At 69.1% G+C, this 54483-nt stretch carries 55 protein-coding genes; 17 read left to right on the top strand and 38 right to left on the bottom strand.

All coding sequences use genetic code 11. From position 1 onward, the window contains the following. Positions 1 to 179: 179 nt before the first annotated feature. Positions 180 to 830, bottom strand: a complete 651-nt coding sequence (locus tag ACFV4K_RS09050; RefSeq protein WP_379273337.1) for a hypothetical protein — start codon at positions 828 to 830, stop codon at positions 180 to 182. Positions 831 to 1305: 475 nt separating this feature from the next. Between ACFV4K_RS09050 and carD the strand changes: the two genes are divergently transcribed. The 6 genes from carD (at position 1306) to ACFV4K_RS09020 (ending at position 6118) form a co-directional block, all read left to right on the top strand. Beyond that, a complete protein-coding gene (gene carD, locus ACFV4K_RS09045; protein ID WP_025346809.1) occupies positions 1306 to 1794 on the top strand; it encodes an RNA polymerase-binding transcription factor CarD in 489 nt (162 codons plus the stop codon). Between the two features lie 2 nt (positions 1795 to 1796). Next, positions 1797 to 2543: a 2-C-methyl-D-erythritol 4-phosphate cytidylyltransferase gene (gene ispD / locus ACFV4K_RS09040; protein WP_379273335.1), complete on the top strand. Its 747-nt coding sequence runs from the start codon at positions 1797 to 1799 to the stop codon at positions 2541 to 2543. 14 nt (positions 2544 to 2557) lie between these two features. Further along, positions 2558 to 3025, top strand: a complete 468-nt coding sequence (gene ispF, locus ACFV4K_RS09035; protein WP_379106264.1) for a 2-C-methyl-D-erythritol 2,4-cyclodiphosphate synthase — start codon at positions 2558 to 2560, stop codon at positions 3023 to 3025. A 45-nt stretch (positions 3026 to 3070) separates the two neighbouring features. Beyond that, on the top strand, positions 3071 to 4471 hold the full coding sequence (gene cysS / locus ACFV4K_RS09030) for a cysteine--tRNA ligase (RefSeq protein ID WP_379273333.1): 1401 nt from the start codon (positions 3071 to 3073) through the stop codon (positions 4469 to 4471). Positions 4472 to 4733: 262 nt separating this feature from the next. After that, positions 4734 to 5717: a 23S rRNA (guanosine(2251)-2'-O)-methyltransferase RlmB gene (gene rlmB / locus ACFV4K_RS09025; protein WP_379273331.1), complete on the top strand. Its 984-nt coding sequence runs from the start codon at positions 4734 to 4736 to the stop codon at positions 5715 to 5717. A 122-nt stretch (positions 5718 to 5839) separates the two neighbouring features. Then, positions 5840 to 6118 (top strand): DUF4190 domain-containing protein, encoded by a 279-nt coding sequence (locus tag ACFV4K_RS09020; protein ID WP_357087423.1) that lies wholly within the window; start codon positions 5840 to 5842, stop codon positions 6116 to 6118. 3 nt (positions 6119 to 6121) lie between these two features. Here the strand turns inward: ACFV4K_RS09020 and ACFV4K_RS09015 are convergent, their stop codons facing one another. The 3 genes from ACFV4K_RS09015 to ACFV4K_RS09005 form a co-directional block, all read right to left on the bottom strand. Further along, a complete protein-coding gene (locus tag ACFV4K_RS09015; RefSeq protein WP_379273329.1) occupies positions 6122 to 6934 on the bottom strand; it encodes an enoyl-CoA hydratase/isomerase family protein in 813 nt (270 codons plus the stop codon). Between the two features lie 203 nt (positions 6935 to 7137). Then, a complete protein-coding gene (locus tag ACFV4K_RS09010) occupies positions 7138 to 8310 on the bottom strand; it encodes an acyl-CoA dehydrogenase family protein (RefSeq protein WP_379273328.1) in 1173 nt (390 codons plus the stop codon). Positions 8311 to 8387: 77 nt separating this feature from the next. Continuing rightward, complete coding sequence (locus ACFV4K_RS09005) at positions 8388 to 9131, bottom strand: alpha/beta fold hydrolase (RefSeq protein ID WP_379273326.1); 744 nt, start codon at positions 9129 to 9131, stop codon at positions 8388 to 8390. 44 nt (positions 9132 to 9175) lie between these two features. Between ACFV4K_RS09005 and mhuD the strand changes: the two genes are divergently transcribed. Beyond that, positions 9176 to 9487, top strand: a complete 312-nt coding sequence (gene mhuD / locus ACFV4K_RS09000; protein ID WP_357087432.1) for a mycobilin-forming heme oxygenase MhuD — start codon at positions 9176 to 9178, stop codon at positions 9485 to 9487. Here mhuD and ACFV4K_RS08995 read toward each other — a convergent pair whose 3' ends face one another. The 5 genes from ACFV4K_RS08995 to ACFV4K_RS08975 form a co-directional block, all read right to left on the bottom strand. Continuing rightward, positions 9488 to 10720, bottom strand: coding sequence for a DUF418 domain-containing protein (locus ACFV4K_RS08995; RefSeq protein WP_379273342.1), 1233 nt, complete (start codon positions 10718 to 10720; stop codon positions 9488 to 9490). Positions 10721 to 10884: 164 nt separating this feature from the next. Further along, on the bottom strand, positions 10885 to 11328 hold the full coding sequence (locus ACFV4K_RS08990) for an OsmC family peroxiredoxin (RefSeq protein WP_379273324.1): 444 nt from the start codon (positions 11326 to 11328) through the stop codon (positions 10885 to 10887). Positions 11329 to 11371: 43 nt separating this feature from the next. Continuing rightward, positions 11372 to 11812: an SRPBCC domain-containing protein gene (locus tag ACFV4K_RS08985; protein WP_379273322.1), complete on the bottom strand. Its 441-nt coding sequence runs from the start codon at positions 11810 to 11812 to the stop codon at positions 11372 to 11374. A 30-nt stretch (positions 11813 to 11842) separates the two neighbouring features. Then, the gene (locus ACFV4K_RS08980; RefSeq protein ID WP_379273320.1) at positions 11843 to 12163 is read right to left on the bottom strand and encodes a DMT family transporter; all 321 of its coding nucleotides are present in this window, start codon (positions 12161 to 12163) and stop codon (positions 11843 to 11845) included. Position 12164: 1 nt separating this feature from the next. After that, positions 12165 to 12812: an FMN-dependent NADH-azoreductase gene (locus ACFV4K_RS08975; protein ID WP_379273318.1), complete on the bottom strand. Its 648-nt coding sequence runs from the start codon at positions 12810 to 12812 to the stop codon at positions 12165 to 12167. Positions 12813 to 12917: 105 nt separating this feature from the next. On the opposite strand from ACFV4K_RS08975, the gene ACFV4K_RS08970 reads away from it, so the two are divergent. Then, positions 12918 to 13523, top strand: coding sequence for a TetR/AcrR family transcriptional regulator (locus ACFV4K_RS08970; protein WP_379273317.1), 606 nt, complete (start codon positions 12918 to 12920; stop codon positions 13521 to 13523). 63 nt (positions 13524 to 13586) lie between these two features. On the opposite strand, the gene ACFV4K_RS08965 is transcribed toward ACFV4K_RS08970, so the two are convergent. Both ACFV4K_RS08965 and ACFV4K_RS08960 read right to left on the bottom strand, forming a co-directional pair. Continuing rightward, on the bottom strand, positions 13587 to 14471 hold the full coding sequence (locus tag ACFV4K_RS08965) for an ABC transporter permease (protein ID WP_379273315.1): 885 nt from the start codon (positions 14469 to 14471) through the stop codon (positions 13587 to 13589). After that, positions 14468 to 15364, bottom strand: a complete 897-nt coding sequence (locus ACFV4K_RS08960) for an ABC transporter ATP-binding protein (RefSeq protein ID WP_379273313.1) — start codon at positions 15362 to 15364, stop codon at positions 14468 to 14470. The genes ACFV4K_RS08965 and ACFV4K_RS08960 overlap by 4 nt, the downstream gene beginning before the upstream one ends. 148 nt (positions 15365 to 15512) lie before the next feature. Here ACFV4K_RS08960 and ACFV4K_RS08955 point away from each other — a divergent pair, with 148 nt between their 5' ends. Both ACFV4K_RS08955 and ACFV4K_RS08950 read left to right on the top strand, forming a co-directional pair. Beyond that, the gene (locus ACFV4K_RS08955) at positions 15513 to 16739 is read left to right on the top strand and encodes a sensor histidine kinase (protein ID WP_379273311.1); all 1227 of its coding nucleotides are present in this window, start codon (positions 15513 to 15515) and stop codon (positions 16737 to 16739) included. A gap of 22 nt (positions 16740 to 16761) precedes the next feature. Then, on the top strand, positions 16762 to 17424 hold the full coding sequence (locus ACFV4K_RS08950) for a response regulator (RefSeq protein WP_379273309.1): 663 nt from the start codon (positions 16762 to 16764) through the stop codon (positions 17422 to 17424). Here ACFV4K_RS08950 and ACFV4K_RS08945 read toward each other — a convergent pair whose 3' ends face one another. Then, positions 17425 to 17937, bottom strand: a complete 513-nt coding sequence (locus ACFV4K_RS08945; RefSeq protein WP_379273307.1) for a hypothetical protein — start codon at positions 17935 to 17937, stop codon at positions 17425 to 17427. Between the two features lie 125 nt (positions 17938 to 18062). On the opposite strand from ACFV4K_RS08945, the gene ACFV4K_RS08940 reads away from it, so the two are divergent. Next, positions 18063 to 18869: an LLM class flavin-dependent oxidoreductase gene (locus ACFV4K_RS08940; protein WP_379273305.1), complete on the top strand. Its 807-nt coding sequence runs from the start codon at positions 18063 to 18065 to the stop codon at positions 18867 to 18869. Positions 18870 to 18873: 4 nt separating this feature from the next. Here ACFV4K_RS08940 and ACFV4K_RS08935 read toward each other — a convergent pair whose 3' ends face one another. The 21 genes from ACFV4K_RS08935 to ftsH all read right to left on the bottom strand — a co-directional run bounded on the left by ACFV4K_RS08935 (position 18874) and on the right by ftsH (position 39849). Further along, positions 18874 to 19659, bottom strand: coding sequence for a phytanoyl-CoA dioxygenase family protein (locus tag ACFV4K_RS08935; protein ID WP_379273303.1), 786 nt, complete (start codon positions 19657 to 19659; stop codon positions 18874 to 18876). Between the two features lie 113 nt (positions 19660 to 19772). Then, positions 19773 to 22331: an ATP-dependent Clp protease ATP-binding subunit gene (locus ACFV4K_RS08930; RefSeq protein WP_379273301.1), complete on the bottom strand. Its 2559-nt coding sequence runs from the start codon at positions 22329 to 22331 to the stop codon at positions 19773 to 19775. Between the two features lie 273 nt (positions 22332 to 22604). After that, positions 22605 to 23561: an esterase/lipase family protein gene (locus ACFV4K_RS08925; protein WP_379273299.1), complete on the bottom strand. Its 957-nt coding sequence runs from the start codon at positions 23559 to 23561 to the stop codon at positions 22605 to 22607. A 38-nt stretch (positions 23562 to 23599) separates the two neighbouring features. Further along, on the bottom strand, positions 23600 to 24547 hold the full coding sequence (locus ACFV4K_RS08920) for an esterase/lipase family protein (RefSeq protein ID WP_379273298.1): 948 nt from the start codon (positions 24545 to 24547) through the stop codon (positions 23600 to 23602). Positions 24548 to 24744: 197 nt separating this feature from the next. Continuing rightward, positions 24745 to 25341, bottom strand: a complete 597-nt coding sequence (locus ACFV4K_RS08915; RefSeq protein WP_379273297.1) for a DUF1772 domain-containing protein — start codon at positions 25339 to 25341, stop codon at positions 24745 to 24747. A gap of 121 nt (positions 25342 to 25462) precedes the next feature. Continuing rightward, positions 25463 to 26086 carry an FHA domain-containing protein gene (locus ACFV4K_RS08910; RefSeq protein WP_379273295.1) on the bottom strand — a complete coding sequence of 208 codons (624 nt, stop codon included), beginning with the start codon at positions 26084 to 26086 and terminating at the stop codon, positions 25463 to 25465. Between the two features lie 187 nt (positions 26087 to 26273). Continuing rightward, positions 26274 to 26636, bottom strand: a complete 363-nt coding sequence (locus ACFV4K_RS08905) for an Lsr2 family protein (RefSeq protein WP_357087475.1) — start codon at positions 26634 to 26636, stop codon at positions 26274 to 26276. A gap of 116 nt (positions 26637 to 26752) precedes the next feature. After that, positions 26753 to 28219 (bottom strand): lysine--tRNA ligase, encoded by a 1467-nt coding sequence (gene lysS / locus ACFV4K_RS08900; RefSeq protein ID WP_379273340.1) that lies wholly within the window; start codon positions 28217 to 28219, stop codon positions 26753 to 26755. Positions 28220 to 28507: 288 nt separating this feature from the next. Next, the gene (locus tag ACFV4K_RS08895; protein ID WP_357275706.1) at positions 28508 to 28939 is read right to left on the bottom strand and encodes a rhodanese-like domain-containing protein; all 432 of its coding nucleotides are present in this window, start codon (positions 28937 to 28939) and stop codon (positions 28508 to 28510) included. Next, complete coding sequence (locus ACFV4K_RS08890; RefSeq protein WP_379273293.1) at positions 28936 to 29568, bottom strand: cysteine dioxygenase; 633 nt, start codon at positions 29566 to 29568, stop codon at positions 28936 to 28938. Before ACFV4K_RS08890 ends, ACFV4K_RS08895 begins: the two co-directional genes overlap by 4 nt. A gap of 260 nt (positions 29569 to 29828) precedes the next feature. Further along, the gene (locus ACFV4K_RS08885; RefSeq protein ID WP_379273291.1) at positions 29829 to 30653 is read right to left on the bottom strand and encodes a type III pantothenate kinase; all 825 of its coding nucleotides are present in this window, start codon (positions 30651 to 30653) and stop codon (positions 29829 to 29831) included. A gap of 14 nt (positions 30654 to 30667) precedes the next feature. Continuing rightward, entirely contained in the window at positions 30668 to 31087 is a 420-nt protein-coding gene (gene panD, locus ACFV4K_RS08880; protein ID WP_357087483.1) for an aspartate 1-decarboxylase, read from the bottom strand. A gap of 13 nt (positions 31088 to 31100) precedes the next feature. Next, positions 31101 to 32027, bottom strand: coding sequence for a pantoate--beta-alanine ligase (gene panC, locus ACFV4K_RS08875; protein WP_379273289.1), 927 nt, complete (start codon positions 32025 to 32027; stop codon positions 31101 to 31103). Beyond that, positions 32027 to 33025: a Rossmann-like and DUF2520 domain-containing protein gene (locus ACFV4K_RS08870; RefSeq protein WP_379273287.1), complete on the bottom strand. Its 999-nt coding sequence runs from the start codon at positions 33023 to 33025 to the stop codon at positions 32027 to 32029. The genes panC and ACFV4K_RS08870 overlap by 1 nt, the downstream gene beginning before the upstream one ends. Positions 33026 to 33212: 187 nt before the next feature. Beyond that, positions 33213 to 34214, bottom strand: a complete 1002-nt coding sequence (locus ACFV4K_RS08865; RefSeq protein WP_379273285.1) for a DUF6779 domain-containing protein — start codon at positions 34212 to 34214, stop codon at positions 33213 to 33215. Between the two features lie 69 nt (positions 34215 to 34283). Continuing rightward, positions 34284 to 34751 carry a DUF3180 domain-containing protein gene (locus ACFV4K_RS08860; RefSeq protein WP_357087494.1) on the bottom strand — a complete coding sequence of 156 codons (468 nt, stop codon included), beginning with the start codon at positions 34749 to 34751 and terminating at the stop codon, positions 34284 to 34286. Then, on the bottom strand, positions 34748 to 35284 hold the full coding sequence (folK, locus tag ACFV4K_RS08855) for a 2-amino-4-hydroxy-6-hydroxymethyldihydropteridine diphosphokinase (RefSeq protein ID WP_379273283.1): 537 nt from the start codon (positions 35282 to 35284) through the stop codon (positions 34748 to 34750). Before folK ends, ACFV4K_RS08860 begins: the two co-directional genes overlap by 4 nt. Positions 35285 to 35286: 2 nt before the next feature. Further along, positions 35287 to 35676 carry a dihydroneopterin aldolase gene (folB, locus tag ACFV4K_RS08850; RefSeq protein WP_379273281.1) on the bottom strand — a complete coding sequence of 130 codons (390 nt, stop codon included), beginning with the start codon at positions 35674 to 35676 and terminating at the stop codon, positions 35287 to 35289. Continuing rightward, positions 35673 to 36530, bottom strand: coding sequence for a dihydropteroate synthase (folP, locus tag ACFV4K_RS08845; protein WP_379273279.1), 858 nt, complete (start codon positions 36528 to 36530; stop codon positions 35673 to 35675). The genes folB and folP overlap by 4 nt, the downstream gene beginning before the upstream one ends. A gap of 184 nt (positions 36531 to 36714) precedes the next feature. Further along, positions 36715 to 37338 carry a GTP cyclohydrolase I FolE gene (folE, locus tag ACFV4K_RS08840; RefSeq protein WP_379273278.1) on the bottom strand — a complete coding sequence of 208 codons (624 nt, stop codon included), beginning with the start codon at positions 37336 to 37338 and terminating at the stop codon, positions 36715 to 36717. Positions 37339 to 37491: 153 nt separating this feature from the next. Further along, a complete protein-coding gene (gene ftsH, locus ACFV4K_RS08835; RefSeq protein ID WP_379273277.1) occupies positions 37492 to 39849 on the bottom strand; it encodes an ATP-dependent zinc metalloprotease FtsH in 2358 nt (785 codons plus the stop codon). Between the two features lie 367 nt (positions 39850 to 40216). Here ftsH and ACFV4K_RS08830 point away from each other — a divergent pair, with 367 nt between their 5' ends. Further along, complete coding sequence (locus ACFV4K_RS08830; RefSeq protein ID WP_379273275.1) at positions 40217 to 41080, top strand: hypothetical protein; 864 nt, start codon at positions 40217 to 40219, stop codon at positions 41078 to 41080. A 58-nt stretch (positions 41081 to 41138) separates the two neighbouring features. Here the strand turns inward: ACFV4K_RS08830 and ACFV4K_RS08825 are convergent, their stop codons facing one another. Next, positions 41139 to 41963: a DUF1266 domain-containing protein gene (locus tag ACFV4K_RS08825; RefSeq protein ID WP_357087511.1), complete on the bottom strand. Its 825-nt coding sequence runs from the start codon at positions 41961 to 41963 to the stop codon at positions 41139 to 41141. Positions 41964 to 42157: 194 nt separating this feature from the next. On the opposite strand from ACFV4K_RS08825, the gene ACFV4K_RS08820 reads away from it, so the two are divergent. Further along, positions 42158 to 42427, top strand: coding sequence for a DUF2277 family protein (locus ACFV4K_RS08820; RefSeq protein WP_357275681.1), 270 nt, complete (start codon positions 42158 to 42160; stop codon positions 42425 to 42427). 11 nt (positions 42428 to 42438) lie between these two features. Here ACFV4K_RS08820 and ACFV4K_RS08815 read toward each other — a convergent pair whose 3' ends face one another. Then, positions 42439 to 43704, bottom strand: a complete 1266-nt coding sequence (locus ACFV4K_RS08815; RefSeq protein WP_379273273.1) for a PucR family transcriptional regulator — start codon at positions 43702 to 43704, stop codon at positions 42439 to 42441. Between the two features lie 156 nt (positions 43705 to 43860). On the opposite strand from ACFV4K_RS08815, the gene ACFV4K_RS08810 reads away from it, so the two are divergent. From ACFV4K_RS08810 to ACFV4K_RS08800, 3 genes are read left to right on the top strand one after another with little or no spacing between them, the layout of a single operon-like run. Next, the gene (locus tag ACFV4K_RS08810) at positions 43861 to 45495 is read left to right on the top strand and encodes an aldehyde dehydrogenase family protein (RefSeq protein WP_379273272.1); all 1635 of its coding nucleotides are present in this window, start codon (positions 43861 to 43863) and stop codon (positions 45493 to 45495) included. Next, entirely contained in the window at positions 45495 to 46325 is an 831-nt protein-coding gene (locus tag ACFV4K_RS08805) for an SDR family oxidoreductase (RefSeq protein WP_379273271.1), read from the top strand. Before ACFV4K_RS08810 ends, ACFV4K_RS08805 begins: the two co-directional genes overlap by 1 nt. 20 nt (positions 46326 to 46345) lie before the next feature. Further along, a complete protein-coding gene (locus ACFV4K_RS08800) occupies positions 46346 to 47239 on the top strand; it encodes a PfkB family carbohydrate kinase (RefSeq protein ID WP_379273269.1) in 894 nt (297 codons plus the stop codon). Between the two features lie 4 nt (positions 47240 to 47243). Here ACFV4K_RS08800 and ACFV4K_RS08795 read toward each other — a convergent pair whose 3' ends face one another. From ACFV4K_RS08795 to ACFV4K_RS08785, 3 genes are read right to left on the bottom strand one after another with little or no spacing between them, the layout of a single operon-like run. Further along, positions 47244 to 47930, bottom strand: a complete 687-nt coding sequence (locus ACFV4K_RS08795) for a nucleoside/nucleotide kinase family protein (protein WP_379273267.1) — start codon at positions 47928 to 47930, stop codon at positions 47244 to 47246. 19 nt (positions 47931 to 47949) lie between these two features. After that, on the bottom strand, positions 47950 to 50199 hold the full coding sequence (locus ACFV4K_RS08790; protein WP_379273265.1) for a protein kinase: 2250 nt from the start codon (positions 50197 to 50199) through the stop codon (positions 47950 to 47952). Beyond that, entirely contained in the window at positions 50196 to 52769 is a 2574-nt protein-coding gene (locus ACFV4K_RS08785; protein ID WP_379273263.1) for a serine/threonine-protein kinase, read from the bottom strand. Before ACFV4K_RS08785 ends, ACFV4K_RS08790 begins: the two co-directional genes overlap by 4 nt. A gap of 329 nt (positions 52770 to 53098) precedes the next feature. Here ACFV4K_RS08785 and ACFV4K_RS08780 point away from each other — a divergent pair, with 329 nt between their 5' ends. After that, positions 53099 to 54436: an amidase gene (locus ACFV4K_RS08780; RefSeq protein WP_379273338.1), complete on the top strand. Its 1338-nt coding sequence runs from the start codon at positions 53099 to 53101 to the stop codon at positions 54434 to 54436. Positions 54437 to 54483 lie beyond the last annotated feature (47 nt).

Below are 54483 nucleotides of genomic sequence, written 5' to 3'. Positions count from 1 at the left end.
TTCCCTCCTCCGCTCCTCCAAGGCGCAGGTCTATGGAGCCGTTCGCTCCCCCCGCTCCAAGGCGGAGGTCTATCAAGCCGCAGTCCAGAATCGAGACGGCCGCGAACCTCTGGGTGACCGGGTACAACTGTGCCCGCCCCAGATCCGGGACGGGCACAATTCAGAGGTTCAGCGCGAGCTCAGTGCTCGCCGCCCTTCTTCTCCGCCCGGGCGGGCTCGGGGCGCGGGTTATTCGGGCCGGCGTCGACCGGGGTGTTGACGACGACGGTGCCGGCCTGCTTGAAGTTGAAGGTGAGCGGGTAGGTCAGACCCGGGTTCACGTCCTTGGCGAGGCCGGTGACCTCGACCAGAATCGGCTTGGCGTTCGGGTCCGCGACCTTGTCCGAGGCGGGCTGACCGGCGTTGCGCTCGTGCACGTCGGCCGCCTGGGCGGCGTCCTTGGCGGTCGGCTTGTCGGCGACGACGGCGCTGGACGGCTTGATCTCGATCTTGCCGTCGAGCTTGACCGTGCCCAGGCCCTCGGCGGTGATGCTGACCAGCTCGTCGGTCTTGCTGTCGCTCATGTTCACGGCGGTGAAGGCCAGCACGGCCTTGCCACCCTTGGTGTTGCCGGATTCCTCGCCCTGCGGCAGCAGGAAGCGCACGTCGCGCAGCGCGATGGACCCGACATTGGCGGTGCTGCCGTTGACGGCGGCGACCTGGGTGGCGGTCTGCGAGATCTGACCGGCGCCGCAACCCGACAGCGCGAGCACCGCACCCGCAGCGAGTGCAGCAACTGTCACGGCACGCCGCCGCGACTTCGACGCAGTGGTGGCTTTCAGGGCAGTCACGGTGTCCTCCATGTCGACCGGGCTCACTCCACTATGGAGAGTAGTAGTCAATGAGAGTAGTGCGTCGCTTCCCCCGTGCTACACGCGGGCGGTGTCGTGCGCGCGTCACGCGGTATCGGTTGCGAGCGTCGTGCGATATCGGTTCGAGCGTCGGGTGGTATCGGGCGAGCGCGTCACGGATCACATGGAGCGACCGGGTGGGATGTGTCAGGGGGCCTGACAGAGATTCCGAGACGAGTTCTCGTGAGCGGCATTGCCGTTTATGCGAGGGTGCCCGGTCGCGTATGCGAACTACGCACTCGCATATGCGCGCGAACAGTGCGATGTTCTATCCCCTTATGCCGCAACGGGATGCACACGATTCGTCATCTGTCAACCCCCGCCGCCGCTCCGTTGTGGCCCTGACCTGCGCCGTTGATCGCGCCGTTACCGAGTCGCATGTTAAACTGTGAACATCGAAAGGGGCACGGGACACATGATTTTTAAGGTCGGAGACACCGTCGTTTACCCCCACCACGGAGCGGCGCTGATCGAAGCTATCGAAACCCGCACCATCAAGGGTGTACAAAAGGAGTATCTGGTCCTGAAGGTCGCACAGGGCGACCTGACCGTTCGGGTTCCCGCAGAGAATGCGGAGTATGTCGGCGTCCGCGACGTCGTCGGCCAGGAGGGCTTGGACAAGGTCTTCCAGGTCCTGCGGGCTCCGCACACCGAAGAGCCGACCAACTGGTCCCGCCGCTACAAGGCCAACCTCGAGAAGCTCGCCTCCGGCGATGTGAACAAGGTGGCCGAGGTCGTTCGCGACCTGTGGCGTCGTGAGCAGGACCGCGGCCTGTCCGCCGGCGAGAAGCGGATGCTGGCCAAGGCCCGTCAGATCCTCGTCGGTGAGCTCGCGCTCGCGGAAGGCACTGACGACGTCAAGGCGGAGACCCTGCTCGACGAGGTTCTCGCAGCGGCCTCCTGACCGTGAAAACAACACCCGGCGACGGCGTTCGTGTCGTCGCCCTGGTTCCTGCCGCCGGCATGGGCGTGCGTCTCGGTGAGAACAAGCCGAAGGCCTTCGTCCACGTCGGCGGCAGTCCCATGCTCACTCTCGCGGTCCAGGGGCTGATCGATTCCGGGTCGGTCGACGACGTTGTGGTTATGGTGCCCGCCGAACTCGTCGCACAGACCAGAGCCCTGCTGCCCGACTCCGACGTCCCCGTGCACGTGGTCGCCGGCGGCGCCGAGCGGACCGATTCGGTGCGGGCCGGCCTCGCGGCAGCCCCCGACGCCACCCTGGTGCTGGTGCACGACGCCGCCCGGGCCCTGACTCCCCCGGCCCTGATCACCCGGGTCGTGGACGCGCTACGCGCGGGTGCGCGGGCCGTGGTGCCCGCCCTGCCGGTGGCCGACACCATCAAATCCGTGGACGCCTCGGGCGCGGTGACCGGCACGCCGGACCGCTCCGAGCTGCGCGCCGTCCAGACTCCGCAGGGCTTCGACGCCGAACTGCTGCGCTCCGCCTACGCTGTGGGTACACAGGCGACCGATGACGCGGGGTTGGTGGAGATGCTGGGTGCGACCGTCGAGACGGTGCTCGGCGACGCCCTGGCTTTCAAGATCACTTCGCCCCTCGATCTGGTCCTGGCCAATACCCTGGCCGCCCGCCGTGATTCGCCCGACACCGCAGGCGGGCTGGACACGACACGCGCGGCGGTGATCGCACCGTGACGGATCCGATGAGCCTGCGCACCGGCATCGGCAGCGATGTCCACCCCATCGAACCCGGCCGCCCCTGCTGGATGGCGGGCCTGCTGTTCGAGGGCGACAGCGGCTGCGAGGGCCACTCCGATGGCGATGTCGCCGCCCACGCGCTCTGCGACGCCCTGCTCTCGGCCGCCGGACTCGGCGATGTCGGCGCGGTCTTCGGCACCGGCCGTCCCGAATGGGAGGGCGTGTCCGGCGCGGCCATGCTGAAAGAAGTCCGGCGACTGCTCGACGAGGCCGGATTCTCGATTGTCAATGCGGCTGTACAGGTCATCGGAAACCGGCCCAAAATCGGTCCCCGGCGGGCCGAGGCGCAACAGGTGCTGGGTGAGATCCTGGGTGCGCCGATCTCGGTGTCGGGCACCACGACCGACGGTCTGGGCCTCACCGGCCGCGGCGAGGGCGTGGCCGCGGTGGCCACCGCCCTGCTGTGTTGCCGCGCCTGACGCACCCGTAATCCGCCCATTTCCCAACAGCTAGGATGCTCTGTCGTGACTCTGCGCCTTTTCGACACCGAGACGCGGACCCTGCGTGATTTCACGCCGCTGGTCCCCGGCAAAGCCTCGGTGTACCTGTGCGGCGCGACCGTTCAGGGGGAACCCCACATCGGGCACGTGCGCAGCGGCGTCGCCTTCGACGTGCTGCGACGGTGGCTGGCCGCCAACGGTTTCGACGTGGCCTTCATCCGCAATGTCACCGATATCGACGACAAGATCCTGACCAAGGCCGCCGAGCACGGCCGCCCGTGGTGGGAGTGGGCGGCCACACACGAGCGCGCCTTCGACCAGGCCTACGAGACGCTCGGGGTGCTGCCGCCGTCCGCGGAGCCGCGCGCGACCGGGCACATCACCCAGATGGTCGGGATGATGGAACGGCTCATCGAGCGCGGCCACGCCTATGCCTCCGACGGCAATGTCTATTTCGATGTGCTGAGCTTCCCGGATTACGGAAAGTTGTCCGGGCACAAGCTCGATGACGTGCATCAGGGCGAGAGCGCCGGCACCGGCAAGAAGGATCCGCGCGATTTCACGCTGTGGAAGGCCGCGAAACCCGGTGAGCCGAATTGGCCGTCGCCGTGGGGTCCCGGCCGACCCGGCTGGCATTTGGAATGCTCCGCCATGGCCGAGTTCTATCTCGGTCCGGAATTCGATATTCATTGCGGTGGAATGGATCTGGTTTTCCCGCACCACGAGAACGAGATCGCGCAGTCGCGAGCGGCGGGCGACGGATTCGCGCGCTACTGGCTGCACAACGGCTGGGTGACCATGGGCGGCGAGAAGATGTCCAAGTCGCTGGGCAATGTGCTGTCCATTCCGAATGTGCTGGAACGGGTCGGGGTGCGCGCGGTCGAATTGCGCTACTACCTCGGCAGCGTGGGCTACCGGTCGATGGTCGAATATTCCGATCAGGCGCTGACCGAGGCCGCCGCCGGATACCAGCGCCTCGAGGCGTTCGTGCTGCGGGTCGCCGAGCGCACCGGTGACGTGCCGGTCGGCACCTGGACCCCGGCCTTCGCCGAGGCGCTCGACGACGATCTCGGTGTTCCGCAGGCGCTGGCCGCGATTCACGGCGTGGTGAGCGAGGGCAACAAGGCGCTCGACGCCGGGGACCTCTCTGGCGCGCGCATGCTCGCCGGTCAGGTCCGGGCCATGCTGGGCATTCTCGGCGTGGACCCGCTGGACGCGCACTGGGCCGCGCCCGCCGACAACTCGAACGCCATCGCCGCGCTGGACGTGCTGATCGGCGCGGAACTGGACCGGCGGCAGCAGGCGCGCGCCGACAAGGATTGGGCCACCGCCGACGGGGTCCGCGACCGGCTGCAGGCCGCGGGCGTCGAGGTCACCGACACGCCGCAGGGCGCGGAGTGGGCCTTGTCCAAGGAGAAGAAGTAGCGGTTCCGAGCAGGAGCGGCGGTTCCCGGACGGTGTGGCGGAGCGCACCGAATTCGGGACCGCGGCCCAGCGTGGGGCACAATTCTCAGTGACCCTCCGGCAATGCCAGGCCCGGAGGATGTTCGAGATGGGCGCAGCCGCACGCTGCGCCGACCGGAGGCAGGTTTCCCGCAGGATCGAGAGTGAGCGGGTTCGTCCCGCGCCCGGCTCGAGGCGGGTTCACCGCGTGCTGTGTGCATTAACAGATTCGGAAGGCGAAGTGATGGCAGGCAACTCCCAGCGACGCGGGGCGACCCGGAAGACCGGAAGCAAGAAGGGCGCGGTCGTCGGTTCCGGCGGGCAGCGCCGGCGCGGGCTCGAGGGTAAGGGGGCGACCCCCAAGGCCGAGGACCGCGTCTATCACGTCGCCGCCAAGCGCGCGAAGGCGAAGGCCAAGGCCGAGGCGACGGCCGCCACCACCCGGTCGCGCAATGCCTCGCGGCCGATCGCGGGCCGCAAGGACAACGAGGGTCCCGAGCTGGTGCTCGGCCGGAACCCGGTCGTGGAGTGCCTGCGCGCCGGCGTGCCCGCGACCGCCCTGTACGTCGCCAACGGCACCGAGAACGACGACCGGCTCTCCGAGGCGGTGAAGACGGCCGCCGAGATCGGCATCTCGATCCTGGAGGTGCCGCGCACCGACCTGGACAAGATGAGCCACAACGGCATGCACCAGGGCATGGCGCTGCAGGTGCCGCCGTACAAGTACGCGCATCCCGACGACCTGGTGGACCGGGTGCACAGCTCGGGCGAGCCGGCGCTGATCGTGGCGCTGGACAACATCACCGACCCGCGCAACCTGGGCGCGGTCATCCGGTCCGTGGCGGCGTTCGGCGGGCAGGGCGTGGTCATCCCGCAGCGGCGCAGCGCCAGCGTCACCGCGGTGGCGTGGCGTACGAGCGCCGGCGCGGCGGCGCGGCTTCCGGTCGCGCGGGCCACGAATCTGACTCGCACGCTGAAGGATTGGGCCAACAAGGGCTACCAGATCGTCGGGCTCGACGCGGGCGGGGACACCACCCTCGACGAATTCGACGGCAGCGCACCGACGGTCGTCGTGGTCGGCTCCGAGGGCAAGGGGCTCTCGCGGCTGGTGCGCGAGAATTGCGATTCGATCCTGAGCATTCCGATGGCGGGGCCGGTGGAGTCGCTGAACGCGTCGGTGGCGGCGGGCGTCGTGCTGGCCGAAGTGGCTCGCCAGCGCCGCTCCTGACCCCAAATCGGTCGCTCGACCATCACTGTGGGGCGTCCAGTTCCGCCTCGATAATCAAGTGGCCCAAGCGAACACCGCGCGTCCACCTGCCGCGCGGTGCCTTTCGCCCGTAAACTTTGGCGGTGGTCTTCGATCAGCCGCCCCTCGGGTCCCCCGTCGAGCACGAGCACGCAACCGCCGTCCTGCTACTGGGCGCGCTCAGCGTGTTCTGCTGCGGCGCGCTGGGACCGATCGCGTGGGCCCTCGGCCGCCGCGCGCTCAACGACATCGAGGAGGGCGGGGGCCGCTTCGGCGGCCGGGTGCAGGTCCTGGTCGGCTACGTCCTCGGCGTCATCGGGACGTTCATGATGGTCGTGTTCGGCAGCATCTTCCTGATGATGGTGATCAGCGGACGGGCCTGATCATCAGTCCAGGCCGGGGCGCTGCTCGCCGCCGGTGATGCCGTCCCATGCGGGCCATTCCCCCGCGACGCTGCCGGTCCATTTCGGCGGGCGGCGGTCCTTCAAGGCCGCGACGCCTTCGCCGCCGTCGGCGCTCTTGGCGACATAGTCGTTGAGCTCGGTTTCCAAGCGGCCCACGGTGTCCGGGTCCATGGTGGGGGCCTCCCAGAGCAGGCGCTTGGACAGCGCCACCGGGAGCGGGGCCGAGCCGTGGGCGATGTCGTGGGCCACCTCGAGGGCGGTGGGCAGGACCTCGGCGGCGTGCAGGCAGGAGTTGGCGATGCCGAGCGCGTACGCCTCGTCACCGTCGAAGGTGCGACCGGTGAGCAGCAGGTCGGCGGCACGGGCGCTGCCGATCAGGCGAGGCAGGGTCCAGTGCGCGAAGCCGTCGGCGAGCGCGCCGCGGCGGACCTGGTTGAGGGCGTACACGGCGTCGCGGGCCAGGTAGCGCAGGTCGCACTGCAGCGCGATCTCCAGGCCGATGCCGACGGCGTGCCCGTTCACGGCGGCGATGACCGGTTTTCGGATCCGGAACGGCGCCGGGTCGATGAGGCCGTTGACCTCGCCGACCTTGAGCGACAGATCCGCGCCCGCGCAGAACGCGGGCGCGGTGCCGGTGATGACGACCGCGCCGATGGCGTCATCGTTGTCGCAGCGGCGCAGGGACGCACCGAGTTCCGACGCCATGGCCGGAGTCAGCGCGTTCTGCTGGGCGGGCCGGTTGAGCGTCAGGACCGCGACGCCCCCGGAGACGTCCACAAGCAATTCCGAACTCATGCGGTGCATATTATGCCCTCCGCTCCGCTCCGGGCGGGTTCGCGGCAAGGCGCAGGTCTAGGGAGCCGTGGTCCCGATTCTTCCCTCCTCCGCTTCGCTCCCCCGCTCCAAGCGCGGGGAGGCGGAGCGCAGTCCAGAATCGGGACGGCCGCGAACCTTCGAGTGTTCGCAATATGGGCCGCCATTGATGCTGGCGGGTAGGGCTATCCGCGGAGGATCTGCCGGCCGATGGCGTACTTGTGCACCTCGGTCGGGCCGTCGTAGAGGCGGAAGGCGCGCATGTCGCGGAAGATCATCTCGACCACGGTCTCGTCGGAGATGCCGATGCCGCCGAGCACCTGGACGCAGCGGTCGGTGACCTTGAACAGTTCCTCGGAGACGGAGGACTTCGCGATCGAGGACTCGTGGCGGGCCTTGTGGCCCTGATCCATCAGCCAGCAGGCGTGCCAGATGGTGAGGCGGCACTGGTGCAGCGCGATCTCGTTGTCCGCCAGCATGAACGACACGCCCTGGTGCTCGCCGATCGGCTTGCCGAAGGCGGTGCGGGTCTTGGCGTAGTCGACCGCGATGGCCTGGGCGCGTTCGGCCGCGCCGAGCCAGCGCATGCAGTGGGTGAGGCGGGCCGGGGCCAGCCGCAGCTGGGCGTAGCGCAGCGCCTGGCCGGTCTCGCCGAGCACGGATTCCTTGGGCAGCACCAGGTTTTCGAAGTTCACCACCGCGTGGCCGCCGACGTAGTTGCGGTCCATGGTGTTCATGATCCGCTCGATGACGATGCCCTCGGTGTCGCCGTCGCAGAGGAACAGGGTGGGGCCCTCGGGCAGGTGCGGGTTGGCGGCCAGGCGCGCCATGATGATCCAGGTCTTGGCGCCGTCGGCGCCGGTGATCAGCCATTTGCGGCCGTTGATGGTGAAGTTCTCGCCGTCGAAGACGGCCTCGGTGGCGAGCTGGTTGGGGTCGGAGCCCGCGCCGCCCGGCTCGGTCATGGCGAAGACGGAGCGCTGGTGGCCGTCGATGACCGGCTGCAGGGAGCGTTGCGTCTGTTCCGGATTCGCGATCTTGGACAGCATGAACATATTGCCCTCGTCGGGGGCGGCGCAGTTCATGGCGACCGGGCCGAGGGTGGACCAGCCGGCGGCCTCGTACAGCACGGCCTGTTCGACGTGGGTCAGGCCGCGCCCGCCCAGCTCGACGGGGGCCTGGATGGTGAGCAGCTTCTCGGCGCGGGCCAGCTCCACCATTTCCTGGCGCAGGTCGTCGTTGGGGCCGTGCGCGGTCAGGCGCGGGTCGCGTTCGAAGGGCACGATCTTGTCGATGACGAACCGGCGAACGCGGTCGCGTTCGGCAGCGAGGTCGGCGGGAATCGAGAAGTCGATCATCGTGGTCACCATCCGTCAGGAGTCGCGGTCGAGCCGAGCATACGACGACCACCCCACCCGACTGAAGGCACCCGCCCTCAAACGAGGACGCGGCGCAGGAAATCCTCGACTTCGGCCCGGTAGGCGGCCGGTTGATCGTCGTGCACCAGATGCCCGGCGTCCGGGATGACCACGTGCCGGGCGTCCGGATGCAGCGCGGCCATCTGCCGCATCTGCCCCGGCGGAGTGATGGTGTACTCGCCCTCGATCAGCAGCGCGGGCACGGTCACCGACTTCCACTGCGCCCAGAAGTCGCGGGTGCCCCACTCCTCGGAGATGTCCCGGAAGGTCGGCACCTCGCCGTGCAGGTGGTAGCCGTCGGGCTCACGGCGGAACGAGTCCAGGAAGTAGCGTCCGGCCACCGGCCCGAAGAAATCCAGCACCGCCGCCTCGGTGGCGAACGGGACCGGCCAGGCCTCGACCATGGCCGCCCAGTCCGCCGCGGTGCGGCCCTGGAAGTCGGGGGCCATGTCCTCGACCACCAGCGCCCGGACCCGGTCCGGGTGGGCGGCGGTGAACATCCAGCCGTGCAGGCCGCCCATGGAGTGGCCGATCACCACCATCGGCTCGTCGATGTGCGCGGTCGCTTCCGCGAGATCGGCCACGAAGGCCTCGGTGGTGAGCCGCGGCGGTGCGGGCCGCCCGTGCCCGGCCGCGTCGAACGTGTACACGTGCCCGAATTCCCGCACCCACGGCAGCTGCGCCCGCCAGGTCCGGGCACTGCCCATCAGCCCATGCAGCAGCAGGATCGGAGTCCCGGTGCCGCCTTCGTCATACAACATCGCCCCGAACGATACGTCCGGAGTGCCGGAGTACATTCGCAGGCATGGCAGTCGTCAAGATCAACGCAATCGAGGTCCCCGAGGGCGCCGGCCCCGAACTGGAGAAGCGTTTCGCGCACCGCGCGCACGCGGTCGAGAACTCGCCCGGGTTCCTGGGCTTCCAGCTGCTCCGTCCGGTCGCCGGCGACAACCGCTACTTCGTTGTCACGCAGTGGGATTCGGAGGAGTCCTTCGCGGCGTGGCGGGACGGCCCGGCGCGCGAGGCGCACGCGGGCGAGGCCCGCAAGCCCGTCTCGACCGGCGCGTCGCTGCTGGAGTTCGAGGTCGTCCTGGATGTGGCGGGCAAGAACGCCTGATCAGGCCCGATAGGTGACCTTGTGGAGCAGCCATTCCGCCGGACCGCGGCGGAAGCGGTAGCGCCACAGGGTCGCCGCCAGCAGCGAGCCGAGCGCCAGCAGGGCCAGCAGTGACCAGCCCGGACCGTGGATACCGCCGGGCAGCGACGTCGCGTCCGGATCCGGGACCGGCACCAGCACGCTGACCGCGACCACCTGCAGGATGTAGAGGCTCAGGGCGCAGGAGCCCGCGGCGATCAAGGGCCGCACCGCGATTCCGGTGCGCGGCACCGCCGCCATCAGGACGCCGATCACGAGGAAGGCGACGCCGGTCGCGCCGAACACCTCGAACGGGGTGCCGCTGTGCGGGGTCGCGACGGTCAGCCACCATGGGCTGGTCGTGGACACCACGCCGAATCCGGCCGCGTCGATGACCTGGCCCGGATCGAAGTCGGTGATGCCCGCCGCCGACAGGTTCCGGGTGAGCAGCTCCGCGAGATGCGCACGGCCACCGAGCGAATACTGCGCCAGCCAGGAACCGCCGTAGCCGAGCAGGGTGAGCGCCAGGCCGACACCGATCACCGGTAGCGGACGCAGCGCGCGAATCCCCCAGCGGCCCAGGGCCATTCCGGCGAAGAGGAACGGCATCCAGGTCAGGGCCGGGTAGGTGCCGGTGAGCGTCAGCATCGGGAACGTCTGCCGCACGCCGGACCAGGAGGTCAGCATGCCGAAGTCGGGATGGCCGCCGAAAGCGCTCTGCTCCAGCTGATTTCGGATCGCGTACGACTCGAGCGGTCCCGCGATCGCCCAGATCGCCGCCAGCAGGGCCAGTCCCCGCGCGCTCAGCCACAGCGCGGGCAGCGCCAGCAGGAAGAACAGGCCGTAGTAGGCCAGGATGAGCGCGATTCCGATACCGGAATGCAGTTGCGCCAGTGCCAGACCCAGCAGCGCCACCAGGATCGCCCGGGCGGCGATGCGGACCACAGCGCGGCGACCGGCCGGACCGGTGGCAGGTTGCGCCCCACCGGACATGAGGGCCAGGGACACGCCCGCGAGCACCGCAAACAGGGCCGCCGAACGGCCCTCGAAGACCGTCAGCCAGCCCGCGCCGGGACTCTCCCGCGGCGGTCCGACGTGGACCGCGAACATGCCGAGCACCGCGATCCCGCGGGCGGCGTCCAGCGCCAGCACCCGCGGCAGCGGATCGGCCGCATTCGATTCCTGTGCCGCGTCGACCGCGACCGGTGACTCCATCACCACTGCTCACCTCCAGATTTCGACCGGCAGTGAGGGCGAGGCTAATGGTGCGGCAGCGTGCATTTCGAGCCGATTGCCCGATTCCGGGCGAACTCTGACCGAAAGAACTAGTCCCGGCCGACCAGAGTGTCAGCCGGGACTGCGCGCATGCGCCTCGAGGACTACGCCTCGAAGGTGGCGTCCAGTTCGATGGTGTCGACGCCGGTCAGCGCCTTGGACACCGGGCAGCCCGCCTTGGCGGCCTCGGCGGCGGCCAGGAACCCGGCCTCGTCGATGCCGGAGGCCTTGCCGACCAGGGTCAGCTTGATCTTGGAGATGCGGAAGCCGCCGGCCGGGTCCGGGCCCAGGGTGACGTCGGCGGTGATGTCGAGGCTCTGCACGGTGCCGCCCGCATTGCCGATCTGGCCGGACAGGGCCATGGCGTAGCAGGAGGAGTGCGCGGCCGCGATGAGCTCTTCGGGGCTGGTGGTGCCGTCGGCCGCGTCGGCGGCGCGCTTGGGGAACGAGACGTCGTACTTGCCGACGCCCGAGCTGACCAGCTCGACCTGACCGGAACCGTCCTGCAGACCACCGGACCAGCTGGTACGCGCGGAACGTGTAGCCATCGTTACGTCCTTTCGTATGGGGGAACTCGAGTCCCGCTCGAACCTACCCGGTGGCGGCGGCGCTGTGGTCCCAGTGTTCGAGGATGCGCGGCCAGGACTGCCGATGCCGGTCCCGGGCGGGCTCGTCGGGGAATCCGGCGTGGGTGAGCAGCAGGGCGGTGCCCGCGCCGTGTGCCGAGAGTTCCACCGTGAGTACGGTTTCCGCGCCCGCCGTGCCGTCGGTGATCCAGGTGAGTTCCACCAGATTGTTCGGGACCAGGCGCAGGAAGCGCCCGTAGTGCGGGTGGCCGCCGCCCGCGGTGAAGTAGAACGGCTCGTTCACCTCGGGCCGCATGCGCACCGAACCCGGGTCCGCGAACCAGGTTCCGAACTGTCTGGTGGCCATGCGGTAGAGCTCGGCCGGGGAGGCGGCCATGATGCGTTCGGCGACCAGCGAGAACGGTCGCGCGGCGAGGTCGGGTGGCCGCGGGGGCGCAGCGTTCATGGGCGGCGACGATACCGCCCCGAACCGCGCTCACCCGGGATTGGTGACCCGGGCGAGGACGATGCCGCCGATGATCATGGACAGCGCCAGCATCCGGCCCGCACTGAGCGGGTCCTTCTGCACCAGCACGCCCAGCGCGATCGCGCCCACCGCCCCGATGCCGGTGAAGATCGCGTACGCGGTGCCCACCGGCAGCGACTGCATGGCGTAGGACAGCAGGTACACCGCGACCGCCGCGAGCAGGAAGCACACCAGGGTCGGGAGCGGCTTGGTGAAATTCTGGGTCGGTTTGATGGACTGCGACCAGGCGATCTCCACCAGACCGGCCAAACCCAGGACGAGCCAGTTCATGTCAGTACTCCTTACCGAGCGCGCGGACCGCGTCGAGGGCGGCCGCGTAGGAGGCGTCGTGCTTGTCGCGCAGATGGGCCAGCGCCGGATCGTGGCGGGCGTTCACCAGTTCGGCATTGACGAAAACCGTGTCCTCGACGGCGAAGTGGCCGGCGAAGAAGTCGCGCAGGTAGCGCTCCTGGTAGTCGTAGATCGCCTTCGGCGCGCCCGGGGAGTACGCGCCGCCGCGCGCGGTCACGACCACGAATCGGGTGGGGGCCAGCGACATTCGCGGGAAGGTGATCTGGTCCAGCCAGGCCTTGAGGCTCGCCGGGATCGAGTAGTTGTACATCGGCGTGCCGATCAGCACGACATCGGCGGCGCGAACCTCGGCGAGCAGGGGTTCGACGATCTCCCAGGCCCGCTGCCGCGCGGGTGAGTCCACCAGGTCGGCCAGGCGGTCCAGGTCGGTGCTGCCGTGCGCGAGGACGCGGTCGCACAGTTCGGTCCAGCCCTCGCCGATGAACGGGATGGGGTCGGCGGCCAGGTCGCGGTGGACGTAGGCGCCGTCGGGGTGTTCGGCCCGCCAGGCGTCGGCGAAGGTCGCGCCGAGCAGACGGCTGACGGAGTTGCGGCGGGCGCTGGCGTCGAGGTGCAGCAGGGCGGTCATGAGCGGGTCTCCCATCAAGTGGACATTCTGTCCGTTTACTTCTCCGACGGTAGACCTTAACCGGACATGTTGTCCACTTATTCCTCGACGGCTACAGTGAGCTGCATGAACACCCCCGGCCTACCGCTCATAGACGACCAGGCCGCGCCCGTCGAACGCGCCGACGCGGCCCGCAACCGGGCCAAGGTGCTGGCCGCCGCCGCGCGACTGTTCGCCGACCGCGACCCGCGCACGGTCACCATGGACGACATCGCCAAGGCCGCCGGGGTCGGCCGCGGGACGCTGTACCGGCGCTACCCGGACGTGGGCTCGATCGCGGTGGCCCTGCTCGACGACCACGAGAAGGCGCTCCAGGAACAGCTCCTGCGCGGGGAACCGCCGCTCGGGCCGGGCGCGCCGCCCGCCGAACGGCTCGCCGCGTTCTATGCCGCGATGCTCGAATTGCTCGACACCCACGCCAATTTGGTGCTCGGCGCGGAGACCGGGGGCGCGCGCTTCCGCACCGGGGCCTACCAGTTCTGGGCGGTGCACGTCCGGACGCTGCTCGTCGAAGCCGGTGTGGCCGAACCGAATGCGCTGGTGGACGCACTCCTCGCGCCGCTCGCCGCCGAGGTGTACCGGCAGCAGCGCGACCGCGGGCTCAGCACCGATCGGATCGCCGCCGGACTCGCGCGGATCGCGCACGGCGTACTGGACTCGCCCCGGCCGTGACACGGCGCCGCGACCGCCCACCGATTGGATGGACGGTCGCAGTACACGGTATCCGCTTGCGCCTCAAGCCATGTCGCGACGACGGACCAGCCAGATCGTGCCGCCCGCGAACAGCATGACGTAGACGGCCAGGACGATCAGGGACTCGCCGCGCGAGAGCACGCTCAGTACGCCCGGCGTCGCCGGGCCGCTCACCGTGCGCATCGAGCCCGCGAGCGAACCGGCGGCCGTACCGGGCAGGTGATCGGTCACCACCTGGATCGGCGAGAAGATCGCGCCCACACCACGGAGCAGATTCTCCACCACCAGCACCCACACCAGACCCAGGCCGACCGCCAGGGCGGGCCCCCGGGCCGCGGTCCCGACCGAGGCGCCCGCCAGCGTCCACATGCTCAGGATCGCCGCGCCCGAACCGATTCCGAGCAGTATCCGGCCCACGGACGGCAGCGCCAGGGACTGCCCCTGACTGCCCGCGATGAGCATCGCCACCCCGGTGTCGACCGCGAAGGCGACCAGCACCAGCGCGACCACCGTCAGCACCAGGCTCAGCACCACCGCGCCGATCACGTTCGCCCGCGAAGGGCCCTGGGTGAGCGTGGTTTTCCAGCTGCCCCAGCCGTACCCGCTGCCTGTCGCCAGCGCGCCCAGCACCAGCAGCAGCGCGCCCCCGAACAGCGCCATGCCCTGCGTGAACACCTCCGGTACCGCGGCGGGCAGCATCTGCTGCAGGAGCACATCGCGGGGCAGCCCATTGGACATGCGCGTACTGCTGCCGGTCGTGTAGGCGAGGTAGTTGAACAGGTAGGCGAAGGTGAGGTTCAGCAGGATCCAGGTGCCGAGCACGATCCAGAACGCGGGCCACTTGCGCAGCCGTAGCAGTTCGGCCCGGAGACTGGCCACCAGAGCCGGGAACGCACCGTGGTTGTCGAGTGTGCCGCGGTCTGTCATTTCGCTGTCTCCGTCATCTCGAAAAACACTTCCTCCAGGGACTTTTCGTCGCTGCGCAGTTCGAGCAGGTCCGCGTCCGCCTCGACGACCGCGCGCGCCACCGCCGGTGCGGCGGCGGCTCCGGCGTCCACCCGGATCCCGGCGGCGGTGAGCAGCGCGGACCGCTCCCCCGCCACCGCGCGCACCGCCGGGAACGCCAGGTCCAGGGGTTCGGCCCGGACCAGCAGCGAGGCGGTGCCGCGCAGGTCCCGCACCGTCGATTCGGTGAGCAGGCGGCCGTCGGAAATGACGCCGACGCGATCGCAGATCTCCTGCACTTCACTGAGCAGGTGACTGGACAGCACGACGGTGTGCCCGTCGGCGGCGAGTCCGGTGATGAGTTCCCGCATGTCGGCCATGCCCGCGGGATCCAGGCCATTGGTGGGTTCGTCGAGAATCAGCAGGTCGGGGTGGCCGAGCAGGGCGGCCGCGACGCCGAGTCGCTGTTTCATGCCGAGCGAGTAGGTGCGGAATCTGTCCTTGCCGCGGGCGGAGAGGTCCACCCGGGCCAGAGCGTCGCCGACCGCGTCGTCGCCGACACCCCGATAGCGGGCCAGGACGCGCAGGTTGTCACGGCCCGAGAGATAGGGGTAGAAGCCGGGGCCCTCGATGAGAACGCCCATGCGGCGCAAGGCATCCGGGTCGCCGGGCGCGCGGCCGAGCACGGTCGCGGCGCCCGAGTCCGGGCGGATGAGACCGGCCAGCATGCGCAGCGTGGTGGTCTTGCCCGCGCCGTTGGGGCCCAGGAAGCCGTAGATCTCGCCGCGCCGCACGCTCATGCTGACCGCGTCCACGGCGGTGTCGGGGCCGTAGCGCTTGGTCAGCCGGTCGGTAACGGCGATCGCTTCGTTCATGGCTTCCACGATCCGATTCCGAGGACGGAAAGTAATCCGTCCCGGCGCGTGATCGGGTGTACGTATCGAGACGTATTCGAGGGCCGTATCCGGACGTATTTCGGTGCGACACGGTGCCGCTGCCCGATGACGGCGCTACGGTGCTGCTATGGACACACGCGGGGGAAGGCTGGGTCGGCGCGACGTGCTCCCGGCTCTGGCGGTGGGGGCGATACAGCTCGGCGCGGGCACGCTGGCCAATCACCATCAGAACGTGCCGCGCGCCCTCGACATGCTCGGATACGTGCTGCTCGCGGTGGGTCCGGTGCTGCTTCCGCTGCGGCGGCGGTACCCGCTGGGGGTGTTCTACGGGACGATGGCCGTCACCGTCGCGTACCTACTGTTCGGTTATGGATACGGGCCGATCTTCGTCTCGCTCGTCGTCGCCTTCCTGACCGCCGCGGTCCGCGGATCCCGTTGGTACACCTACCCGTTCGTCGCCGTCGGGTACCTGCTCATGGTGTGGCCGGTCCTTGGGTGGTGCGGGTACCGGACCAGCGTCTGGCAGGAATTCGGTTTGCTCGCTTGGCTTTTCCTGCTGGCGGCCGCCGCCGAGGGACTGCGGCAGCGACGCGTCGCCCTGATCGCCCGACAGCAGCGCGCCGAGGCCGCGGCACGCGAGGAACAAGCCGAACGGCAGCGCGCCCGCGCCCAGCACGCCCTGGAATCGGCCGAGCGGGAACAGCGGGTCACCGAGGAGCGCCTGGCGATCGCGCGCGAACTGCACGACGTGCTGGCGCACAGCCTGTCGCTGATCAATGTGCAGTCCTCGGTCGCGCTGGAGTTGTTCGAGCGCAAGCCCGAACAGGCCGCGACCGCGCTGGCCGCCATCAAGACCGCCAGCAAGGACGCGCTCGGCGAGGTCAACGCGCTGCTGCGGTCCATTCGCGGCGGCACCGCCACCGTCGCCGCCCCCACCACGCCCACCATCGGCATCACCGACCTCGACAAACTCACCGGACCGGCCCGCGCCGCCGGACTCGAGGTGCACACCATGGTCACCGGCGGACCGCGCCGGCTGCCCGCCGTGGTCGACGTGGCCGCCGCCCGCATCGTGCAGGAGTCGCTCACCAATGTGGTGCGGCACGCGCCCGGTGCGAGCGTGCTCGTCACCGTGCACTACGCGGCCGAACGACTGCAGCTCACCATCGACAACACCCGGCCCACCCGGCAGCCCGCACCTCAGTCGCCGTCCGGCGGGCACGGCATCACCGGCATGACCGAACGCGCCCACGCGCTGGGCGGGCAACTGTCCGCCGAACCCAAGGCCGACGGCGGCTTCCGGGTCAGGGCACGCCTGCCCACCCACCTGGCTCACCCCGAACCGGCTGCGTAACCTGGGAATTCGAGGAGGACCGATGCCGATCCGAGTGGTGATCGCCGACGACCAGGCACTGGTGCGCGCGGGCTTCGTCGCGCTGCTCGGCGCCCAGGACGATATCGAGGTGGTGGGCGAGGCCGACCACGGGGGCCAGGCCGTCGACCTGGCCCGGGCGCTGGTCCCCGACATCGTGCTCATGGACATCCGCATGCCGGTCCTGGACGGACTGGCCGCCACCCGCGCCATCGCCGCCGACCCGGCCCTCGCCGCGGTGAAGGTCATCGTGCTCACCACCTTCGACCTCGACGAATACGTCTTCGAGGCGATGCGTGCCGGGGCCACCGGCTTCCTGGTCAAACACACCGAACCCGCCGACTTGGTCAAGGCCGTCCGGGTGGTCGCGGGCGGCGACGCCCTGCTCTCCCCCAGCGTCACCAAACGCCTGGTCGAGGAATTCGCCACCCACGCCAAACCCACCCCCGCCGCCGCCTTCTCCGAACTCACCGACCGCGAACGCGAGGTCATGACGCTCGTCGCCGAGGGCCTCACCAACGCCGAGATCGCCGAACGCCTCTACCTCAGCCCCGCCACCGCCCGCACCCACGTCAGCCGCATCCTGGTCAAACTCGGCGCCCGCGACCGCACCCAACTCGTGGTGCTGGCCTACGAATCCGGCCTGGTCCGGCCCGGCTGGCAGTGATCAGAAGGTGCTCCAGTACTCCCCCACCGTGAAGCTCTGCACCACACCGCGTTTCATCTGCGGATCATCGGTGATCGTCACCATCTGACGAGACAGGTCCAGCTTCATGCCGTCCGCGGCGAGGAACTGCTGACTGTTGGCGGTGAAGGTGAAGAACTTGGCCTCGAACGGCTGCGCCCGCAACTGCGGGACATCGGCGCGCAGCACCCGCGGACCGCCGGGCTCCTCGCACACCGCCAAGCGCTGCGTGGTCCCGAGCAGCGCGCCGATCAGCAGGACCGGGCGTTCACCATCTCCGCAGCGCGCGAAGGAATCCCGCCAGCCCTGCGCGTCCGCGGCGGGCGGCAGGGCGCCGGAGGTGGCGGGGATCGACGGCGTCGCCGCGGCGGTCGTCGTCCCCGCCGGCGGCGTGGAGGTCGCCGGTGACGCGGCATCGCTCCCCGAGCAGGCCGCCGCGGACGCCAGGAGCGCGAGCCCGGTCAACACCGGAAAACAGGAACGAACCGCGAACATCGGGGCAGGGTAGCAAGCACGCGAACCTCCCCGAATCGGTCGCCGATTAGGTCGCCGCCGGGTACGCGCCCGGACGTAGTCGAGAAGCCGACGCGAAGCGGATTCCCCGCCAATCGAATCCGAGCATGCTCGACGACATGAGCATGAACTTCGGCATTGTCATCGCGCCCCGGTCGGGGGCCACGTGGATCGAGGCGGTTCAGACCGCCGAGCGGCAGGGTTACGGCACCGTGCTGCTGCCCGACACGCTCTACACCGCCTCACCTTTCCCGGCGCTGGCCGCCGCGGCCGCCGTCACCACCACCCTGCGGCTGCGGCCCAATGTGCTGGCCGCGCCGATGCGGTCGGCGGCCGCCACCGTGCGCGAAACGGCTGCGCTGCAATTGCTTTCCGACGGTCGGTTCGAGCTCGGGCTCGGGACCGGACGGCCCGATGCGGCGGCCGAGGCCGAAAAGCTCGGTGTCGCTTTCGGTTCCGCGGCGCAGCGGCGGGCGCAGCTGGTGGAGGTCGCGCGGGCGGTACGGGCGGAGGTGACGCCCGCACCGCCCATCGTCATCGCGGCCTCCGGGGCGCGGATGCTGGCCACCTGCGCGGAGATCGCGGACCGGGTTCATCTGGCCGTCGCGCCGACCGCCGGTGAACAGGACCTGGCCGACATCGTGGCCCGGGTCCGGGATCTCACCGACCGGCCGATCGCGTTCAGCCTGCAACTGGTGGCGATCGGCGACGCGCTGCCGCCGTTCATGAGCAAGTTCATGGGCGTCACCCTCGAGCAGCTGCGCGAGGCGAACGCGGCCGCCCTGCTGCCGGCCGACCCGGTCGCGGCGGCCGAACTGCTCGAGCATCGTCGCGAGAAGCTCGGCATCGACGAAATCCTGGTCCCCGGCGACCTTTCCGAGGCGTTCGCGCCGGTGCTGACCCGCTTCCGCTGACCTGTCAGCGCACCGGCTCGCCCAAGCCCTGCCGAATAGCCTGTTCCACAGGGGAATACGCGCCGTCCCGCCGATCCAGGTCGCACGGCTCCCGCAGCAACAGCGGCGGCTGGGCCATGAACTTCGGGCGGCCGGTGCGATTGGGCTGGGCCGCGTGGATGAGGAAGGGGTGACACAGGAATACGTCACCCGCCTTGCCGGTGGCCGCGGCCTCGGGCAGATCGGCGCAGTCGGTGTAGAACTCGTGCAGATCGAACATCGTGGTGCCCGCCTCGCCGAACGGACGCAGGACCGGCGCGAGGCGCCGATGCGAGCCGACCCGAATCCGGGTGGGAGCGTCGTCGGGGCCGACATCGGAGAAGAGGAACAGCATGAGCAGGGCACGGCCCGTGGAGTAGACGTTCACCCGCCAGCTCAGGTAGTCGTCGCGGTCGGCGTCGCCCGGGAAACTGACATCGACGTGCCAGCCGGCATCGCCGGGCGATTCCGGACTCGGGAAGCGAATCGGCCAGCTGCCCAGGCTCTTCCGCGGCAGCCAGCGGCCCGGGCCCACCAGCTGGTCGAAGGCCTCCAGCAGAGCGGGAGCGGTGACCGCGCGCTGGAAGGGCTCCTCAGCGTGATCCCAGAGCCGGATGACCGGCTCGGTCCAGGTGGCGGGATCGTCCGGATCGCATCCGGTCTCCCGCCAGAGGATTTCGCGGCCCGCCGCGGCGGTCGCCGCGGAGAAGACCCCGTCGACCTTCACGAAGCCATCGGTGACGAAAGCGGCGATCTGAGCGTCGGTGAGCATTGCTCGAGCATCCGGGACACCCGGGTCGTTCCGCCACCGAATTTCGAACCCCCGCATGCGGGAAGCCCCGCCCTCCCGGAGGAGGACGGGGCTTCCCGTTGTCTTGCTGAGAACTACTCGCCGGAGGCGGCGGCCGGAGCCTCACCCGCGAGGGCGGCGACCGGCTTGTCCTCGGCGCCCGAGTCGGCCTTCTTGGTCAGCTTGGCCTTGGCCGCGAAGGTGAACTTCGCGTTCTCGCCCTGGCCTTCGCCGTCCCAGCCCTCGACGTCCACCACCACGACCTGACCGGCGCCCAGTTCGCCGAAGAGGATCTTCTCCGACAGCTGGTCCTCGATCTCGCGCTGAATGGTGCGACGCAGCGGGCGGGCGCCCAGGACCGGGTCGAAACCGCGCTTGGCGAGCAGGCTCTTGGCCTTCTCGGACAGCTCGATCTCCATGTCCTTGTTCTTCAGCTGGTTCGCGACGCGGCCGATCATCAGGTCGACCATCTGGATGATCTGGTCCTGAGTCAGCTGGTGGAACACGATCACGTCGTCGATACGGTTCAGGAACTCCGGGCGGAAGTGCTTCTTCAGCTCGTCGTTGACCTTCAGCTTCATCCGCTCGTAGTTCGAGCCCTCCGCGTTGGACTGGGCGAAGCCCAGGCCCACGGCCTTGGAGATGTCCGAGGTTCCGAGGTTCGAGGTGAAGATCAGCACGGTGTTCTTGAAGTCGACCGTACGACCCTGACCGTCGGTCAGGCGGCCGTCCTCCAGGACCTGCAACAGGGTGTTGTAGATCTCCTGGTGCGCCTTCTCGATCTCGTCGAACAGCACCACCGAGAACGGCTTGCGGCGCACCTTCTCGGTGAGCTGGCCGCCCTCCTCGTAACCGACGTAGCCCGGAGGGGCGCCGAACAGACGCGAGGCGGTGAAGCGGTCGTGGAACTCGCCCATGTCGATCTGGATGAGCGCGTCGTCCTCGCCGAACAGGAAGTTCGCCAGCGCCTTCGACAGCTCGGTCTTACCGACACCGGACGGGCCGGCGAAGATGAACGAGCCCGACGGACGCTTCGGGTCCTTCAGACCGGCGCGGGTGCGGCGGATGGCCTTGGACACGGCCTTGACCGCGTCCTCCTGGCCGATGATCCGCTTGTGCAGCTCGTCCTCCATGCGGAGCAGACGGGTGGTCTCCTCCTCGGTGAGCTTGAACACCGGGATACCGGTCCAGTTGGCCAGCACCTCCGCGATCTGCTCGTCGTCGACCTCGGCCACGACGTCCAGATCACCGGAGCGCCACTGCTTTTCGCGCTCGGCCCGCTTGGCGACGAGCTGCTTCTCCTTGTCGCGCAGACGCGCGGCCTTCTCGAAGTCCTGCGCGTCGATCGCGGACTCCTTCTCCCGGCGCGCCTCGGCGATCTTGTCGTCGAATTCGCGCAGGTCCGGCGGCGCGGTCATCCGGCGGATGCGCATGCGCGCGCCCGCCTCGTCGATGAGGTCGATCGCCTTGTCCGGCAGGAAGCGGTCGTTGATGTAGCGGTCGGCCAGCGTGGCCGCGGCGACGAGAGCGCCATCGGTGATGGAGACCCGGTGGTGCGCCTCGTAGCGGTCGCGCAGACCCTTGAGGATGTTGATGGTGTGCTCGACCGTCGGCTCGCCCACCTGGACCGGCTGGAACCGGCGCTCCAGGGCGGCGTCCTTCTCGATGTACTTGCGGTACTCGTCGAGGGTGGTGGCGCCGATGGTCTGCAGCTCACCGCGAGCCAGCTTGGGCTTCAGGATCGAGGCCGCGTCGATGGCGCCCTCGGCCGCGCCCGCACCCACCAGGGTGTGCAGCTCGTCGATGAACAGGATGATGTCGCCGCGGGTGTTGATCTCCTTGAGCACCTTCTTCAGGCGCTCCTCGAAATCACCGCGGTAGCGGCTGCCCGCGACCAGGGAACCCAGGTCGAGGGTGTACAGCTGCTTGTCCTTCAGCGTCTCCGGCACCTCGCCGTTGACGATGGCCTGGGCGAGACCCTCCACGACGGCGGTCTTACCGACGCCGGGCTCACCGATCAGGACCGGGTTGTTCTTGGTGCGGCGGCTCAGCACCTGCATGACGCGCTCGATTTCCTTCGAGCGGCCGATGACCGGGTCGAGCTTGCCCTCGAGGGCGGCCTGGGTCAGGTTGCGGCCGAACTGGTCCAGCACCAGCGAGGTGGACGGGGTGCCCTGCTCGCCACGCGAACCGGAACCCTCGACCGGCTCCTTGCCCTGGTACCCGGACAGCAGCTGAATGACCTGCTGACGGACGCGGTTGAGATCCGCGCCCAGCTTCACCAGCACCTGCGCCGCGACGCCCTCACCCTCGCGGATCAGGCCGAGCAGGATGTGCTCGGTGCCGATGTAGTTGTGGCCGAGCTGCAGCGCCTCACGCAGCGACAGCTCGAGCACCTTCTTGGCACGCGGGGTGAAGGGAATGTGACCGGACGGCGCCTGCTGGCCCTGTCCGATGATCTCCTCGACCTGCGAACGCACACCCTCCAGCGAGATGCCAAGGGACTCCAGCGACTTCGCCGCGACACCCTCGCCCTCGTGGATCAGGCCCAGCAGGATGTGCTCGGTGCCGATGTAGTTGTGGTTGAGCATCCGGGCCTCTTCTTGGGCCAGGACAACGACCCGCCGCGCGCGGTCGGTGAACCTCTCGAACATCGCTCCCTCACTCTCCTGCTCCGCCATCACTGGCATCCGGCGCTTCAGACCCTGTGCTGCCCTTCTGGTCGCCAGCCTGCCATGAAGCCCTGGGGTTGCATCCCCCGACTCCACTCTAGTTGCCGGGGGTCACGCACGTCGTCCGTCCACCCTATTGCGAACCGGCGACAGTACGACTCATTCAGTCATAACGGGGCAGTTGCGCGGCTCGTTTCCGAACTCGCTACGCCCACAGCGAACAAGCCGGTCAGTCCCGGAAATCGAGCGGGACGGCTATCCGGTGAGCGGCGGGACGAACTCACACGGGACCGGCCGCGGATGCTCCGGATCCAGAGCGTTGAGCGCGATCATCGCCCCGCGGTGGCTCCCCGCGATGGCGAGATGGTCGGAGTAGTCGATCGGGCAACCGTCCTGCATGAAGAAGTTCGTGACGTTCGGACCGGGCACCAGGCCGATCGTGTACGGCACGATCAGCTCGTCGTAGCGGGTATCCAGGTTGGTGTACGCCACGGTCGGGTCGTAGACGCCGTCGGCGTTCAGGGCCGTCATGAACGGATCCCCGCCGAGCATCTCCGAACAGGCCGGGCACACGCCCATGCCGATCGCGGCGTCCACGGTCGCGGTGTCGGCCCCCAGCCGCGCGGCGAAGGCCCGGACCATGGCCATATTGCCGCCGTAGGTGCCGAGCCACGGCGCGGCGATGGCCACGAACTTGTCCACCTGACCCGAACCGCCGAGCCGCTTGACGAAGTACTGGCCGACGATATTGCCCTGCGAATGGGCGATCAGGTCCACCTTCGGGGCGCCCGTCGCGACCCGTACCCGGGCCACGAAGGCGGCCAGCTGCGCCGAACTGTCCTCGATGGTCCGGAACCCGCCCATGGCCGACAACGGCCACGGCACGTCCAGCGCGCCGTAGGTGAGGGCGAAGACGCAGTAGCCCTCATTGGCCAGCAGCGGCGCGTAGGCGCCCCAGTTGGTCTGCGCCCCACCGGCGGTGCCGTGCACCAGCACCACCGGATCCGGATGCGCCGCGGACGGCTTGCAGTTCCAGTCGTTCGAACCCGGCAGCGAACCACCGGGATCGGCGAGCTCGTACGGAATACCCGCGAAGAAGTTGAAGCTCACCGGATACTCCGCGCGAGCCGCACCGCTCGCGGTGATTCCCAGCATGGCCAATACCGCCAGGATCAGCAGCGAACCCGATGTTCCCCGTACCCTTGTCATCATCCCTCCCGATGCCCCGAATCCCATGGCGAACCGTCCGGTCAGGCGCCCGTGAAGGGCGGGACGAACTCGCACGGGACCGGACGGGGGTGCGCCGGGTCCAGGGCGTTGAGCGTCATCATGGCCGCGCGGCGACTGCCCGCGATGGCCATGTGATCGGAGAAGTCGAGCGCGCAGCCTTCCTGCATCAGGTCGTTGGTGACGTTCGCGCCGGGGACCAGGGCGATCGACGGCCACACCGCCTCGTCGAAATTGGAGGCCAGGTTGGTGTAGGTGACCGACGGGTCGAACACGCCGTCGGCGTTCAGGGCGTTCATGAAGGAGGAGTTGCCGAGCATCTCCGGGCAGGCCTGGCAGATGACGCCCATGGTGGCCAGGTTGTCGATCTGGTCCGCGGTCGCGCCCAACTGCTGACCGAAGGCCCGGATCACGTTCATCTGGTCGCCGAAGATGCCCAACCACGGGGGCGCGATGGCCGCGAAGTGGTTGACCTTGCCGGCGCCGCCGAGCCGCTTGATGAAGTAGTTGCCGACGGTGTTGCCCTGCGAGTGGGCGACGAAGTCGACCTGCGCGGCGCCGGTCGCCGACAGCACCCGGTTCACGAATGCGGCCAGCTGAGCGGCACTTTCGGGGATCGGCTTCATCCCGCCCAGGGCGTTCAACGGCCAGGGGACGTCGAGGGCGCCGTAGGTCAGGGCGAACACACAGTAGCCCTCGTTGGCGAGCAGCGGCGCGTAGGCGCCCCAGTTGGTCTGCGCGCCGCCCGCGGTGCCGTGGATCAGCACCACCGGATCGGGGTGTGTGGCCGTGGGCTTGCACGACCAGTCATTGGCGCCGGGCAGCGAGCCGCCCGGATTCAGCAGCTCGTTCGGGATACCCGCGAAGAAACTGAATGTGACCGGGTATTCCGCGCGAGCCGTACCGCTCGCGGTGATACCTAATATCGCCAGCACCGCCATGATCAGCAGTGATCCTGGCGTTCCACGCATGGGCATCCTCTGCATGTTCCCTCCCAAATTAGAACGCGTTCCGACAACCTAGTCAGGAAACAAGCACGGAGGATGGATTACTGGCGAGTAAGTTCTGACACCGGTTTCACTACAGGAAAACAGCGATGGCCGGGACCCGCAGGCGGCTTGTGTTGCCGCACATCGGGTCCCGGCCATCGCCGGAAAAGCGTGCTGAATTACTGCCGGGCGGAAGGGAATCCGGGCTGCGGGGCATGCTGCGGGTACATCGGAGCCGAGGCCGCGGCCGGAGCCGACACCGACTTCTGATCCGCCCTGGCGTGCTGCATGCCCGCCACGAACAGCGCACCCGTCAGCACCAGGAAGGCCAGCGTGTGGATCACCGCGCGCACGACGTTCCAAGCCACCCAGGAGCTTTCGAACTGGGACCGCACCGCCGCCAGATCCGGGATCCGAGCGACATCACCGGCATTGGCCAGCTGGTTGTTGAGCGGCACGTTCAGGCCGGAGGTCACCGCGAAGGCGATCACATTGAGCGCCAGCGCGACGCCGACCCAGATCAGCGTGGTGCGGGTGTCCTTGCCCAGGTGCAGGGCCGCGGCCAGCACGGTGAAGCCGACCGAACCCATGAAGGCGAGCATGAACGGCGGGTTGATGATGACCACGTTGATCTTCTGCATGATGTCGACGAAGGTGCGGTCGTCGGACTGGCCCAGAGCCGTCATCACCGAGGTCGCGTAGGCGAAGAAGATGCCGGCGGTGAGACCCGTGGTCAGCGTCGCCGCCACCAGCGCGGCCGTGCGAAGTGCGAACATCGATCTCTCCTGACTGGATCCGCCGCCCGAACTCCCGGGCGATCAACTACATCCAGTCAACAGTCCGGGGCACCGGAAACCCATGGCTCAGAAGCTCACCCCCATGCGCGCGGGTCCAGGGTCAGAGATCGCGCTCCGAGATGACGCCGGACTGCATGGCCAGGTTGGCGAGGCGGACGCGTTTCTGGTTCTGTGGCAGGTCCTCGACGCCGAACTTGGCGAACAGGGCGCGCAGGTGGGTCTTGATGGCGTCGACGCTGAGGAAGAGTTCGGCCGCGATCTGCTGGTTCGAGGCGGGCGAGGCGAAGCCGTCATTGCCGCGCAGGGGGCGGCAGAGCGCGATCAGCACCGACCGCTGGGTCTCGGTGAGCGAGCGGAGCGTGGGCAGCCCGCCGGTCGAGGTCTGCGTGACATCGCCTGCGGCGCCGCTGAAGTCGTGGAAGGTGACCCGCGAGGTGCCCATCCGGATGACGTCCCCCGGCTGCAATCGATGCCGCCCCACCAGGCGGTCACCGTTGACGAAGGTGCCGTTGCGGGACAGGCCGTCGTCCACGATGGTCCAGTGCGCGCCCAGGTACTCCGCGGTCGCATGCAGGCGCGACACCTCCGCGTCCCAGGACAGCGACAGATCGGCCTGCGGGGAGCGGCCGATGGTGATCCGGGGCTGGTCGGAGGACAGCATCAACTCGTGCTGGCGTCCCTCTTGGTCCTTGACCCGGAGGAAGGAACCGTGGAAAGCGGTCACTGTGCCGATACCTCTTCTCTACACCCAGCCAGTGACATCGTCTGCACGTTTCAATGGTGCCTGGCCACCCCGGGCAGTAGCAAGATCGCAGTTGATCCTCTGGTTATACGCAAAGCGTATGAATAAACCACTGCCGCCCGGGTCGCACGAACACCCGGACGGCAGTCGAATCGGCGACTAGCGGACACTAGTTCTTAGCGGCGGCCTTGTTGTAAGCCTCGGTGATGTCAGCGGAGATACGACCACGGGCGGACACCTTGTGTCCATTCCGGCGAGCCCATTCGCGAATGGCCGCGCTTTGTTCACGGTCGATCGAGACCCGGTTCTTCGGTCCCGCGGCCGGAGCGCCGGCCACCTTGGTGCGACGCCGTCCGCTCGTGCGCCGAGCGGCCGAAACCCAAGTCTCCAGACCCTCCCGAAGCTTGGCCGCATTCGCCGTCGACAAGTCGATCTCGTACGAGACGCCATCGATAGCGAACTCGATGGTCTCGTCCGCGATGGACTCACCGTCGACATCGTCGATCAAGCTAACGGTGACCTTCTTTGCCATGAGATGAACGTCCTCTCGAAATCGTGCGACCCACATAGTCAGGCCGATTACCCGACGCCAGAATACCGCTAATTCCGATAGTCCCAGAACAGGCCCCGGAAATGCAATCCGGAGAACTAACGGGCGGCCGGCCGCACAATTGGAAAGAGTATCGTTTCCCGGATTCCGTGGCCAGTCAGGGCCATCAGCAAACGATCGATACCCATACCCGTTCCCGTTGTGGGGGGCATACCGTGCTCCATCGCGGCGAGGAAGTCCTCGTCCAGGCGCATCGCCTCGTCGTCACCGGCCGCCGCCAAACGCGCCTGATCCATGAAACGTTCCCGCTGGATCACCGGATCCACCAGTTCCGAATAGCCGGTGGCCAGTTCGAAGCCGCGCACGTACAGGTCCCACTTCTCGGTAACCCCGGGCTTGCTCCGATGCTGACGGGTCAGCGGCGATGTCTCCACCGGGAAGTCGCGCACGAAAGTCGGGGCGTAGAGCTTGTCGCCGTAGACGTGCTCCCACAGTTCCTCGACCAGTTTGCCGTGACCGTAGCCCTTACCCTGCGGAATTTCCAGACCGACCCGATCCGCGAGCGCCAGCAATTCCTCGACGGAAGTTTCCGGGGTGACCTCGGTACCGATCTGCTCGGACAGCGACGGGTACATCTCGACGGTCGCCCACTCGCCGGACAGATCGTATTCGGTGCCGTCGGCCAGCGTCACCACCTGCGTGCCGTAGACCTCCTGCGCGACTTCCTGGATCAATTCGCGCATCATCACGGCGGAATCATCGTAGGTGCCGTACGCCTCGTAGGTTTCCAGCATTGCGAACTCGGGCGAATGCGTGGAGTCCGCGCCCTCGTTGCGGAAGTTCCGGTTGATCTCGAAGACCTTCTCGATGCCGCCCACCACGCAACGCTTCAGGAACAGCTCCGGCGCGATGCGCAGGAACAGCTCCATGTCGAGCGCGTTGGAGTGGGTGGTGAACGGACGGGCCGCCGCGCCGCCGTGGATGGTCTGCAGCATCGGGGTCTCGACCTCGAGGAATCCCCTGCGCTCCAACGCGTTTCGCAGCGCGCGCACCGCGGCGACGCGGGTGCGGGCCATCTCACGCGCCTCCGGGCGCACGATCAGGTCGACATAGCGCTGCCGGACCCGGGACTCCTCGTTCATCTCCTTGTGCGCCACCGGCAGCGGGCGCAGCGACTTCGCCGCCATCTCCCACGAGTCGGCCATGACGCTCAATTCGCCGCTGCGCGAGGCGATCACCTCACCGCGCACGAACACGAAGTCACCCAGGTCGACATCGGCCTTCCAGGCCGCCAGCGACTCCGCGCCGACACCGTTCAGGCTGATCATCGCCTGCAGCTTGGTGCCGTCGCCCTCCTGCAGGGTGGCGAAACACAACTTGCCGGTATTACGGACGAAAATGACGCGCCCCGCGATCCCGACCGTCTGACCGGTCTGGGTATCGGACGCCAGCTCCGGGTACGCCGCCCGAATTTCGGCGAGCGTGTGGGTGCGATCCACCACCACCGGATAAGCCTCGCGGCCCTCCCCCAGCAACCGTTCCCGCTTCTCCTGGCGAATCCGCATCTGCTCGGGGACGTCATGCTCCACCGCGGGCGCCGCGGCACGCTTTTGCCCAGCGGAAACGGTGGTGCTTGCAGAAGAAGGAGAGGGAGGGGTGCTCACGGGTACCCAGCCTATCCTGCGGCGGAAACCTTTTTCACTCCCCCGCCTCCCCGCGACTCCAGCGTCCGACCCGGGCAGCGTCGACCGTCTCGCACGCGTACCAGCGGTCGAGTGCCGAAACAATTTCGGCCGTACCCGACGAGTTGCCCCGGGTGGCACGAAATCAGTCGGCAACTCCGCGATCGAAGGCTACAGCCACGCCAGGGTGGCGACCTCGCGTTCGAAGTGGGGCGCCGAGGCGGCGACGGTCAGCAGACCGGCGGCCTTCAGCGCCTGATATCCGCCTTCCAGGTCGGTGGCGCGGCGCAGGCCGAGCTGCTGCAGGGAGGCGGCGGCCAGGCTGGAGGTGTAGCCCTCCGAGCAAACGACGATCCATTCCACGTCGTGGTGCTCGGCCATGGCCAAACGCGCGGAACTGGACGGGTCCAAACGCCATTCCAGCACATTCCGCTCGATGACCAGCGCGCCCGGCAGGGTGCCCTCGCGCAGGCGCTGCGCCTGCGGGCGAATATCCACCAGAATCGCACCGCGGGCGATGGCCTGCGGCAATTCGATCGGGAGCAGGCGACGCAGCTGCTGGCGCGCCTGGGCGAGCATGCCGTCGATCGTCAAGTGGGTCATTCGAGTTCGCCTTCGGGCTGGTCGGTGAGGACGGAACGGGTGCGCCGCAGGGTGCCGTGGCCGGTGACCTCGTAATAGGACATGGCCGTCAGCGGCGGGGAATAGGCGTGCACGCTCAGGGTCGGATTCAGCGGGCCGGTGATGCCCGCCTCGGATGCTCCACCAATGGACTCAGTGGGGGCCCGCACCACGTCGTGCACCCAGCCGAGCGGGAAGGAGGCCTGGTCGCCGGCGGTGAGGGTGCGGCGGCGCAGGTCCCGGCCGTTCCAGCGGTATTCCGAGAGCGCGCCGGACAGCACGGTCAGCGCGCCCAGCGAGCCCGCGTGGTCGTGCAGTTCGGTGTACTTGCCCTCCACCCAGCTGATCAGCCAGACGTCGACCTCGTCGTCCGCGACAAGCCTTGCGGCCCAGCGGTTCTCGGTGGGCCACAGGCCGCCGTCGGGCAGCAGGTGATCGTAGCGGCCCTCCAGCACGTCCTGGGCGCTCTCATCGGTCAGGCGCAGCAGGTCGGCCGGACGCAGCCGGGTGGGCAGGGCGGAGGCGGTGGCGCGCTCGGTGACCTCGGGCAACAGGCCCGACGTGGCGGCGGCACGCGAATCGACAGATAAGGAAAGAACAGAGGAACGCATGAGCGCATCTCCAAGAAGTGTGAAAGTGGCCGGGGCTATACGAAGCCTCGACGACCGTCGAGGCGAATCAGCCTCGACAACACTCCTGGGTGCTCACACGGAAATACACGTTGCCCAGCCTAGCAGCCGATTGCACCTGCACAAGACCCGAACACGTCACACTTCCGAACGCGACAACTGATTTGGTGAGGTTCGGGGTAACTCACCGGGTACGCCCAGAATCGGTTCGGCACCCACCCGCCGGCCCGCATGCACGACGGTCAACGGCTCCCAGCCGGGCGCTGAAGTCTCGGGGAGGCGGAACTGCGCGCCTGATTGCGCTCGTACACCAGCCGCAGGCCGTCCAGGGTCAGGTTCGGCTCGTGATGCTCGATGGTCTCCGACTCCGGCACGATCAGCGGCGCCGTCGCACCCGTCGCCACCACCGCCACATCGTCGCCGGAGAAGGCGTCGATATCCCGGATCCGGTCGATCAGGCCGTCCACCAGGCCCGCGAACCCGAAGATGGCGCCCGACTGCAGACACTCCATGCTGTTCTTGCCCACCACCGACCGCGGCCGGGTCAACTCCGCGCGCCGCAGCGCGCTGCGGGAGATCAGCGCCTCGGTGGAAATCTCCACACCCGGCGCGATACTGCCGCCCAGGAATTCACCCTTCGCCGACACCAGGTCCACACAGATGGCGGTCCCGAAATCCACCACGATGGCGGGGGATTGGAAACGGTGATATGCCGCAAGACAATTCACGATCCGGTCCGCGCCGACCTCTTTGGGATTGTCCACCAGCAACGGAATACCCGTGCGCACACCGGGTTCCACGAGCACATGCGGTACATGACCCCAATAGCGCGAGAGCATCTCGCGTAGCTCACGCAGCACCGGCGGCACCGTGGACAGCGCCGCGACACCCACCACCTGATCGGCGTCCGCGCCGATCAGACCGCGCACCTGCAGCGCGAACTCGTCCGCGGTCAACAGCGGATTGGTGTGCATCCGCCAGTGCCGGGCCAGCTTCGCGTGCTCCCCGCTGCCGGAGAACAGGCCCAGCTCGATGCTGGTATTGCGGACGTCGATACAGAGCAGCATGCCCGCCCCGCCGCTCAGGCCATCGTGAGTGAACGCGGCGAGATCAGGTCCGAGCCCTCCGGGGCGTGCGCCGGATCGGTGCCCAGCTCGATCGGGCGATTGCGTTCGTCGACGAAAACCACGTGCGGAGCGTAGTTCTCGAGCTCCTTCGCGTCCATCATGCCGTAGGCGATGAGGATCACCAGGTCGCCCGGGTGCACGAGATGCGCTGCCGCGCCGTTGATTCCGATCACGCCGGAACCGCGCTCACCGGCGATCACATAGGTCTCGAGGCGGGCCCCGTTGGTGATGTCGACAATGCTGACCTTCTCACCCTCGAGCAGATCGGCAGCATCGAGCAGGTCCTGGTCCACGGTCACCGAACCCACGTAATGCAGATCGGCGTGAGTCACCGTGGCGCGGTGGATCTTCGACGTCATCATGGTGCGCAACATCGTCGTCGCCTTCCTACTGGGTCGCCTGGGCAGGCTGGTCGGGAACGGTGGGCAGGCCGTCGAGGGCCTGTCCGACGGGAACATGCATGTTGTCGATCAAGCGGGTGCTGCCGATCCGGGCCGCGATCAGCAGCCGGGCATTGCCGGTCGGCCACGCCTCGGAGAAATCGGAGCCGCGCAGGGTCAGGTAGTCGACCTCGATATCGGGCGCCGTATCCAGCACCGACTGCGCGGTCTCCAGCACGGCCTCCGGGCCCTTGCCGGCCGCGTGCCGGCCGGCCAGCAGCGCGGCCGACAGGGTGGTGGCCAGCTCGCGCTCCTCGGGGTTCAGGAAGCGGTTGCGCGAGGACAGCGCCAGACCGTCGGCCTCGCGAATGGTGGCCGCGGGCACCACCTTCACGTCCATGTTCAGATCCACCACCATCTGGCGGATCAGGGACAGCTGCTGATAGTCCTTCTCACCGAAGAACGCCTCGTGCGGCTGACAGATATTGAGCAGCTTCGACACCACGGTCAGCACGCCGGAGAAATGGCCCGGCCGGGTCGCGCCCTCGAGGATGTCGCCGTACGGACCGGCCTGCACGGTGGTGCGGGGACCGAACGGGTACATGCTCTGCGCACTCGGCGCGAAGACCAGCTCCACGCCCTCACCGCGCAGCAGCTCCACATCCGCGTCCAGGGTGCGCGGGTACTTGTCGAGATCCTCGTTCGCGCCGAACTGCAGCGGATTCACGAAGATCGACACGATCACGGTGGTGTTGGTGACCTTCGCCAGCCGCACCAACTCCAGATGGCCCTCGTGCAGCGCGCCCATGGTCGGCACCAGCGCGACCCGGCGGCCCACCGAACGCAACGCCTTCACGACCTTGGTCATGACGGCCGGATCGTGGTGCACGGTCAGCTCACCGCGCTTGTACGTTCCGATCAGCTTGGGGTCCATCAGTGTCCTTTCTCCGGCCGGTCGGGGGCCTCCGTGGTTACGCTTCGCTGCCGGCCCTGACCGCCCGGCCGGGGTCCTTCCAACAGATCGATGAGAGCGGGATTGCTGCGGGCGCGCTCGGCCGCACGCAGCGACTGGGCCCGGTAACCGGCGGCCAGGCGCGGATCCAGCGCCTCGAAAGCCTCCAGGTGCGCGGCCACCGCGGCCACATCACCGCGGGCGACCGGACCGGTCAACGCGGCCGGGCCGCGCCGCAGGGCATTGTCGAGAGCCGCCGAGGCCAGCGGGGCGAGCACGCGCTCGGCCAGGCCGTTCGGCTGATCGTCCACGAGCTGCTGACCCAGCAGACCCGGACCGGACAGAGCCGCGCGCAGCGCCTCCACCGCATCCACGATCAGGGTCACCAGATGGTTGCTGCCATGCGCGAGAGCCGCGTGATAGAGGGTGCGGTTCTCCTCCGCCACCCGCACCGGCTCGCCGCCCATCTCGATCACCAGCGACTGCGCGATGGCGTAGCCGATGTCGTCCGCGGCGGTCACGCCGAAGCAGGCATTCGCCAGCCTGGCCACATCCTCGTCGTGCCCGGTGAACGTCATGGCCGGGTGAATCGCCAACGGCAGCGCGCCCAGCTCGGTCAGCGGCGCGAGCACTCCGACACCGTTCGCACCCGAGGTGTGCACCACGATCGTGCCCGAGCGCACCGCGTGCGCGGCCGCCAAACCCGCGACCAGACCGGGCAACTCGCTGTCCGGAACAGCCAGAACCAGCAGTTCACTGCGGGCCGCCACCTCCTCGGCCGGCAGGATGTGGGAATCCGGCAGGCGCGTGGTGGCACGCCGCACCGAGGCGTCCGAAATCGCGGACACCCCGAAAACGACATGGCCGGCACGCTCCAGTGCCACACCCAGTGCTGAGCCGACGCGTCCCGCCGAGACGATTCCCACCGTCAACCGTGCAGGCGCAGGATCGGTCCCGCAGACATCCTTGTCCGAGGTCACTTCGTCCTCTCGAAAGTCGTTCCAGTCCCGCCATGCGGGTACCGGACGTTACGAGAGCGAGAATATCGCCGCCGATTCGCCAGAGCTACCCAGTGTGGGATAGGCAACTCTCGCGGCGCTCAGGGGCTTCGCCCCGAACCCCCTCGAGATCCGCGGGGCAAGCCCCGCACCCCGAGGAGGCGCACCGCTAGTTGCTGCTCTCCGACTTGAGGTTCGCCATGATCTCGGCGACCGAGAGGCGCTGGGTGCCTTCGGGGTCGGCGCTGTCGTCGCGGCGACGGCGGCGGGAGGCGGCGCGGCCGACGGGGACCGCGGCGGCGGGCTCGGGGGCCAGGCGCGGGACCGGGGTGGCGGTGCTGCCCTTGCCGATGTCGGTGGCGTGGCCGTTGGTGGCGGGTTCGGGCTCCGGAGTTTCGGCGGGGGCGGCCGGGGCCTCCGGGTCGGCGGCCGGGGGTTCGGGGGCCGGGTCGGCGGCGCGTTCGGCCTCGTAGTCCTGACGCATGGCGTCGGTGATGATCGAGGTTTCGGCGGTGACCGGGTCGTCGAAGGGGGTCGCGAAAGCCGGGGGCTCGGGGTGCGAGGGGTCGAATTTGGGGGCGATGCGGGCGCGCGGGTCGTCCTCGTCCTCGGCCTGATCGGGGGACGACCACGGGTCCCAGGGGTCCGCGTTCGGCCAGTTATCGTTCGCCGCTTCCGGAGCCGTAACCGGGTCGCCACCCGGAAGTTCTTGAACCCGAACGGCATCGGCCCGCAGGGCGGGGCGCTCGGAGGGCAGGTCGCCGTCGAAGAGGCGCTGCAGGCTCTCGCGCAGGACCGTCAGTTCGGCGCGCAGCGCGGCCATTTCCGTGGCGTCCGCGCCGACCTCGTGGCGGACCCGGGTCTCCACGCCCAGCTCGTATTCGCGGCGGGCAGCAACCTCGCGTTCCAGCTGCAGTTGGTAGACCTTCTGGAGGTCGCCCACTTTCGCCTTGTCGACGGCCGCCTCCCTGCGATAACGGGTGGCCGCGAGGGCGCCGATGGCGGCCGCCCAGAGCGCCGCGACCAGGCCCACCCGGATCAGGTGGAGGTTGTCACTGAAGACCAGGAAAACGCTGGCAACCAGTCCGAGGAGAAGCAGAAAGCCGGTGAAGAACTTTCCCGCATCCTCCCGGCGGCGACGGGAAGCACTGCTACGGGAGGGTGAAACCATGTCAGCCAGCGTAGCGTGATCTTCCGGGCACGTCCCCAACCTTGGCGATGATCAGCATCGTTACGATAGCTATGAAGTAGCTGCCTCGTCGGGCGGCTCGATGGGCGCGCGACAGCAATACTCCAGCCACAACGCCGCCGCGACCAGCGCGATACCGCTGACCAGACCCACCACCGTGCCCGGCGTATCCGCGGTCGCCGCACGCAGATCCGAATGCATGGCCAACCACACCAGGAAACCCAGCCAGATCCCGCCCACCAGCGAGCCCACCTGCGCCGACGCCTTGGCCAGCGCCACCGCGCGGGCCGCCGTGATCGGATGCAGCTGCCCCGAACCGGGACCGATCCCGTGATTGTCCTTGCGCTGCCGAATCACGAAGGCCAGCACCACCTCCAGCAGCGCCACCGGCAGCAGCGACGCGCCCGAGAACACCGAGATCGGCGGGAAGCTGGAGTACGCCACATTGGTGGCGATCCACGCCACCACCGCGGCCAGCAGCACGTTCGCGCACAGATCGAGAATGCGAGTCGGCTTCACCGCGGCGACCAGCCCAGCGTCAACTCGGTGCGGCGCACGCCCAGCACCTCGGCGCCGTCCAAGGCGGACAGCCACTCTCGCAACGAGCGCAGCACCCCGGCCGCCTCCAGCTCCGCGTCCGGCTCCACCTCGAGCCACGGCACCAGCACGAACGCACGGTGATGCGCCTGCGGGTGCGGCAGCGTCAGCACCGGATCCAGACTGCGCACCACGGTCCGGCCCTCGCGGCGGCGCTGCTCGGCGGACACCACGTCCACGTCGAGAGTGCGCGCGCCCCAGCGGACTTCCCGGACCCGGCCCGCCGCCTGCTCCAGCTCCTGCCCGAGGCGTAGCCAGTCCGAGGGCTCCAACGCCGGATCGTCGGCCACCAGGACCGCATTCAGATAGTCCTGCTGCGGCACCCCGCCCCAGGGCGGCGTCGAGTACACCGACGAAACCGCCACCAGGCGCGGGCCCAGCGCCTCCACGACACTGCGCAGATGCGCGAGCCGGTCGCCGAGATTGGATCCGATGGACAGGACTACGCGGGTCACCGCTACTCCTCCGCTCCCTCAGGGTCTGTTGCGCGCCGGCGGGACGTGACTACACGGACGTCTTCGAAGGTATGCGGAATCGGCGCGAAAGGCTTGTGCAGCACCACTTCCAGCGCCTGGATGCGGGAATCGGCCATCACCTCGTCGGCGATGTCGGAGACCACCGTCTCGATCAGATCCTTCGGCTCGCCCGCCACGATGGCCACCACCTGCTCGGCGAGCTCGCCGTAGTGGATGGTGTCGGCGATATCGTCGGATTTCGCGGCGGCCGAGAAGTCGGTCCACAGCGTGAGATCCACGACGAACTCCTGGCCGTCGCGCTTCTCGAAGTCGAACACCCCGTGGTGGCCGAAGACGCGCAGGCCGCGCAATTCGATCCGGTCCCCGCTCACCGCCGCTGCCCCGCTTCCCGCCGATACCGCTCCCGCAGCTGCCGCGCGGCCCGGGTGGTGGCGTCCACCACCGAAATCGCGTCGAGCGACGACCGCACGTCGTGTACCCGCACACCCCACGCGCCGTGCTCGGCGGCCAGCGCCGAGATCGTGGCCGTGGCCACCTCGCGGCCGTCGGGCGGGCGCGGGGTCTCACCCTCGGCCAGCAGCGCGCCGAGGAAGCGCTTGCGGGAGGCCCCGATCAGGATCGGGATCCCGGCGTCCATCATCTCGGTCATGCGATAGAACAAGCCGCCCAGCAACTCCCAGTTGTGGTCGGAGTTCTTGGCGAAGCCCAGGCCCGGATCCAATACCAGCTGGTCCAGGCCGACGCCGCCGGCGATCGCGAACTCGACCTGCGCCTCGAGTTCCTCCCACACCTTCGACACCACGTCGTCGTACTGCTCGGCGGGCCCGGCGTGCCGGTAGTCCGCCTCGGCGCGCCAGTGCATGAGGATCCACGGAATCCCGGACTCCGCGACCACTTTCACCATGTCCGGGTCGGCGCGACCGCCGGACACGTCGTTGACCATGGTCACGCCCGCCGCGATCGCCGCCGCGGCCACATCGGCCCGCATGGTGTCCACACTGGTCGGCACACCCGCCGCGGCCAACTCGCGGATCACCGGAACCACCCGCGCCGCTTCGGTTTCCGGATCGATCCGGATCGCGCCCGGCCGCGTCGACTCACCGCCGACATCGACGATGTCCGCGCCCATCTCGTACAGCTCGAGCCCGTGCGCGACCGCCAGACCGGGATCCAGGTAGCGGCCGCCATCGGAGAACGAATCGCTGGTGACATTGACTACGCCCATCACCACACAGGAACGCCCCCCACGCGGCTCCAACAGGCGTGATGTCACAACGACCCCAGACTCCCGCACCCCAGGTTCGCGGCCAAGCGGGGAGCGAAGCGGAGGAGCGGAGGAGGGAAGAATCGAGACCTCGGGGCCGCGAACCCCGCCCGGAGCGAAGCGGAGGGCATGTTGGACACAGCGCTCACTTTCGGAGAATGAGGTCCAGGGCCTCGGCGCGCGAGGAGGCATTGCTCTGCAGCATGCCGCGCACGGCCGAGGTGGTGGTGGACGCGCCCGGCTTGCGGATGCCGCGCATCGCCATGCACAGGTGCTCGGCCTCGATCACCACGATCGCGCCGCGCGGATCCAGCTTCTCCATCACCGCGTCGGCGACCTGGGAGGTGAGCCGCTCCTGCACCTGCGGGCGCTTGGCGTAGAGGTCGACCAGGCGGGCCAGCTTGGACAGACCGGTCACCCGGCCGTGCGGGCCGGGGATGTAGCCGACGTGCGCGACGCCGTGGAACGCCACCAGGTGGTGTTCACAGGTCGAGTACATGGGGATGTCGCGCACCAGCACCAGTTCCTGGTGCCCTTCCTCGAACGTGGTGTTGAGGACGTCGGACGGATCGGTGAACAAGCCCGCGAACATCTCGCGGTAGGCCCGGGCCACCCGGGCCGGGGTATCGGCGAGACCGGGACGGTCCGGGTCCTCGCCGACCGCGATCAGCAGTTCGCGGACAGCGGCCTCGGCACGGTCCTGATCGAACGGCCGACCGGTGTCGCGTGCGATCGGGCCGGATACGACACGATTGTTGGTGGCCGACAATCGACACCTCCTGTGTTGACTTGCCGCACATACAGACGCGGCCTGGACGCGGTCGCCGTGCCACTCGGGCGAGTTCCTTCGCGTGGGCAATCGCCCCGCGAACGAACTCGCCCGAGCCGGGCCGCGAACCCCTAGAGCGTATCGGGACCGCGGTCAGCGACGACCGTTCGGTCCGTCCCAACCGTTCTTCTCGTCCTCGTCATTCCCGGCAACGGGCGGCGCGGCCGGGGCCTCCGGCTGCTGATAGCCCGGCTGGTACTGACCGCCCGGCTGATACCGCTGGTTACCCGCGGGCGCCCAGCCGCCGTACGCGCCGCGCGGCTGCGGGGACTGACCCTCGTCCTCCTGCGGCGGCCAGCCCGGCGCGGACCAGCCGGCCGGAGCGCCGTAGTCCGGACGCGAACCGTGCGTGGGCGTGCCGTGACGCGGGTAGGCCGGAGCCTGCGGCGCCGCCGGGTAGCCCTGCGGCGCGGCGGCGGGATAGCCGCCGTACTGCGGCTGCGCCCCGGCGTAGGCCGGATCCGGGTACCCGTTGGCGGGCTGCGCAGCCGGGCGCGACTCCTCCTCCGGGAACGGCTCACCGCGTTCGGCGGCCAGCTCGCGCGGCGTCTTCACCGGCGGGCGGTCCGAGGGCTTGCGCTCACCGAAATCGTTGAAAGCCGTGATGCGCGGCCGCTTCTCGACGGTGGCGAGGATGGTCTCGAGGTCCTTGCGGTGCAGGGTCTCGCGTTCCAGCAGTGCGGTGGCCAGCGAGTCCAGCTCGTCGCGGTAGTCGTTGAGCACCGACCAGGCCTCGGTGTGCGCGGCCTCGATGAGGTTGCGCACCTCCTCGTCGATCTCGCGGGCCACCTCGTGCGAGTAGTCCGAACCCATGCCCATGGACCGGCCCAGGAACGGGTCGCCCTGCTCCTGGCCGTAGCGGACCGCGCCCAGGCGGGCGCTCATGCCGTACTCGGTGACCATGGCCTTCGCGGTCTTGGTGGCCTGGTCGATATCGGACGACGCGCCCGTGGTCGGCTCGTGGAACACCAGTTCCTCGGCCGCGCGACCACCCATGGCGAACACCAGGCGGGCGATCATCTCCGAGCGGGTCATCAGGCCCTTGTCGTCCTCGGGCACGGTCATGGCGTGGCCGCCGGTGCGGCCGCGGGCCAGGATGGTGACCTTGTAGACGGGCTCGATGTCGGGCATCGCCCAGGCGGCCAGGGTGTGACCGGCCTCGTGGTACGCGGTGATCTTCTTCTCGTGCTCGCTGATCACCCGCGACTTGCGGCGGGGGCCGCCGATGACGCGGTCGACCGACTCCTCCAGGGCCGCACCGGTGATCACGGTGCCGTGCACGCGCGCGGTGAGCAGCGCGGCCTCGTTGATGACGTTCGCCAGATCCGCGCCCGACATGCCGACCGTGCGCTTGGCCAGACCGTCGAGGTCGGCTTCCGGCGAGATCGGCTTGCCCTTGGAATGCACGGCCAGAATCGCGCGGCGGCCCTTGAGGTCCGGGTTGCCGACCGGGATCTGCCGGTCGAAACGGCCCGGGCGCAGCAGCGCCGGGTCCAGGATGTCGGGCCGGTTGGTGGCCGCCATGATGATGACTCCGGTGCGCTCACCGAAGCCGTCCATCTCGACCAGCAGCTGGTTCAGGGTCTGCTCGCGCTCGTCGTGACCGCCGCCCAGGCCCGCGCCGCGCTGGCGGCCGACCGCGTCGATCTCGTCGACGAAGATGATGCAGGGGCTGTTCTGCTTGGCCTGATCGAACAGGTCGCGCACCCGGGAGGCGCCGACGCCGACGAACATCTCGACGAAGTCCGAACCGGAGATGGTGAAGAACGGGACGCCCGCCTCACCGGCAACGGCCTTGGCCAGCAACGTCTTTCCGGTGCCGGGCGGGCCGTAGAGCAGCACGCCCTTGGGGATCTTCGCGCCCAGCGCCTGGTACCGCGCCGGGTTCTGCAGGAAGTCCTTGATCTCCTCGAGCTCTTCGATGGCCTCGTCGGCGCCCGCCACATCCTGGAACGTGGTCTTGGGCATGTCCTTCGACAGCAGCTTGGCCTTCGACTTGCCGAAGCCCATCATGCCGCCGCGGCCGCCGCCCTGCATGCGCGACATCACGAAGATGAACAGGCCCAGCAGGATCACCATGGGCAGCATGAAGAGCAGGATCTGGCTCAGCCACGAGTCCTGCTTGACCGAGGTGTTCACCTTGGCGCCGGAATCCTGTGCGGCCTTGAACATCTGCGCGGACACCTCACCGCCGCCCGGATACTTGGCGAGCAGCTTCGTCTCGCCCTTGGTCGCGTCGGTGGGATTCTTCAGCGTGATGCGCAGCTGCTGTTCTTTGTCGTCGATCTGAACCGATTCGACATTCTGCTTGTCCTGCAGCTGGGACAGCGCCACCGAAGTATCGACGCTATGCCAGCCGCGCGTGTCGTTGCTGAAATAGCTGACCAACCAGATCACGAGCAGAAAGCCCGCGACTATGGCCAGGTTGCGGAACACATTCTTGCGGGTCATAGAGCGTCGGCCGGAGGCCAGTCCTTTCCGGGGGGTGTATCCGGTTGCCTGCTGTGCTTTCGGGGCACGCCCGTTCCGGCGAACGGATGCGGACATGCCACGGTACCGCGTACGGTCTAGTCGTTACATCGCGCAGTTCGGCAGCTAGTGCAGTTCAACAGGTAAACGGCTGGAGAACGCGGGTGGTTCCCCGACCACTTGCGGCAACACGTCGGTTCGATCACCCCCTGGTGTCGGACCTCGTGGTCACAACCATGGCATGGTCGTTACATCGTGAGTGGCGACACAACAGAGCGCAGGGGGTATGGACATAGTCGAGCTACGGACACCCACGGCGATTGTGCGTCATGGCAACGGGCGGTTGACGGTGCTGCGACCTGGAACGGACGGCGAGCGCGTGCTCGACGTGCCGGTGAGCGACCTGCTGAAGGTGCGTTTGAACCGGCGCGCCGATGACGCCGTCGTCATCGAGATCTACCTCCGCTACCCCACCCCGGTCCTGACCGGAGTCCCCGCCGACCGGACCCCGCTGCCGGTGCTCATCGCCGAACACGATGTGCCCGCCGCGACCGTCATCGTCGAGCGGATCAACAACCAGATCCTGGCCACCCAGCGGCTGGACGTGGCCGCCCCCGATCTGACCCCGCCCGCGCCCTCCTGGGGCCGCGGCGGACCCGCCCGCGCCGACGTGGACCGCGCGGTCCGGCGCATGGCCCCCAAGCGGGACGCCAAGCCCGCGATCGCGGCGTTGCAGCGGTTCGTCACGCCCGGCGAGTACGTGTTGGAGACCGCCCTGGTCACCACGCAGGCGCCCGCGCCCAAGGCCACCGGCCTGCTCGCGGTCACCACCACGCGGCTGATCTTCGTGGCCCTCGGCTCGGGCAAGCGTTTCGCCCACGAACTGCCGATCGCGGCCCTGCTGTGGGCTCGCACCACCGACGAGGACGCGGCGGACTCGGCGCCCGGCGAATACGGTCTCGAGGTCAGTGACGGCAATCTGATCTGGAATTTCCTCGGCACCGATCGCGCCGACACCGATCGGGTCGCGGGCGCGTTGAATTTCGCCATTCAGCGCGAGGTCGCCGACGGTGCGGCCGGGCCGGCCGATCCGGGTGTGGCGAAGCTGTACTCGGAGTGGGAATTGCTGGTCGAGCGGCATTCGCTCGGCATGGTCGACGACGCGCAGTTCCAGCGCTACGGCCGCGGAATTCTCCGGTCCCTGCCGGACTGATCGACACGGCCGGAACCGAGGCAGGGTTTGGGGGCGAATGGCCCCCGAACCGCGGATGTTATTCGTCCGGCTGCAGCGTGATCCGCCGCCACGGGCTGGTCGGCCGCATCCACAGGCGTAGCAATTCCATGCGCCGGTCCACGCCGCCGGATTTCAGTTCCGCGAGGTCCTCGCAGGCCTGCCAGTAGGTCCACCCGGCCAAGTAGGCGTCCCCGAATTGCCGCCAGTTGCGGTATTTGCGCTGGGCCGGGGGCAGGGCCCGCATCAGGTAGTCCCAGGCGACGTCGGCGTCGAGGTAGCCGGCGGTGTAGGCCATGCGCGCGACGGCCACCACCCGGGCCAGATCCCAGGCCTGGATATCGGTGGGCAGCGGGCGGACCAGGTGGTCGGTGAGACCGAGTTTGATGGCCTGCGACCAGATGTCGTAATCGCGGACCAGGGCTTCGGGATTCTCCATGCCGCGGAAGGAACCGACCTGGCGTAGGAAGGCGCGATGACGATCCGCGCGTTCACCGAAGCGGTCGCGTTCAGGGGAGTTGATGGCCGCCATGACGAGCGGATGCACGAGCGCGTAGAGCGGGCCGTGCATGCCGTCGAGCAGTTGTTCCATCGAGGCCATGGCCTCGGTGCCGTCGGTGATGCCCCAGGCGCCGGTGAGGGTGTCGATGGCAAGTTCGCGGCGATCACCCAGGGGGTGGTCGCGTTCGGGTCCGAGCAGCAGCGCGTCGTGGAAGGCGTCCCAGCGCGCTGAATAGAAGCCGCCGAGCGCCAGTGCGCGCAGTTCGTCGTCCGAGACCTGCGCACCGGACCAATGATCGTCTTCGCGCTGGTCCAGCTCCGGATAGGGAAATGTGGTCAGCGTGGGTACGTCGCGGGCGGGCATAACCCGATTGTTCCCCATCGATCTTGGAGTGGCCGCCTATTCGCCGATCGCGTCTGCCACACCTGTCGCGGCGGGTGCGAATAATCGGCAAACCATTCGGTCCGTAATTCCAGCGAACCCGACACGACACAGTCACGCAATTGTCTGAATCTTGCCCTGTCACAGCGGGTAATCCGACGCTAATCTCTGGGGGCATGAGTGGGAACATCACCCTGCTGCGCGGCCTCACACCGGCCGCCACCGAGCAGGAAATCTATGCCGCCGCACAGGAATACGTGCGGAAAGTCGGCGGGGTGTCGGGATTGACAACGGCTACCAAGACTGCGGTGGACAAGGCGGTCGCCGCGATCGCCGCCGCCACCACCCAATTGCTGGCCGAATTACCGGAACGCCGGGCCTCGGAGGGCGAACCGCCCACCCGCCGCCGGGCCGCCCGGGAGGCCATCGCGGAGGAGGCGAGCTGAGGCTCGCCGAATCACACGCCGTACACCGCCACGCAGTCGAGCGCGATCTCCAGCCGAGGTCCGTGCTGGTCGAGTGAGTGACCGAGTAGTTCTTCTATGCGCTGAATGCGGTATCGCACCGTGTTCTTGTGCACGCCGAGCGTTTTCGCGGCCGCGTCGGGGCTGCGCCGGGCTCGGAGATAGGCATGCAAGGTTTCGCGCAATCGCGCCGACTGCGGGTCGGGGGCGGCGAGTGCGCCCAGTTCCCGTGCGATGAGCGAACGCATCGCGGCCTCGTCGGTTCCCGCCAGATAGGCGACCTCCACCTCCGAGTAGTGCAGCACGCGCGGCGCACCCGGCCGGGCCCGTTCGGCGACCTGCCGGGCCGCGACCGCCTCACGGTGGCTGGCCCGGAAGCCGGCGGTGTGCGCGGCGGGCACGCCGACCGCGACGCGCACGGGCGCGTCCACCGACCACACCGGATCGTCCGGCCCGGGAATCGCCGGGCCGGACACTCCGTCGCCGTCGACGCCGATCCAGGCCCACAGCGCGGTCGCGCCGGACGGCACGGTGAGCAGGCTGCCGTTGCCGAGCGTGCCCGCGAATCGGGCCACGATCCGGTCGAGCCGGCCCACCGCCTCGCCGCTGCCGTCGGACGGCAACGGCGCGGCATCCTCGTCGGTCCACACCACGAGCGCCAGATGCCGTTGGCCGAGCCGGTATCCGAGCCGGGCGGACGCGCTCTCGGTGTCCACGTCGGCGCCGTCGAGCAGGCTGCGCACGATCTCGGCGCGCTGGGTGAGGGCGGCGCGCAGGCCGCGTTCGCGTTCGGCCATATAAGTGTCGGTGAGGGTTTCGACCGAGGTGCTGACCCAGCGCGTGGTGCGGTCGAAAAGCCGAAGCAGCAGCGATCTTTCGATATCGCGCGGCAACTGCCGCTGTTCGAGCACCTCGGTCATGTAGTCGATGCAGGCTTCCTGACCGAGGTGGTAGACGCGCAGCAGCAGGCGCACGTCGTAGCCGCGGCGGGCGACGGTGCGGGCGAAGGCGTGGGCTTCCTCGGGGACCGGGTAGTCGAAGCGGTCCTGGGTGAGGCCGCTGAGCACGGCGACGGCGTGGGCGCGACTGCTGGCGGCCAGGTCGCGGCGCATATCGCGGTCACGCAGTTCGGGGATGCGGGCGATGATCGCGTTGTCGAGGCGAGTGACGACCTGTTCGAGGGTTTCGGCGGGCAGGGTCTCGGCGACGAAATCGGCGATCCATTGCCGGATCTCGGCGCTGTTCAGCGTCGTCGTCACGGGGCACCTCCGGGGTTTGTACTCCGAGCACAAAACCGACCGGAACTATTGACCCGATTAGCCAAGCATGGGCTCGCGAAATTGTGTCACGATCATAGTCCGGTGAGCTGGCACACAGCTCGCCATCGCAACGTAGCGCATGGGGAGAGGCACATCGTGACCAATACCGAACCCGCCGCGGGCACCGCTCGCAAGACCGGGACCCGCAAGGCAGCCGGGACCGCGACCAAGGCCGCCCCGCAGCCCGAGGTCCCGAAACCGGCCACCGAGCTCGAGGTTCGCAACCCCGCGACCGGGGCGCTCGCCGGGACGGTCCCGATCGACTCGGCCGACACCGTCGCCGCCAAGGTCCGCGAACTGCGCGCGCACCAGCCCGCCTGGGAGGCCCTGGGCCCCGACGGCCGCAAGGAATGGCTGCTCAAATTGCAGGACTGGCTGGTCGACAACACCGACCACCTGGCCGACGTGCTGCAGTCCGAGACCGGCAAGGCCCGCGTGGACTCGCTCATCGACCCGGCCTTCTCGGTCGACCTCACCGGCTACTACGCCCGCCGCGCCGCGAAATTCCTGGCCGACGAACACCCTTCGCCGCACAGCCCGCTGGCCCGAGTCAAGCAGCTGACCACCGTCTTCCGCCCGTACCCGGTGGTCGGCGTGATCACCCCGTGGAACTTCCCGCTGGCCATGCCGGTCATCGACGTGATCCCGGCGCTGGCCGCGGGCGCCGCGGTCATCCTCAAGCCCTCCGAGGTGACCCCGCTCTCGGCCGTCGAACTGGCGCGGGGCTGGCGTGAGATCGGCGCGCCCCCGGTGTTCGAGGTCGTCACCGGCGCGGGCGAGACCGGCGCGGCCGTGGTCGGCAACGCCGACTACATCCAGTTCACCGGGTCCACCGCCACCGGCCGCAAGATCGCCTCGGCCTGCACCGAGCGGATGATCCCGTTCAGCCTGGAGCTCGGCGGCAAGGACCCGGCCATCGTGCTGGCCGACGCCGACCTGGACCGCGCTGCGCACGGCATCGCCTTCGGCGGGCTGTTCAACGCCGGGCAGGTGTGCATCTCGGTGGAACGCGTGTACGTGGAAGCCGCTGTGTACGACGAGTTCCTGGCGAAGCTGACCGCCGCGGTCAAGGAGGTCCGCCAGGGCGTGGACGGCCGCAAGCCTCAATACGACATGGGCGCGCTGGCCAACGAGAACCAGGCGCAGATCGTGCAGCGGCACGTCGAGGAAGCCGTCAAGGCGGGTGCGCGAATCACCACCGGCGGCAAGCGGACCGGCGTCGGCACCCTGTTCGAGCCGACCGTGCTCGCCGACGTGGACCACACCATGACCTGCATGACCGAGGAGACCTTCGGCCCCACCCTGCCGGTCATGAAGGTCGCCAACGAGGCGGAAGCCATTCGGCTGGCCAATGATTCGATCTACGGGCTGTCCGCGTCGGTGTGGTCGGGCGACAACGATCGCGCCGAACGCGTTGCGCGCCGGCTGAACGCGGGCGCGGTCAATATCAACGACGTCTTCGCCAATATGTTCAGCTTCGCGCTGCCCATGGGCGGCTGGGGCCTGTCCGGCACCGGCGCGCGCTGGGGCGGCCCCAACGGCGTGCGCAAGTACTGCCGCCAGCAGGCCATCACCAAGCCGATCCTGCCCACCATGACCAAGGAACCGCTGTGGTTCCCGTATTCACCGCCCAAGCTGATGTTCGCCATGAGTGCCATGCGGGCCGCGGGCACTCGCGGGCTGCGGCGTCTGAACGTGCCCGCCATCGTCAAGACCGTGCGGGGGCTGTGATGACCGACTTCGGAACCATCGCCGGCAAGGTCGTGGTGATCACCGGCGGCGCGCGCGGCATCGGCCTGGCCACCGCCACCGCCCTGCAGGCGCTCGGCGCGAAGATCGCCATCGGCGATATCGACGAGACCACCGTCAAAGAGTCGGGCGCGGCACGGGATTTCGACGTCTACGACAAGCTGGACGTCACCGACCAGCAGTCCTTCGAGGGCTTCCTCGACGAGGTGGAACGCCGGCTCGGCCCGATTGACGTGCTGATCAACAATGCCGGGATCATGCCCACCGGACGCGTGGTGGACGAGCCGGACCAGATCACCCGCCGCATCCTCGACATCAATGTGTACGGCGTGATCCTCGGCTCCAAGCTGGGCATCGCCCGCATGCTGCCGCGCGGGCACGGGCACGTCATCAATATCGCGTCGCTGGCGGGCGAGAGCCACATTCCCGGGCTGGCCACCTACAACGCCAGCAAGCACGCGGTGCTCGGCTTCACCGACACCCTGCGCGAGGAGTACCGGGGCACCGGGCTCGAGTTCTCCTCGGTGCTGCCCACGCTCACCAAAACCGAACTGGGATCCGGGGTTTCACTGCCCAGGCTGATGCGCGCGGCCGAACCCGAGGAGATCGCGGACGCCATCGCGAAGCTGATCGTGGCGCCCAAGGCGAAGGCGCGGGTCACCGCGGTGGCGGGGATCATCGCGCAGGCCGTCGGGCTGCTGCCGCAGTTCGTGGGTGACGCCATCGGGCGGGCGCTGGGTTCGCAGACCGCCTTCCTCGACGACGTGGACAGCGACGCGCGCAAGGCCTACGAGCATCGGGTGCGCGACTAGCTCACCGTAGGGTCGGCGGCATGGGAAGCAGGAGTGCGGTTTTCGCCGGATTGTCGACACTGGATCTCGCCTATGCCGTCGACCGGTATCCCGCCGAGGACTCCAAGACCCAGGCCGCCGACCTGTTCCTGGGCGCGGGCGGACCGGCCGCCAATGCGGCGGTCGCCTACGCGTTCCTGTCCGGCGCGCACCCCGCGCTGGTCACCGCGTTGGGGAAACACCCACTGGCGGAACTGATCCGGGGTGATCTGCGGCAGCACGGCGTCACCCCCGTGGACCTCACCCCGGACGGTGATCAGCAACCGCCGGTGTCCTCGATCATCGTCGCCACGGCGGCGGCCACCCGGACCATCGTGTCGCTGGACGGCTCGCGGATCCATCCGGATCTCGACGACTCGACGGCCGAGACGGTCGCGGACGCGTCGCTGCTGCTGGTGGACGGCCACTACCCCGACCATGCCGTACGGCTCGCCACGGCGGCTCGGGCGGCGGGAGTGCCGGTGGTGCTCGATGCCGGGCGCTGGCGGCCGGTGCATGCCGAACTGCTGCCGATCGTGGATATCGCGATCTGCTCGAGTGCCTTCACTCCGCCTGGGGTAGCGGCGGATTCGACGGATGAGGTGTTCGACCACCTGCACGCGGTGGGCCCGGCGCTGGTGGCGGTCACCGGGGGCGGCGGCCCGATCCGCTATTCGACGCCGGGCGGCCGCGGCGAGATCCGCGTTCCCGCCGAACCCGCGATCGACACGCTCGGGGCGGGCGACATCCTGCACGGCGCGTTCTGCCACTTCCACGAACGCGGCGCCGACTTCCCGGCCGCGCTGCGCGAGGCAGCCGTCGTGGCCAGCGCCTCCTGTCGCTACGTCGGCACCCGGGAATGGATGCGGCACTTCGAAACTCGGCCGATGCGGTGACCGCTCAGTCGATGCGGTAGCCGCGACCGGCTTTCCGGAGCACCAGATCGGCTCGGCCGCGGGTGGATTCGACCAGGACGGCATTGCGCAGGTCGCTGTTCATCACCTTGTCGCGGGCGGCCGCGGGCGTGCGGCCGCCGCGAATATGTCGGCGCAGCAGACGTTGTTCGATGATCGGGCGCGGCACGTCCAGGTACCAGGCCTCGTCGAGCTGGGGGCGGACGGCGGCCCAGCCCGGGTGGGAACGGTCGTCGAGCAGCAGATAGTTGCCCTCGGTGACGACGATCGCGTGGTGGTCGAAGACGACGCCGGCTGGCATCGGTTCGTGCAGGTCGCGGTCGTAGGTGGGCCAGGGCACCGGGGTGCCGGGGGTGGCGTCGCGGAGCGTTCGGAGCAGCGCCGCATAGCCTTCGGCGTCGAAGGTCTCCGGTTCGCCCTTGCGGTCCAGGATTCCGGCGGCGCGCAGCCGGTCGTTGGTGAGGTGGAAGCCGTCCATGGGCGCGACTTCGGCGATGGCGGTCCCGGCGGCCAGGTTCAGTTCATCGCGGATGCCGCGGGCGAGGGTGGATTTGCCCGCCCCGGGCGGGCCCGCGATCCCCAGCAGAAACCGACCGGAATGACCTTCAGCACGTCGGCGGACTCGCGCCGCCAACTCCGCCAAGGAAGTTTCGACACTGCCACGTATCGCCACCCCACGAGCCTACGGGGAATCAGTGCCCGGCTTCGGGAATGGCGCGAACCAGCGCTCCCAGATCGGCTTCCAGCATCCGCGACAACCGATAGATCACCACGAACGCCAGCACGCCGCCCACGCTGAGGATGCGCAGCGGCACGATCACCAACCCCAGCTCGTCGGTCGACACGAACGTCACCGATGCCACCCCGAGCAGCGGCACCGACGCCGCCGCGGCCAGATAGAAATTGCTGCGCCGCGCCAGCGCCGCCAGCTGCCGCCGATCCTCGTGCCCCACCGAACCGCGCGCCAGCAACTGCGGATACAGCGACCGCACCGAATACACCATGATCAGGAAGAACGGATAGGCCAGCGCGATGGTCGCGCACACCACCTGCGCGGTGAAGAAATGCGCGAAAGCCGTGTGCGGCAGGCGCGCTCCGGCACCGGCCAGCGCCAGTGGCCACGCGATTCCGGCTATCAGCCACAAGGCGAACGGCACCCACACCACCCGCTCCCCCAGCAGCAGGGTGTCCGCGCGGGCGCGGGCCAGCTGATCCGGGGTGTACTCGTGGCCGCGACCCAGCCGGTACGAGACCGTCAGCGGGCGCCGCGCCAGCCACAACAACAGCAGCGCGGCCACCGGGAAGGCCGCCAGATTGTTGATCAGCGCCACCTGCTCGAACCGGTACTGATCCGACGCCGACAGCTCATCCACGATGAGGCTCTTGTTGATCCGGATGTTGTACCAACTGGCCAGTGCGTTCGGCAGACCCACGCACAGCACCGCGATCGGCACCGGCCAGCTCCGCAACCGCGCCCACAGGCTGTGCGCGGGCGGGTCGATCAGATCCCGGGCATCGGGGTCCAGGCACAGGTCCAGCTGCCCGGCCAGCTGACCGCCGCTCTGCCAACGCCGGGACGCGTCGGGGCGCAGGCATTCCAGCAGCACACGCCGCAGGGTGGCGGGAGTGTCCGGGGGCAGGTTGTCCAAGGCCGCCGCGGGCACCCCGGCCATACGGCGGGCCAGCATCGCCGGCACGGCGTCGGTCCCGGCCTCGGGATCGTCGAACGGCAGTGAGCCGGTGAGCATTTCCCACAGCACCACGCCGAGCGAGTAGATGTCGCTGGCGGGGCCGGGCGACGGCGCGGCCGAATCCAGCAGGGCCCGTAGCGCTTCCGGCGACCGATACCGCAGTGCCTCCGCGCCGTTCGCGCTCGCGCTCCTGGCACCGATGAACTCGGTGCTCCAATACATCGGCCCCAGTGCGAAATCCGCGAGTTTCGGCACCCCTTCGGCCGTGAACAGCACGTTGGCCGGCCGGATGTCGTGGTGCAGCACCCCTTGCCGTTTCCCGTATTCGAGTGCCTCGGCGAGCCGCCGCCCCACCCAGGCCACGGTTTCAGGCCAGCTCAGGGCGGCGATGTCGGTTCGCACCGGCGATCCGGACGGGCGGCTCTCGCCCTTGGCCTCCATGGCGGAATCGATGGCGCGCAACAGCAATCCGCCGTCGGGCAGTCCGTTCGTGGCGGGGGCGGTGCGGTGGATCATGCGGCCGCCGGGTTTGCCGCCATTGTCCGCCGCCTTGGCTTCGCGGCGCAGCTGGGCGAGCACGCCCTCGGCGGTGCCGCCGGGCACGTACTGCATGTACAGCAGTCGCAGTGGCTTCCCGGTGCTGCCGTCCGCGATCAGCCGCTGGTCGAAAACGCGCACGATGTACTGGTGGTCGAGCTGGGCGACGGTGTCGCTATCCGCGCCCGCCTCCACCCGGACCGCGACCAGTCGCTGCATGGAACGCTGCCGGGCCAGGAACATGCGGCTGTAGTCGGCGCCGCCGAGATCGGTGAGCAGGTCGAAATCGTCGAGGCGGCGACCGGTCTCGATGCCCTCGGGCAGCACCGGCGGCGGGGGCGGTGGGGTCTCGCCGGTGAAGCGGCGACGGATCTCGGTGGCGACCTCGGGGTATTCGGCGGTGAAGCTGTCCACGTCGAGGGGCCGGAAACGGCTGCGGGCCAGGTACTCCTCGCACACCAGATCGGCGAAGGCCGGACTGGTTCCCATCTCCGGGAACTCCCGGCGGTACTCCGCGACCCGCTTCTCCAGTCCGGCGCGCCGCCAGCGCTGCCGCATGTCGACGCGGACCAGATCGGTGAGCACCTCGAGCCGGACCGCGCGCCCGTCGGGCAGATACCCGGCCAGGAGCGGCGGTTCCTGGCGGTCGCCGCGCAGGGTTGATTCCCAGTCGGCGGAGAAGCGGGCGAGAGCTCGGGCCGAGAGTTCACTCACGGCGTGGCACCCGTATCGCCATCGGCGCCGGACGCCGCGGTCTCGCCGTCGCCGGTCGGGCCCGCCGAGCGGGCCGGCGCGACCACGCGTTCCAGCGCCGCCAGGTCCGCCTCGAGGGCCCGGAAGATGGCGTAGATCAGCACGAACGCCGCGATCCCGCCGACGCTGAGCACCCGGACCGCCACGATCACCTTCGGAATGTCCTCCGGCGGCAGGAACGTCACGCCCGCGACCGCGAGCAGCGGCACCGACGCCGCCACCGCCAGATAGGTGGTGCAGCGACGGCCCAGCCGATGCAGCCACACCGCGTCCTCGCCGCTGATGTCGCCGTGCCGCAGGAACATCGGATAGATGCACCGCACCAGATAGAAGGCGACCAGGAAGAACGGATACGCCACCGCGATCGCCCCGCACACCACCAGCGACACCAGGAAGTGCACGACACCGCGCACCGGGAGATCGGTGGCGGTCATGCGCAGCACCAGTGGGAAGGTGAAGCCCGCGACCACCCACAGCCCGAACACCACCGAGGAGATGCGTTCCCCGGCGAGCAGCACGTCCGCCCGGGCTCTGCGTAGCGTCTCGGCGTCGTATTCCTGGCCCTTGCGCAGCCCGCGCGGCACCACGACCACCGACCAGCACAGGTAAGCGATGATGGCCGTGCCGAGCGGGAAGAACATCAGGTTCACCGAGCTGGTGGTGAGCACGAAGGTGCGCATGGCCGACTCGGACAGGTGACTGATGATGAAGGCCCGGTTGTGCGCGATGTTGTACAGCGAGGCCAGTATGTTCGGGATCGCCACGGCCAGCGTGACCAGGGGAATCAGCCATGGCCGCAACCGCATCCGCCAGCTGTTCGGGGGTGGGTCGACCAGGTCGCGGGCGCGTTCGTCCAGGCACATGTCGAGCTGGCCGGCCAGCACGGCGCCGCTGCTCCAGCGCTGGTCGCGGTCGGGTGCCAGACAGGTGAGCAGGACCCGGCGCAGCGCGGCCGGGCAGTCGGGCGGCACCCGGTCCAGGGCCACGGTGTCGACGCCGCTGCGGCGGCGGGCGAGCATGGCCTCGAGGGTGGTGCGGTCGCCGTGGTCGCCGGGTCCGGCGGTGCTGTCGTCGAAGGGTTTGGCCCCGGTGAGCAGTTCCCACAGCACCACCCCGAGGGAGAAGATGTCGGCGCGGGTGTCCAGGTCGGCGGCACTGGTCGCGGCCGCCGGATGGCAGGCTTCCAGCTGTTCCGGGGACATGTAGGACAGCGAACCACCGAAGTAGGCGACCGGGCTGGAACTGTCCAGATTGCGGCTGAAACTGATATTGAAGTCGGCCAGTTTCGGCACGGCCTCGGCCGTGAGCAGCACGTTCGCGGGTTTCACGTCGCGGTGCAGCACCCCGTGCGAGTCCGCGTAGTCCAGCGCCTCGGCCAGTCTGCGGCCCAGCCACGCAACGGTTTCCGGCCAGCTCAGCCCGGCCAGTTCGGCGCGGACGCTGGAGTCGGTGGGCCGGATCTCGCCCTTCTCCTCCATGGCCGCGTCCGCCGCGTCCAGCAGCAGCTGCCCGCTGCGTTCGGCGGGCGGGGTGGCGCGCACCCAGCGCAACACGCCGAGCAGGGTGCCGCCGGGCAGGAACTGCATGTACAGCAGCCGCAGCCGCCGCCCGGATTCGGTGCGCACGTCCGAGAGCAGCCGCTGGTCGAAGACGCGCACGATGTAGTCGTGGTCGAGCTGGGCCAGGGTCTGCGGTTCGGTGCCGTGATCCGCGGAGATCTTCACCGCGACCAGGCGTTGCAGGGAGCGCTGCCGGGCCAGGAAGACGCGGGCGAACGCCCCGGAACCGAGGCTGGTCAGCAGGTCGAATTCATCGATGCGCTGGCCGATCTCGATGCGGTCGAGCAGCGCGCCGGTCTCGGGCGTGGTGGCGACCCCGCCGGTGGCGCGGGTGGGATCGGCCGGTTCGCCGATCAGCTGCGAGGGGTCCTCGTACTGGGTCAGCTCGCTCGCGTCGGGCACCCGGGTGGTGTCGCCTTCGACCGGCAGCCCGGTGCGGGCGGTGGCCTCGGCCGGGAGCCGGGTGGATTCGTCGAGCCAGGCGCCGCGAGTGGACGCGTCCAGCTCGAAATCGCCGCGGGTGGACTCGTCGGGCCCGGCGCGGCGGGTGCTCTGGTCCTCGTCGTCGGCATTGAGCAGCTGCCGCAGCTCGCCCGCCTGATCCGGGTACTCGCGCAGGCAGTCGCGCGGATCCACGCGCTCGCCGCTGTGGCGGCGGATGACGAACTCCTCGTATACCAGCCCGGCGGGCAGGTCGGCCGGCGTGAGCTCGGGGAATTCGGCGCTGTAGTCACGCAGTCGTTTGGGCGGGGTGGCCGGTTCCCCGGTGGTGCGCCGCAGCCAGCGGTGGCGTATGTCGACGCGGATCAGTTCCAGCAGGGCACCCCGGCGCAGCGTGCTGGCGTCGGGCAGATAGTCGGCGATGCTGGGCGGGGCCGCAGCGGAGTCCCAGGCCGCCGCGAAGGCGACGACCGCGCTCGATTCAGTTCCGGCCGAATATGCGCCGGAACGGTGGTCGGAACCAGAAGCCATGTCCGCACCCATCTGGCTCGGCACGGATGTTGTCGATCCGCACTGTCGATCCGGGGGATGTCGTGGATTCTGAGATTCGGTCAAAGAACCCGCCACACCCGACACCATCATCCCCGACCAATAGCCGGAATGATAACTTGCGGGCCACGAGCGGATCACCCGATTTCGACACGATGCGACGGGGGAACACCAGCATGTACGACGAGGGCACGGCATTAGCGGCGGAGATCGCCACGGCCGACGCCGCCGAGGAGGAAGCGGTGGCACCAAACGCGCGAGACGGGGGAGCCGACACGCCCGATTCCGACACCCCGTCCGACCGTCCCCCGATGGATCCGACCACTGCGATCGGCGTCGCCACCGCGGTCCAGAACGGCACCCTGTCCCCCGAGGACGCCGTCGAGGCCGCGCTGGCCCGGATCCGCGCCCGCGATCGGAAGCTGAACGCCTTCAGCCTGGTCCGTGAGGAAGCCGCCCGCGCCGAGGCGCGCGCCGTCGCCGAGCGGGCCGATCTGGACATGCTGCCGCTGGCGGGGGTGCCGGTCGCGATCAAGAACAACATCGATGTCGCGGGCGAGGTGACCCGGGGCGGGTCGCTGTCCGGGTCCGATCTGGCCGCCACCGGCGATCACGCCGTGGTGCGGCGGCTGCGGGCGGCGGGCGCGGTGGTCGTCGGGCTCACCCACATGCCCGAGTTCGGGCTGTGGGGCGTCACCGACGGTCCGGGCAGCATCACCCGCAGCCCCTGGAACACCCGCTACTCCGCGGGCGGGTCGTCGGGCGGCTCCGGCGCGGCGGTCGGCTCCGGCATGGTGCCGATCGCGCACGGCAATGACGGACTCGGCTCGGTGCGCATCCCGGCGGCCTGCTCGGGCGTGGTCGGCATGAAGCCGGGCCGCGGCCTGGTGCCCGCGGACGTGGGCATCGACTCGTGGGGCGGTATGACCGAAAACGGCGTTCTCGCAACGACTGTCGCCGATACCGCGCTCATGCTGTCGGTGCTGGCGGACCGCCCCGACCTGGCCGACCTGGACACCCCGCAGACCCTGCGCATCGGCCTGGCGACCGGGGCCCCGACGCCGCTCACCCACGTCGACCTGGCCTGGACCGCGGCCGCCGACAAGGCCGCAGCGGCCGCCTCGCTGGCCGGGCACATCATCGGTGTGGCCGAACTCCCTTATCAGGGCGTGACTTTCGCGCTGCTGCTGCGCTGGCTGGCCAATGCCGCCCGCGAGGCCGCGACCGTGCCGCACCCGGACCGGCTGCAGCGCCGCACCCGCACCCACGTGGCGCTGGGCCGGACGGTGCTGAAGTCGGGTCTGCTGCGGGCCTCGCAGGTCGACCGGGTGGAATCACGCCTGCTGGACTACTTCGAGCGCTACGACGTGGTCATCACGCCCACGCTGGCCACTCCCGCGCCGCGCGCCCGCCGCTGGCATTCGCGGCCGTGGCTGGCGAATGTGCTTGCCAACGTGAAGTTCTCGCCGTTCACGCCGCTGTGGAATCTGGTCGGCTGGCCCGCCATCTCCATTCCGATGGGCCTGCACCCGCGCTCCGGCACCCCGGTGGCGGCGCAGATCGCGGGCCCGCCCGGCAGCGAGGCCACCATCCTGCGGCTGGCCGCCCAGATCGAGGCCGCCCACCCTTGGCAGCGGACCGTCTCCTGACGGGATCGGGCCCCGTCTCCTGACCGTCCCCGGACACAGGACAGCGC

The organism is Nocardia sp. NPDC059764 (genome assembly GCF_042732555.1).
In the GTDB taxonomy this organism is placed as follows: Bacteria; Actinomycetota; Actinomycetes; order Mycobacteriales; family Mycobacteriaceae; genus Nocardia.
This window is presented reverse-complemented; position numbering and strand designations above follow the sequence as displayed.

What these genes read in the sequence shown, in the direction of transcription:
- ACFV4K_RS08985 (WP_379273322.1), bottom strand. Translation starts at nt 11,812, where the DNA reads ATGAACGCTGCGCCCCCGCGGCCACCCGACCTCGCCGCGCGACCGTTC.
- ACFV4K_RS08965 (WP_379273315.1), bottom strand. Translation starts at nt 14,471, where the DNA reads ATGACAGACCGCGGCACACTCGACAACCACGGTGCGTTCCCGGCTCTG.
- ACFV4K_RS08915 (WP_379273297.1), bottom strand. Translation starts at nt 25,341, where the DNA reads ATGTTCGCACTTCGCACGGCCGCGCTGGTGGCGGCGACGCTGACCACG.
- ACFV4K_RS08865 (WP_379273285.1), bottom strand. Translation starts at nt 34,214, where the DNA reads ATGGTTTCACCCTCCCGTAGCAGTGCTTCCCGTCGCCGCCGGGAGGAT.
- ACFV4K_RS08780 (WP_379273338.1), top strand. Translation starts at nt 53,099, where the DNA reads ATGGATCCGACCACTGCGATCGGCGTCGCCACCGCGGTCCAGAACGGC.
- ACFV4K_RS08995 (WP_379273342.1), bottom strand. Translation starts at nt 10,720, where the DNA reads ATGGAGTCACCGGTCGCGGTCGACGCGGCACAGGAATCGAATGCGGCC.
- ACFV4K_RS08885 (WP_379273291.1), bottom strand. Translation starts at nt 30,653, where the DNA reads ATGCTGCTCTGTATCGACGTCCGCAATACCAGCATCGAGCTGGGCCTG.
- ACFV4K_RS09010 (WP_379273328.1), bottom strand. Translation starts at nt 8,310, where the DNA reads ATGATCGACTTCTCGATTCCCGCCGACCTCGCTGCCGAACGCGACCGC.
- ACFV4K_RS08940 (WP_379273305.1), top strand. Translation starts at nt 18,063, where the DNA reads ATGCTCGACGACATGAGCATGAACTTCGGCATTGTCATCGCGCCCCGG.
- rlmB (WP_379273331.1), top strand. Translation starts at nt 4,734, where the DNA reads ATGGCAGGCAACTCCCAGCGACGCGGGGCGACCCGGAAGACCGGAAGC.
- ftsH (WP_379273277.1), bottom strand. Translation starts at nt 39,849, where the DNA reads ATGACCCGCAAGAATGTGTTCCGCAACCTGGCCATAGTCGCGGGCTTT.
- ACFV4K_RS08930 (WP_379273301.1), bottom strand. Translation starts at nt 22,331, where the DNA reads ATGTTCGAGAGGTTCACCGACCGCGCGCGGCGGGTCGTTGTCCTGGCC.
- ACFV4K_RS08960 (WP_379273313.1), bottom strand. Translation starts at nt 15,364, where the DNA reads ATGAACGAAGCGATCGCCGTTACCGACCGGCTGACCAAGCGCTACGGC.
- folP (WP_379273279.1), bottom strand. Translation starts at nt 36,530, where the DNA reads ATGGGCGTAGTCAATGTCACCAGCGATTCGTTCTCCGATGGCGGCCGC.
- ACFV4K_RS08935 (WP_379273303.1), bottom strand. Translation starts at nt 19,659, where the DNA reads ATGCTCACCGACGCTCAGATCGCCGCTTTCGTCACCGATGGCTTCGTG.
- panC (WP_379273289.1), bottom strand. Translation starts at nt 32,027, where the DNA reads ATGGACCCCAAGCTGATCGGAACGTACAAGCGCGGTGAGCTGACCGTG.
- ACFV4K_RS08970 (WP_379273317.1), top strand. Translation starts at nt 12,918, where the DNA reads ATGAACACCCCCGGCCTACCGCTCATAGACGACCAGGCCGCGCCCGTC.
- ACFV4K_RS08980 (WP_379273320.1), bottom strand. Translation starts at nt 12,163, where the DNA reads ATGAACTGGCTCGTCCTGGGTTTGGCCGGTCTGGTGGAGATCGCCTGG.
- panD (WP_357087483.1), bottom strand. Translation starts at nt 31,087, where the DNA reads ATGTTGCGCACCATGATGACGTCGAAGATCCACCGCGCCACGGTGACT.
- ACFV4K_RS08945 (WP_379273307.1), bottom strand. Translation starts at nt 17,937, where the DNA reads ATGTTCGCGGTTCGTTCCTGTTTTCCGGTGTTGACCGGGCTCGCGCTC.
- ACFV4K_RS09005 (WP_379273326.1), bottom strand. Translation starts at nt 9,131, where the DNA reads ATGTTGTATGACGAAGGCGGCACCGGGACTCCGATCCTGCTGCTGCAT.
- ACFV4K_RS08820 (WP_357275681.1), top strand. Translation starts at nt 42,158, where the DNA reads ATGAGTGGGAACATCACCCTGCTGCGCGGCCTCACACCGGCCGCCACC.
- ACFV4K_RS08990 (WP_379273324.1), bottom strand. Translation starts at nt 11,328, where the DNA reads ATGGCTACACGTTCCGCGCGTACCAGCTGGTCCGGTGGTCTGCAGGAC.
- ACFV4K_RS08905 (WP_357087475.1), bottom strand. Translation starts at nt 26,636, where the DNA reads ATGGCAAAGAAGGTCACCGTTAGCTTGATCGACGATGTCGACGGTGAG.
- ACFV4K_RS08805 (WP_379273271.1), top strand. Translation starts at nt 45,495, where the DNA reads ATGACCGACTTCGGAACCATCGCCGGCAAGGTCGTGGTGATCACCGGC.
- carD (WP_025346809.1), top strand. Translation starts at nt 1,306, where the DNA reads ATGATTTTTAAGGTCGGAGACACCGTCGTTTACCCCCACCACGGAGCG.
- ACFV4K_RS08890 (WP_379273293.1), bottom strand. Translation starts at nt 29,568, where the DNA reads ATGCGTTCCTCTGTTCTTTCCTTATCTGTCGATTCGCGTGCCGCCGCC.
- mhuD (WP_357087432.1), top strand. Translation starts at nt 9,176, where the DNA reads ATGGCAGTCGTCAAGATCAACGCAATCGAGGTCCCCGAGGGCGCCGGC.
- ACFV4K_RS08920 (WP_379273298.1), bottom strand. Translation starts at nt 24,547, where the DNA reads ATGCGTGGAACGCCAGGATCACTGCTGATCATGGCGGTGCTGGCGATA.
- ACFV4K_RS09015 (WP_379273329.1), bottom strand. Translation starts at nt 6,934, where the DNA reads ATGAGTTCGGAATTGCTTGTGGACGTCTCCGGGGGCGTCGCGGTCCTG.
- lysS (WP_379273340.1), bottom strand. Translation starts at nt 28,219, where the DNA reads ATGCGGATTCGCCAGGAGAAGCGGGAACGGTTGCTGGGGGAGGGCCGC.
- ACFV4K_RS08950 (WP_379273309.1), top strand. Translation starts at nt 16,762, where the DNA reads ATGCCGATCCGAGTGGTGATCGCCGACGACCAGGCACTGGTGCGCGCG.
- ACFV4K_RS08895 (WP_357275706.1), bottom strand. Translation starts at nt 28,939, where the DNA reads ATGACCCACTTGACGATCGACGGCATGCTCGCCCAGGCGCGCCAGCAG.
- ACFV4K_RS08955 (WP_379273311.1), top strand. Translation starts at nt 15,513, where the DNA reads ATGGACACACGCGGGGGAAGGCTGGGTCGGCGCGACGTGCTCCCGGCT.
- ACFV4K_RS08825 (WP_357087511.1), bottom strand. Translation starts at nt 41,963, where the DNA reads ATGCCCGCCCGCGACGTACCCACGCTGACCACATTTCCCTATCCGGAG.
- ACFV4K_RS08975 (WP_379273318.1), bottom strand. Translation starts at nt 12,812, where the DNA reads ATGACCGCCCTGCTGCACCTCGACGCCAGCGCCCGCCGCAACTCCGTC.
- ACFV4K_RS08785 (WP_379273263.1), bottom strand. Translation starts at nt 52,769, where the DNA reads ATGGCTTCTGGTTCCGACCACCGTTCCGGCGCATATTCGGCCGGAACT.
- ACFV4K_RS08800 (WP_379273269.1), top strand. Translation starts at nt 46,346, where the DNA reads ATGGGAAGCAGGAGTGCGGTTTTCGCCGGATTGTCGACACTGGATCTC.
- ACFV4K_RS08925 (WP_379273299.1), bottom strand. Translation starts at nt 23,561, where the DNA reads ATGATGACAAGGGTACGGGGAACATCGGGTTCGCTGCTGATCCTGGCG.